Source organism: Clostridioides sp. ZZV14-6387, from assembly GCF_020657835.1.
In the GTDB taxonomy this organism is placed as follows: domain Bacteria; phylum Bacillota; class Clostridia; order Peptostreptococcales; family Peptostreptococcaceae; genus Clostridioides; species Clostridioides difficile_A.
On record NZ_JAGWCW010000033.1, the window covers coordinates 1 to 49,740 of the forward strand.

Below are 49,740 nucleotides of genomic sequence, written 5' to 3' on the forward strand. Positions count from 1 at the left end.
GAGGAAGTTAAGAATTTAAGTATAAGAGAATGGATTTGTCCTTGTTGTAATGTAACTCACGATAGAGATATAAATGCAAGTATAAATATACTAAAAGAAGGATTAAGACTAATAACAGTTTAAAATAGATAACTTATGTAAGAACCGTAGGAACTACGGGGATAGCCTGTGGAGAATTGGTAAGACATATTTTAGTATGCGAAATTCTATGAAACAGGAACCCTGTGACTTTAGTCATGGGAGGTTCAGGATGAGGGCGTAGCTACATTTAAAAAAGAAGTCATTTCAAATGGAAAGCTTATAACTTTACTTCATAATTTAAAGACGGCTAATAAGGCAAGTGTAAAGACTACAGGAAATGGAATAAAATCTTCATATTCATCACCTATAGGTATACATCCAACTAATTTCTATATAGAGAAAGGGGATAAATCTCTAGATGAAATTATGAATTATATAGGTGAAGGTTTGATGGTTACTAGTTTTGCAGGTCTTCATTCAGGTGCAAATTCAGTAACAGGAGATTTTTCTTTAGCAGCTAAAGGTTTTTATATTAAAGAAGGTAAAAAAGTATTTCCAGTAGAGCAAATTACAGTAGCAGGAAACTATTTTGACTTGTTGAAAGATATTGAAGTTATAGGGGATGATTTGGAATTTCCAATGAGTAGTATAGGTTCACCTTCAGTTGTTATTAAAGAACTATCAGTAGCAGGTAAGGATGAATAATTAAAAATAATTGTATAAGTAAAAAGCCATATTAAATAGAATAATTTTAGATGAAAAGGTTCATGTAGGTCTATTTAAAAAAGCAATAGAAAAGTATTGTAGATAAACTCAAAAGTTTAGTTATTCATCATTTTATTCATATATATAAAATTACTATCATACATTTTCTTGAAGGGAGTTGCTATTGATATGTATTATGTATATGTAAATGATATAAATATAGCAGTTTATGATTTAAATCCGAGTGCTAAAAAAACAGTACTTTTTATACATGGTTGGCCATTAGGACATAAGATATTTGAATATCAAACTAACATACTGCCAAAACTCGGATATAGAACAGTTTCAATTGATTTAAGGGGTTTTGGTAAATCTAGTGCAACATCAGGAGGATATACTTATAGCCAATTAGCAGATGATATTTATAAGGTAGTACATGCTATTGGATTAAAAGATTTTACTCTTGTTGGTTTTTCAATGGGAGGAGCAATTGTACTTAGATATATGAGCCTGTTTCATGGATATGGGGTATCAAAGTTGGCATTGTTTGCTGCTGCTGCACCATCATTTGTACAAAGACCTCCAGAGTTTCCATATGGCATGACACGTGAAGATGTTAATAAACTGATAGCTCAGGCATGTACTGATAGACCAGCAATGGTAAGCCATTTTGGAGAAAAAGTATTTGCATCAAATCCACCTGAAAGCTTTAGAAGGTGGTTTGACGATATTGGTTTTAGAGCATCAGGCATTGGTACAATTGCAACAGCAGTATCTTTAAGAGATGAAGAATTATTTAACGATTTAAAATGTGTAAGAGTGCCAACAGGTATCTTTCATGGAAAACTAGACCAGGTATGCCCATATGAGTTTGCAGTTTTTATGAATGAAAAAATAGAGAATTCAACTTTATATACTTTTGAGTATAGTGGCCATGCTATATTCTATGATGAACTCAAACTATTTAATCAGGAATTTTTACAGTTTTTAGAGGGATAGAAATATTTTAGAATATTTAAAATAAAGTAATATTATATAAAGTGGTATAGATGAAGTCTTATGTCACTTCATATACTATAGACAAATGGGGTTTTAGAACTATCACTAGTTCTGAGACCCTATTATTATATGTTCCTAAAGTTAAGTGTTATGTATATTATTTAGAAAAAATTTCTTTATAAATAATATTAATAAATATATAATCGAAAATAAAAATAGATATTTATCTGAATAAAGTATGTGCTCACTCATTTATTTGTATACCCTTGTATAGGACTGATATAGCTACTGATATAAGTATTATACCCATAAAAGCAGGAGAAGCATGACCAAATAATACATAGATTTGACCTCCAATAATAGGTCCAATTATTCTTGCTAAAGATTGAATTGACTGGCTACCTCCTTGAATTCTTCCTTGTTCACTAGAATCTACAGATTTGGATACCATGCCGTTAAATGAAGGTCCAAAGATTGAATCACCAAAGCCAAATATAAACATTCCAATAATAAAAAGAGGATAGAATGAGAATAAAGCTGATGTGGCTATAAAACAGTAACCTGTAATCTCTGAAACCATTCCTAGAATTACTATTTGTACATCACTAAATTTTAACAAAAGTTTTGGCATTATAAAGCCTTGTGAGATTATATCTTGTATACCCATAATTGAAAACATAAGTCCAATTAGTGTAGGTCCCCAACTAAAAGTATCTAATGTAAATTGAGAGAAGATAGCCTGCAAAGAGCCATTGGGTATCCAAAGTAAAAATCCTGATATAAGCAACCTTTTTAATGTCTTTATTGAAAGTACATTCGTGAGTTGCGTGAATGGGTTCAATCTCACCAATGTAATCTTCTTAAGTCTATTAGTTTTGTCAAGGCTCTCAGGCATATAAAAGAATCCATAGATAAAATTTAATAAAGTAATTGTAGCACCAAAATACATAGGTACAGAATAACCAAATCTTGCAAGTAATCCACCAATAGTGGGCCCTATAGCAGCACCTGCACCTGCAACTGCACTAACCCATCCAAAGTATTTTGTTCGTTGTTCTATAGGAGTGATATCTGCAAAATATGCGAAAATAGTACTTATACTACCTCCTGTTAGACCTTCTATTATACGTCCAACAAATAGTATCCATAGAGCTCCTCCTATACCAAAGACTAAGTATCCAATTGCAGAGCCTAAGAAGCATATTAAGAGTAAAGGGCGTCGACCATATCTGTCACTCAAAGCTCCAAGCCCAGGAGCAGCAAAAAATACACAGAATGCATAAATGGATGTAAGTAGAGTAACGACTATAGCTTGATTTTGGGGATTAGTTATATAAGGCTGTACTAAGAATGGCACAACAGGATTTATAATACTGAAGCCTATTCCACAAAGAAACACAGACATAAGACCAAATGTTAAAGCCTTTTTATTTAGAGTTTGTTCTGTGTTTTGTTTATTGTTTGATTTAAATTTGAACATTTAAATTCTCCTTTCAAAAGTTTATTTTGATTCCTTGGAAACATATTTATCGTATCATCGTTTTGTTTCTTTGTCAACAAAAAATGAAAATAAAAAAGCAACCTGTTCTCATTAGAGTCTGGTTGCCTGTAATTTTATTCATTTGAATTTATTCTGATTTAATATCTATATCAAGTTTTTTAATCTCTGCGTCCAAATGCTTATTATATTTTTCTACAAGGTTAATCATACTGTTAAGTTGTTCTTCTGTTACATTTTCAAATACAGTTTTATCTCTTTCTTGAAATTCTCTATGAAGTTCCTCATGAACCTTATTAATTGCTTTTCCTTGCTTCGTAAGCCTAAAATAGATTTCTTTTTTATTATCCTGTTTTTGATAACTTTCAATATAGCCTTTTTTCATGAGTTTTTTAGTTACTTTACTCATAGCTCCTCTAGTCATATAAAAAGATTCTGCAAGTTTTGTTACGTTGGAATCTGTATTTTTTGCAATGTATTCTATACAATGTACCTCAGAAGGTTTATAATCCTTAAGAGCTTCTTCCATCTTAGACTTATTAAGCCAAGCCAGTTTGTTAAATAAGTTCCTAAAGCCTGTTATGACTTGTTCTTCTTTATTCATGAACCGTCCTCCAATTCGTTGATGCATTAACAATATTATATTAAATTTTTGTTATTATTTCAACAACGTCAAAATAATCATACTAGAAATTAAATGATATATAAAAAAGACAGCATACACAGGCTTTTTGTAGAAAATAATACCAAATGATATAAAATATGATTTTTAAGATTTAAAACTTTTTTAAAAAGTGCTACAATAGACCAAATTATTAGTTTCTATATTCACTAAACAGGAGGTGATGGTATGAAAAAACATAATATTTTATTTATATCAACAGATGACAAAATAAATATAGATACATCAAAACAGTTAGAAAATATATTTGGAGAATTTTGTAATATAGATAACTTGGTCTATATAGATAGAATTGATATTGAAGTATTAAAGTATGAGCTTATAGTATGTTCAGATAATGAGATAAAAGAACATATACACAATAATATCGATAAAAATATACCTATTGTAATAATACATCGTACAATAAACATTGAAAATATAAACCAGATAATAAGTATAGAAAATGATTCTGAAGTTATGGTCATAGATGATTATAAAGAGTCAGCAGATGAAACAACCAAGATAATTAGAAAACTAGGCCTAATTCATATTAATCTAATACCATATTATCCAGGATGCAATAAGTCTAAATGTGAAATTGGGATTATTACAGGAAGTAGAAATAATGTACCACAAAATGTGAAGCAAATAATTGATATAGGGGATAAAATAATCGATATAAATACAGTCATAGAAATCTTTACAAAGCTGAACATATCTATAGATAAGTTACATATTATTAAAGAAAAATATAATGAAGATACAGTAAGTGGATATAGGTATTATACAACTATGAATAAAACTATGAAGAGTTTTTTGGAGATTATTGATGAAGGTATTGCTTCTATTGATAAGCTAGGAAAGTTTATATATTGCAATAAAGTATTTTCTAATCTAGTTGGGATAGACCAAAATGAGATTATATCTAATAATTTTATGGATTTATTTAGTGATAAAATTATTAAAAAAATATTTTTTCAAGAGGATGAAGTTAGTGATGAAGTAGTGAGTCTAAATAACAAAAAACTCATAATTAATAAAGTAAATGTGTATGAAAATAATGAACGTATAAAAAGTATTATAAGTATTAAAGATATAAGTGCAATTCAGATACTTGAGGATAAGATTCAAAATAAATTTCAGACAAAAGGCTTTGTATCAAAGTACACATTTGATAATGTTGTAGGCGAAAGTAAAATAATAAAAGAAAAGATTAATATTGCAAGAAAAATAGCATCTACAGATTTTTCTGTGTTGATACTTGGTGAAAATGGAACAGGAAAGGAAATATTTGCTCAAGCAATACACAATGAATCTCTAAGAAAAGATAAGCCCTTTGTTGCAGTAAATCTATCTTCTTTATCAGATACACTTATTGAAAGCGAACTTTTTGGTTATGAAGAGGGAAGTTTTACAGGAGCTATAAAAGGTGGGAAAATAGGGATATTTGAAAGAGCACATACAGGAACAATTTTTTTGGATGAGATAGGTGACATCTCTCTAGATGTACAACAAAGATTGTTAAGAGTCTTACAAGAAAAAGAAGTCATGAGAATGGGAGGAAGTAAAATTATACCTGTGGATGTTAGAATTATAGCTGCAACAAATAAGGATTTAAAGAAAAAAATCAAAGAAGGTTCTTTTAGAGAAGATTTGTATTATAGGATTAATGTATTGCATATAGAAATACCTAGGCTTAGAGAACGTAAGGAAGATATATCTCTTATAAGTAAGTATTTCTTGAATGAAATAAATAGTAATAAGTGTTTTACAGAAAAGTCGATGCAGGTATTAAAACTGTATGAGTGGCCAGGTAATGTAAGAGAACTTAAAAATTTGATTTATTATATAGACACCATAGTGGAGGAAGATAGGGTAGACTATGAGCATTTGCCAGAACAATTTAAATTTGAAAATAACAATACTCTAGTTAATGAAAATTTTGATTCAATTATACTAGATTTTAAACAATCAAATTTCTTTAGTGAGAGTATTTGTATATTGATGAGTATAGAAAATTGGAATAATAAAAATATATCCTTAGGAAGAAATAAATTACAAGAAATTTTAAAAGAAAGAAGTATAACATTAAGTGTAGACCAAATTAGAAAAAGAATAGATAAGTTAAAAAATCATGGATTACTATCATCTGGAGTAAAAAAACAAGGGAGCTTTATAACTGATGAAGGAAAGAACTTTATATCATATGTAAAATTTAAGGGGGAAATATAGGGGATTAAAAATGAAAAATCCCCTAAAAATCCCCTAAGATAATCTTAGATAAATAAAATTATTTCAAATATTGAGATAATTTAAAAAATATTGAATTAAAAATAAAAAATATTATTTCGAATAAACAGTAGTAAATCGTCATTTTACTACCGTTTTTATTTTTTGAAAAATTTAATGTGCAATTAAAACTTATATTTTGGCATATCAATTGCTATATAGTGAAAATATAAAAAAATTGTAAAATTTGGAGGATGTTGTTATGAAGTCAGCTTATAAAGGATACGAAGCTTATAGTTATTTAGAAAAGGGAAAAGATATCTCATCTATTGAGATGTGTAAAGGAGATAAGAGAGTAGAAGAGTATCTTATCGAGTTAGATGATGTTCAAGAAGCTAAAGTTAAAAGTATAGTAGATGAAAAAGTATTTATATCTCTACATGAACATCCAGTTTTATTCCCAGAACATTTAGAAAGAGATATATTTGAATACAACAGAGAAGGAAAACAAAGATGTGCCTATGAAGCATTGTCAAGAGGATATTATGATGCTATATTTGATAATTTAATGGATGGTGTGTGCACAATAACATCAAATGCTGGATGGAAATGGGATGATATACTAATTGATTTAGGTATGAGGTTATGTGATTTAGCACACCAAGATTTTGTTATAAAGTGTGAAAAAGTGGAAGACATATATAGAGCTAAAAGTGAAGGTAAAGTGGCATTGATACCAACACTAGAAGGAGCAGCACCAATAGAGAATGAACTTGATAGAATAGATATATTATATGGATTTGGTATAAGGTTAATGGGTATCACATACAGTGAATCCAATGCATTAGGCTCTGGATTAAAAGAAGAGAAAGATGGAGGTCTTACAAATTTTGGTAGAAAAGCTATTGAAAGAATGAATAAGATTGGTATGGCAATAGATTGTTCTCATGTTGGAGTACAAACAACACTTGATGTTATAGAGTATAGTAAAGACCCAATAATATTAAGTCATGTTGGAGCAAGAGGCTTATGGGATACGAAAAGATTGACTCCAGACGAAGTGTTAATAGCATGTGCTAAAAAAGGAGGAGTTATAGGTGTAGAAGCAGCACCTCATACTACGATAACTGAGAAAAATAAAGAACATTCAATAGATTCATTTATGGAGCATTTTGAGTATATCAAAAACTTAGTAGGAATAGACCATGTAGCATTTGGTCCAGATACAGTATATGGTGACCATGTAAAATTACACTCAGTATTAGCTGCTAAATTTGATATAAAAAAGATAACAGGTACAAAAGAACATCCTAAAGTAGAATATGTAAAAGGGCTTGAGAATCCAACTGAGACTTCAAAAAATATTGTTAGATATTTAGTAAAAAATGGGTACAGTGATGAGGAAATAGAAAAGGTACTAGGAGGAAATATACTTAGAGTGTTAAAGCAGGTGTGGAAATAAGTAAACAGAGTAGAAGTATTAATAAAAGTTGAGGATTTATAGGGAGGTTTTATAAATGGATTATTTAAAATTAGCTAATCATCCACTCTTGTGGATAGCAAGTACAGTAGCAGTATCAATAGTAGTGGTACAATCCCTTATATTTGCTATAAAGTCTTGTAAAGTTGGTAAAACAATGGGAATAACAGATAAACAAATAAAATCAGCTGTTAAAAGTAGTGCTATTTCAGCTATAGGACCTTCAATGACTATATTTGCTGGAATGGTATCGCTTATAGTTACAATGGGTGGACCTATAGCATGGATGAGATTATCGTTTATAGGTTCTGTAATTTTTGAATCTATGTCAGCAGGGTTTGGAACAGATGCGCTAGGTATAACTTTGGGTTCTCCTGAAATGACAGAATTGGCATTTACAAATGCAGTTTGGACTATGATACTTGGTTCTTTAGGATGGATAATATTCACGTTACTGTTTGGGCATAAATTGGATAAGATAACTAATGTTATATCTAGTGGAAAGAAATCATTTATACCAATAATATCTTTAGGAGCGATGCTAGGTTCATTTGCATATTTAAATGCTGATAGGGTGTTACGTTTTGATAATGGAACAATTGCATGTATAAGTGGGATGGCTATAATGATAATATTATGTATAATTGAAAAAAAGAAAAATATAAAATGGTTAAGAGAGTGGGGGCTTACAATATCAATGTTCAGTGGAATGATAATAGCTTCAGTAATATAAAGGGGGAAGTTTTATGAGTAAAGTAAAATCTATATACAATGAAGAGTACTTACCTTTTATGATAAGGTATGGAAGATTGACATTATCTTTAGGTATTATAGCAGCTTTGGTTCCTGGAATAATTTTGAGTTTTGGATTTGGTATTATGCCTCCAATATCAGCATTATTGGCAAGTACAATGGCAATTGTTAGCATGAGTGCTCCAAACTACATAATAGAGCCAGTTTCTTATTCGCCAATTTTAGGTATACCAGGAACTTATATGAGTTTTCTTTCTGGAAATATATCTAATATGAGACTACCATGTTCAATAGCAGCTCAAAAGGCAGCAGAAGTTGAATCAGGAACAGAAGAAGGTTCAATAATATCTACAATAGGTATAGCTATATCTATCTTAGTGAATATAAGTATATTAACTATAGGAGTAATTCTAGGAGGAAGTGTATTATCTAAGATTCCAGCTGAAGTAGTAGAAAAACTAAATTTAATATTACCAGCTTTATTTGGGTCAGTATTTGGACAAGTATTTTTACAAGATAAAAAATTAGGTATAGTAGCAATTGTAATATCTGTATTAACGATTACACTATCAAAGCAAGGTATAATACCACAATCTTTAGTAGTTCTTATATGTGTATTTGGGACTATATTAATTGCAAGAGCTATGTATAAAGATAAACTTAGTGATTAATAACATTTAAATGATAATAAATTCTTAAATATTATAATTCAGTTTTAATGTACAAAAAGTTACAGAAAAAATTACTTAAAAGTACAGTTTTAGGGAGGGAATATCTTGATATACGATTTAATCTTAAAAAATGGATTTATAGTAGATGGTACTGGAGATGTTGGTTTTTATGGAGATATAGCAATTAAAGACAATTTAATAGTTAAAATAGATTCTGAGATAAATGAAGAAACAAACAAAATAATTAATTGTCATGGAAAAGTTATAACTCCTGGATTTATTGACCCTCATGTTCATGAAGAGATAGTAGCAATACTAGATGGCAAATTTGAAAAATTCCTAAAACAAGGAGTTACAACAACTATAAATGGTAATTGTGGGCATTCTATAACACCATATTCTTCTGAAAATGTATATGAGTATATGTATAAAAACGGCTTATTACTTGAAGAAGAGAAAAAATATCTTATAGATAAAAATAAATATTGGAATAATTTTACAGAATATTGTGACCTTATATCTAAAAGTGGCATTTCTATTAATATGGGATTTTTATTGGGTCATGGAACTATAAGATGGAGTGTTATGGGAGGTTCTAAAGATAGACCACCTACAGAAGAAGAAAAAAAAGAAATTACAAATATAATAAATGATGGTATGAAAAGTGGGGCTTTTGGAATATCTACTGGATTGGCATATATTCCAAGTAAGTATGCTGATATCAATGAACTGGTTGATATCGCAAAGTTAATTAAAGAGCATGATGGTATATATACATCTCATATTAGAGATTATATAGGAAGATATAATGCAGTAAAAGAAACTATAGAGGTTGGTCAAAAAAGTGGGGCTAGAGTACAAGTATCTCACTTAAGCCCCGTTGAAATAGAAGCCTTTAATGAGATATTAAGAGCTAGATACAATGGCGTTGATATAATGGTTGATACAGTACCAAGAAGTTCTGGTCATTGTATGAAGAAGAAAAGAGTGATTCAATTTATTATGGCAATATCATCTAGCTTATTTGAGCTAGGTATGGATGGAGTAATGGATGCTCTTAAAAATGAAGAAGGAAGGGCACTTATATTAAAAGAGGCATTTATACTTGGAGATAGAGGAAGTATAATACTTCTAAACACTAAAGATACTGATATGGAAAAAAAATCAATACGTGAAATAGCCATTCAAAAATGTGTGGATGAAGATACATTATTACTTGATTTACTTTTATATGGAGATGAAGAGCTTATCTTTTGTTTAGGTGGGATGTATAGAGCTGATTTCCCAGATAAATTACATGATAATAAAATAATTGACAATCCATTTGTTATGGTTGGCTCAGATTGTTTGTTTAGTGTAGGTGGAGGTATGTCATGGTTTGAACTACAAAGAAGAGGAGCATTTCCAATTTTCTTCAATATGTATAGAAAATCAGGTGTAAGACTAGAAGAAATTGTAAGAAGAGTTACTTCATTACCAGCTAGACAATTTAAAATAAAAGATAGAGGTATCCTTGAAGAAGGAAAAATAGCTGATATAGTTGTTATTGATATAGAAAACTATAGTTATCCTAGGTCAGAAGAAGTCGATTTCTCAAAACCACAATTATTAGCTAAAGGTGTTGAATATGTAATTGTAAATGGTAAAATCTCATTGGAGGAGGGGAAGGTCACTGATATTCAATGTGGTGAAGTATTAAAAAAATAAATTCTTGAAAATAATAGGAATTTATAAATAAAATAAGTATCCAATAAGTAAAGACGAAGTGTGAAATTTATTTAAATAAAAATCATATTTCGTTTTTACTTTTAGTAATAAAATTTAATTTATTTTAATAATAGTGAAGATGAATATAAAAAATATACAAAAAATATTTTCATTATACAATGAAAAATTAATATTTTTAATCGTTAAATTATGTAGAAAAATTAGATAAATAAATAATTATATCGCTTTGGAAAAAATGTTTTATAAACAAAAAATGATAAAATTATAACGGCTATATAAAAACTACATTAAAGGAATAATTATATATTTTACGACTTAAAAGTCATAGAAACAATTGAAATTATGTTGTATATATTAAAATAATATAACATATAGTTAGAATTTTAGAGATATATTTATTAGTCATTAGTATATGTAAAATGTAGTATTTATTATAGTATGACAGTTGTTTGATGGAGAATAATTCTAACTGGTTAAGAAGGAGGATTGGTGAGTATTATATATTATGTTTATTGTAGGAATATAACATGTAAAGTTGCATTAGATTGAGTTGGAATTGTTTATATATATCTTATAAAGTTGATTGGAAATGATAAAAAAATAACTATAATTTAAGAATTAAAGAATTTTAATACTGACTTTATTCTACAAAATAAGTATTATTTTTATTTTAAGAAATTCTCATAAAGACAAAAATAAATTGTCAGAATAATCTTGACAGTCTAAAATCGTGACTGTATAATACAATTAAAAATCGGATTAATTACCTAGTTTACAGAAAATAAAAATAATGCTGAGGCAAACGTTTTATTTTTTTAGTAAGTAATCCTCCGCCACTCCTTAAATTAGAGCTTTTCTAATTTCAAAATGTATAACTAAAACTTCATAATTTAACTGTGCAATATTTATTAGGCTCTAACTTTTAAGGTTACTAATAATTTATTACATAGCTCCATACATTTGGCGGCAATGGCGGGAGCGATAAGGGGTAAGATATGGAAAATTACAAGTATGGATTTAACGACAAGCCAAAGCTTCTAACAGCAATACCGCTTAGTATGCAACATGTTTTTTCTGCTTTTGCGGGTACTATGTCTGGTGCTATTTTAGTAGCTGTTGGCATGGGTCTCTCACTAAGTGAGACTGCATTTTTGATTCAATGTTCGATGTTGATTGCAGGAGTGAGCACCATACTGCAATCTATGGGGATTGGGCCAATAGGGTCACGGTTACCAATTGTTACTGGTGGTAGTTTCACCTTTGTAGCACCATTAATTGCCTTAAGTACGAATAATGATGTCGGTATTGCTGGAGCTTTTGGGGCAGTACTTGTAGGAAGTTTAGTCTTAACTTTAGTAGGACCATATGCAGTAAAATATTTGCATAAATATTTTACACCTACAGTTACAGGAAGTGTTGTTTTAGCAGTTGGGTTATCACTTATGAGTTCTTCATTTGACTATGCAGTATCATTTGATGTTCATAGCCCTGATGTAGTTGCTAATTTTTCTTTGGCTATATTTACACTGTTATTGACACTAATTTTAAATCAATTTGGAAAAGGTTTTCTGAAAGTGGCATCCATAATAATTTCAATAGTGATAGGGTATATAGTAGCAGTGATATTTGGTATGGTTGACTTTTCTAGTATGGCACAAGCAAATTGGTTTGCGATGCCAAGACCTGTATTTTGGGGACTGGAGTTTAACTTAGGGGCTATTGTAACCATATGTACGATTCATATTGTGACAGTTATGGAGATAATAGGAGACACTACAGGTGTTGTCAGCTCTGTTGAAAATCGATTACCTACACAAAAAGAATTGATGAGAGCAGTAAGAGCAGATGGAGTTGGAAGTTGCTTTGCAGCTTTGTTCAACGGGCTTCCAGTTATATCAGGTAGCCCAAACATAGGCATAATCTGTATGACAGGTGTTGCAAGTAGGTATATAGTAGCACTTGGAGGAGTAATAATAGGGATTTTAGCATTTTTTCCAAAGTTTGCACAAATATTAGCTTTAACGCCAAATCCAGTTATTGGAGGAACATTAGTTATGATGTTTGGAACAATTGCATCATCAGGTATTAAAGTTATTGGTATGGGTAAAATGACAAATCGTAACATAACAATTTTAGCAGTTTCATTAGGTATTGGTATGGGTGGTTATTTTAATCAAGCTGCATTAGCATTTTTACCAAGTATAGTAGTCACTTTAATGACTGGTATATCTGGAACAGCTTTATTATCTTTAATACTAAATATCATATTACCTAAGGAAAAGGAAGATGTAGTTGAGAGTGAAGTAAGTTGTAAAGCTTAGAGAACGTAATTCTAAAGGATATCCAAGAAGGAGCGCCTTGCTTCTATTTTTTTTACCAAAAATAGGATTGAACTTTGAAGGAAACCCAATAGCTTATAAATACAATCTGAAAGGATATCCAAGAAGGAGCGCCTTGCTTCTATTTTTTTTACCCAAAAACCTTAAAAACTTGAATAATCAAAAGATATGATACTCATTTTAATAAAAGTATAATCTGAAAGGATATCCAAGAGGAGCGCCTTGCTCCTCTTTTTTTATCAGTAATTAGAGGATTTTGTGTAAAAAAGAGTTGAAAAAAGAGCTTAAATAATACAGACAAAGTAATTAAATTTAAAATTTCATAGAGATATACATAATTAAATTCTGTAGGTGGAAGGTGAAGGTTATGGAGGTTATTGAACTTGATATAAATGGCACAGTGAAAGAGGTAGCCATAGAAAATAAGTGGACTTTACTTTATGTCTTAAGAGAAAAATTAAATCTAACTGGAAGTAAATGTGGATGTAGTACAGGTGATTGTGGAGCTTGTAAAATAATTTTAAATGGAGAAGCAGTGAATTCATGTCTGATTTTAGCAAAAAACGCAGTGGGTAAAAAAATCATGACAATTGAAGGGTTATCAGATGGAATCAATATACATCCAATCCAACAAGCCTTTATTGATTGTGGAGCTGTACAATGTGGATATTGTACTCCAGGTATGATAATGTCAGCAAAAGCTTTGTTGGATAAAAATCCAAATCCTTCTGAAATGGATGTTAGAAAGTCCATAGATAATAATCTTTGTAGATGTACAGGATATGTAAAAATTGTCGAGGCTATACTTTTATCAGCAAAAAGAATGGGAGGTGTAGCATTTGAGTAGTGAACTGAATGTTATAGGTGAAAGAGTTCCAATAAGGGATGCTGTGCTTAAAGCTACTGGTCAACTTAAATACACTGCAGATATGAAAATCCCCAATATGCTATATGCTAAGGTATTATTTAGCCCTGTGGCACATGCAAAAATTAAGAGAATAGATACATCAAAAGCAGAAAAATTAGAAGGAGTAAAAGCTATAGCTACATATAAAAATTCACCAAGAATAGCTTTTAACAGCGCAATGAGGTTTTATGAACATGAATTGCCTGAAGTTGAATACATTTTTGATGATATTGTTCGTTTTGTGGGGGATAAGGTCGCAGCTGTTGCAGCCGAAGATTTAAAAACAGCTGAAAAAGCACTGAAACTTATTGAAGTTGAGTATGAAGAATTGCCTTCAGTATTCGACCCAGAAGAAGCAATAAAAGAAAATGCATATCCAATACATAAAGATGGTAATAAACTTACAGAAAATGTGCAGGAATGTGGAAATGTAGAAGAAGCTATGAAAAAAGCTGATTACATCTTTGAAGATAAATATAAACTTCCAGCTATACATCATGGAGCTATAGAAACTCATGTTGCTATTGCAGACTATGATTATAGTGGAAAACTTACAGTCTATAGTCCCAATCAAAATACTTTTGCTTTTAGAGTAATATTATCTAAAATATTTGAATTGCCAATGAATAAAGTAAGATTGGTAAGCCCAGCTATTGGTGGCGCTTTTGGAGGAAAATTGGAAATTACTATTGAGCCAATAGTAGCTTTACTGGCAAAGTTATCAGGCAGACCAGTAAAACTAGAGCTTAATAGGAGAGAAACTATGGCTTCAACAAGAACTAGACATGGTGCAGTTGTATATCTAAAAACAGGTGCTATGAAAGATGGGCAAATTATAGCGCAAGATATGAAAGTTATTACAAATACAGGAGCATACACATCAAGTGCTCTAAATGTAATAGGAGCTATGAGTCATAAAGTATTTAAATCATATAAGATTGAAAATATGAGATATACTGGGATACCAGTGTATACGAATACTCCAATTGCAGGAGCTATGAGAGGATATGGTTCTCCACAAGCTTTCTTTGCTCAACAATCACAACTAAATAAGATTGCGAAGAAACTCAACATGGATATTTTAGATTTACAACTTAAGAACTTAGTTGAGCCTGATGGAATAGACCAGAGATTTAAAAGTCCTCATGGAAATCCAAGACCAATAGACTGTATAAAGAAAGGAATGGAAATGTTTGAATGGAAAAAACAAATTAAACAGCAAAATAGTTCAAGCGGGAGATTCTTAATCGGCATAGGTATGGCAGTTGGTTCACATGGAAATGGATGCTTTGGAGCACATAGAGACATGACAGCTTTGATGCTTAAGATGAATGAAGATGGTTCAGCTGTATTATATACAGGTACTCATGATATGGGAAATGCATCTGTAAGTGTTCAAGTGCAGATTATATCTGAAATACTTGGAATAAGCCAAGAAAAAATAGAGTGTATACAAGCAGATACAGAAGCATCACCATGGAATCTAGGTGACTATGCAAGTAGAGGAGTATTCGTATCTGGAAATGCAGCTTTAAAAGTTGCTAACTCAGTAAAAAAACAACTATTAAAAGAAGCATCACAACTTCTAGAAGAGGATGAAGAATGGATAGAATTAAAAAATGACAGAGTTTATTCTATTAAAAATACTGATAAAAATGCTACATTGTGTGATGTTATGATACATGCACAAAAAGTAAATTTAAGGGAAATTATTGGAGTTGAGATATTTTCTTCAGACACTGGTGCAAGTTCATATGGTGCACATTTTGCTAAAGTTGAAGTTGATACAAAATTAGGAGATGTAAAGGTACTTGAATATGTAGCAGTACATGATGTAGGAAAAGCACTAAATCCAATGTCTATAGAAGGTCAGATTGAAGGGGCAATTCAGATGGGAATAGGATATGCTTTGACGGAGGAACTTGAATTTGATGATAGAGGAAGAATAAAGACTAATTCATTTCGCTCATACCATATGATAAAAGCAAGTGAAATGCCTAAGATAAAAGTAGGCATGATAGAATGTGGAGAACCTGGTGGTCCGTTTGGAGCTAAGAGTATAGGAGAATGTTCAGTAGTACCTTCAGCACCAGCAGTGTCAAATGCTGTGGCTAATGCACTAAAGTGTGACTTTTATAGTTTGCCATTAAAGAAAAATACTTTATTAGAAAATATAAGTATTTAATCTTGTCTTATAAAAAATAAGAAACCATTTAAGATGTTTTAGAGATTGTAGTAAGACACTTTTTTCTAGCTGTAAATATAAATTATGTGAATGTAAAGGGTGTGGTGGTTGTGGATTTAAGATTTAGAGATAAGGTTGTTGTGATAACAGGAGCGGGTCAAGGATTAGGGGCAGGTTTTGCTTTAGATTTTGGTATAGAAGGGGCAATTGTAGTTTTGATTGGAAGAACTAAAAGTAAGTTGGATAATATTGCAGATAAAATCATCAAATCTGGTGGTAGAGCATTCGTTTCAGTTTGTGATGTAAGTAAATCCAAAGAAGTAGATAATTGCTTTAAGAACTTAATAGAAAAGTTTGGGACTGTAGATATCTTGATTAATAATGTCGCTACTCATAAATCATGTCCAGTAATTGATACTACTGCTGAAGAATGGGATGCTCAGATAAAGACAAATTTGAGTGGAACTTTCTATTGTACGAAAGCTGTTCTAAAAGCAATGATAGATAAAAGATATGGAAAAATAATAAATATTAGTTCTACAGCAGCAAAGCACTTTTTCCCAGGGTTTGGTGCATATTCAGCTTCTAAAGGAGGTGTGGTAAGTTTTACTCAAACTTTATCTGAAGAAGTAAAAGAATATGGAATTAATGTAAATGCAATATATCTAGGAATGACAAATACAGAATATACAAGAAAACGATTTGACTCTGATGATGCAGTTACAATACCACTTGAAGAAATGTTGCAAGTAGAAGAAGTATCAAAGGTCGTAACTTTTTTAGCATCTGATGAAGCTAGTCCAATAATGGGAGCTGCGATTGATGTCTGTGGAAAAAAAGCATAAATAAAATATATTGAGAGGTATGAAAATGATAAGTTTAAATAAAAAGGCGATGGTAGTAGTAAGAGAAATATTGGAAGATGCAGAATCATTAGGGTGTGAAGTCATCAAGACAGATTGTGGAGCAACCATAATTGATATGGGTTTAAATTGTAGTGGAAGTTGGAAAGCAGGTGTTTTATTTACTAGAGTTTCTATAGGTGATTTGGGGATAGTAACATTGGGAGATTTTAAACTAAATGAAGAATACTCTTTTTCATCTGTTGAAGTATTCATAGATAAGCCTTTAATTGCATGTATGGGTTCACAGATTGCTGGATGGAAACTCGGCGAAGGAGAGTTTGCGACTATAGGGTCAGGTCCAGCAAGGGCTTTAGCAAGAGTTAAATCAGATTGGTATTTTGAAATGACTCCATACAAAGATGATTATCATGAGGCAGTCTTGTGCATTCAAGATATAAAATATCCTGATGAAAAAACTATTTTAGAAGTTGCAAATGCTTGTAAAGTAAAACCAGAAGACACATATATATTGATTTCACCTAGTACGTGTATTGTAGCATCAATGCAAGTATCAGCAAGAATCATTGAGCAAGTATGCCATAAAATGTTTGAAAAAAACTTTGATGCAGGTCAAATTGTACTTGCAAGAGGAAAAGCACCAATAGCACCAATAGTAAAAGACGAAATTAAGACTATGGGAAGAATCAATGATGCATTAATTTATGGTAGTGAAACTGAGTTTTGGGTAGATTCAACTGACACTGCTATTGCAAAAACTATACATCAATTGGCGGGGAAAACGTCATCTCCAAATTATGGAGAATTATTTGAGGATGTATTTGAAAAAGCAGGAAGAGATTTTTTCTATGTAGACCATGATGTACATTCGATTGGCAAAATACAGATACACAATATAAATACTGGAAAATCATTTTCATCAGGAGAGATAAATTATTCAGCTCTTGAAAGAAGTTTCTTAAAATAAATGATTTAAATTCTATTAATTTAGGGGGAGACAAAATGGTGTTAGATAAAACAAGATTAGAAAAATTATACCGTGATATGGTTATGATTCGAAGATTTGAAGAAGTAATAGAAGAGTATGCTGCAAATGGTACCATACCAGGATTTGTTCATTTAAGTATAGGTCAGGAGGCTTGTCAAGCAGGTATAGTAGATGCACTTAGAAAAACAGATTATAAATTTCCAGACCATAGAGGGCATGGGACTATAGCACTTTGTGGAACCGACCCAAAACTTGTAATGGCTGAAATATTTGCTAAAGCTACAGGTATAAATGGTGGCAGAGGTGGTTCAATGCATATAAATGATATTGAATGTAGAAATATGGGATTCAATGGAATACAAGGTTCTACTATGGTAACTTGCTTAGGCACAGCTTTTGCATCTGTATATAAAGAAACTGACGATGTAACAGCAGTATTTTTAGGAGATGGTACTTTAGGAGAAGGTACTTGTCATGAAAGTCTTAATATGTCAGCTACATGGAAACTACCAATAATATACTGTTTGCTTAATAATCAGTATGCTATATCTACACACTATACAGATTCTCATCCTCAAAAAGAACTAAAAACATGGGGGGAAGGATACGAGATTCCAAGTTATAGAGTGGATGGGAATGATGTAGAAGCAGTAATTGAGATAGTAGAAAAAGCAGCAGATAGAGCAAGAAAAGGTGAAGGTCCAACATTAATAGAGTTTCTTACTTATCGTTGGCAAGGTCATTTTGCAGGAGACCCAGCAGCATATAGACCTGAAGAGGAAGTTAAGTATTGGAAAGACAGAGACCCAATAAAACTAACTAGAAAAGTACTTATTGAGAGAGAAGGTATGTCAGAAGATATACTTAAAGATATTGAAGAAGAAATAGAGGCTGATGTTCAAGAAATGCTAAGATTCTCATTGGAGAGTCCATCACCAGATGTTAAAGATGCAGTTACACACACATATGTTGATAGAGAGGTGGAAATAAGATAATGGGAAGAAAACTTTCGTATGGAATGGCAATAAATGAAGCACTTCATCAAGCCATGGAAAATGATGATAGAGTTTTTATATTAGGTGAAGATGTTGCTAAGATGGGTGGAGATTTTGGAATTACTAAAGGAATAATGGCTAAATGGCCAAATAGAATCAAGGATACAGCTTTATCAGAGTCAGCTATATTAGGATTATCAAACGGAGCAGCTCTTTGTGGATTAAGACCTGTACCTGAGATAATGTTTGCAGATTTTTTAGGTGTTTGTTTTGACCAACTTGTAAATAATGCAGCAAAACTTAACTTTATGTTTCAAGGGAAAGCTCATTGTCCAATTACTGTTCGTGCAGTGCAGGGAGCTGGTATACGTTGTGCATATCATCACTCAGTTTGTGCAGAATCATGGTTTATGAATACTCCTGGACTTGTAGTGGTTTCACCAACAACACCTTATGAAGCTAAGGGAATGTTATTATCAGCTATAAAGAACGATAATCCAGTATTGTTTTTGGAACATAAAATGCTATATAACGTTAAGGGTGAAGTCCCAGTTGAACCATATGAGATACCTTTATATGAAGCTGAGATTGAGAGAGTTGGCAGTGATGTTACAATAGTGGCTACACAAATGATGTTAGGTCTAGCACATAAAGCAGCAAATGAACTTCAAAAAGAAGGAATTAGTGTAGAGATAATCGACCTTAGAACTGTTTTTCCTTATGACAAAAAAACTATAGTAGAATCAGTAGCAAAAACTAGCAGATTAGTTATTGCTCAAGAAGGACCAAGAGTAGGAGGATGGGCAGCTGAAATATCTGCAATGATAAATGAAGATGTATTTGAGTATCTAAGTGCACCAATAAAAAGAGTTACATCAATTGATGCTCCAGTAGCATATGCACCAGTTTTAGAGGATTTTGTTTTGCCAAAACTAGAAAACCTAATTAAAGCCTGTAGAGAAGTTATGCAATATTAATCAAGGGGGGATAAGTCATGATTACAGAGGTTAAAATGCCAAAGTTTGGTCTTTCTATGGAAGATGGGACAATTGGTACATGGTTGATTGAAGAAGGTACCATTGTAAATAAAGGCGATGAACTTTTAGAAATTGAAACTGATAAGATAACTAATACAGTTGAAGCAACAGAAGATGGAGTACTAAGAAAGATACTGTTTGAAGAGGGAGAAGTTGTAAATTGTGGAGAAATAATCTGTATAATTGCAGATGCAAATGAAGATATTAGTGGACTTAATCCAACAGTTAAAACAAATATAGAGAAAGAAGAAGATACTCCAAGCTTAGAGCAGATAATAGAGGTAAAAAATTTGGAGATAGAAAAGAGAATAACTCCAAGAGCTAAAAAAATAGCTGAAGAAAAAGGCATTGACTATTCAAACATAGAAGGTACAGGAATACATGGAGCAATAACAATTGATGATTTGAAAAACTTCATGAATAAAAATCTAGAAGAAAAGGTAATTGAAACTAATCAAAGTGAAGTAGTTGAAAAAGGAGTACGGCAAGATGCTACATCTATTCCTCAAATTAAGAGCGCTAAGACAACTATAAGGGAAAATGATGTGGTAACTAAAATGACTCAAATGCAAAATATAATAGCAAAAAAAATGCACGAAAGTTTGTTGACAACAGCTCAAACTACGATTGCTACTGAACTAGAAATTACAAATCTAACTAAAGTATATAAAAGTTTAAAAGAAAAATATAAAAATGCAGGTATTAAACTGAGTTATACAGCTCTTATAATAAAAGCTGTAGCTCAAGCTCTTGAAAATCATCCTAAACTTAGAACACAAGTGTTTGATGAAAATCATTTTAAAATAAATGATGAGATTAATGTAGGTGTGGCTGTAGACATTCCAAACGGATTAGTAGTACCTGTAATAAAGAATGCAAACTTGAAAGACTTAAGAACAATATGTATAGAACTAAGTGATTTAAGTGAAAAGGCTAAAAATAATCAATTAAATCAAGATGAGATGAGTAATGGAACTATTACTATAACCAATTTAGGTATGTTTGGAATAACATACTTTACTCCAGTATTAAATACACCAGAAAGTGCAATTTTAGGGATTGGAAGTATAATAGAAAAAGTTCTTGTTAAAGAGGGTGCATTTTATGCTGGTTCTGTAATGAATATGAGCTTGACCCATGACCATCGAGTGGTAGATGGAGCTCCTGGAGCACGCTTTCTTCAAGAAGTTACTCAAAATCTCTTAGATTTTAGATGGATGTAAAATAATATTATAAGCACCACAGTAATCGACAGATAGTTTGTTATGCGTTTCTCGAAAGATTTTTTCTCTCCAAACTATCTGTCAAAATTAAAGTATGGCAGAAAATTATATGGAGGTTACTGCATGAGAAAAGTAGATTTGATAATTAAAAACGCTTATCTAATTTCAATGAATACGGAGAGGGAAATATTAAAAGATGCTTGTATAATAATTGAAAAGAGCAAGATAATTGATATAGGAAAAGCTAATTTGTTAGAAAAATATATTTCAGAAAAAACTATAGATGCTAAAGGTAAAGTAGTTTTTCCTGGATTCATAAGTACTCATTCTCATCTATTTCAGACTTTATTAAAGGGATTAGGAAGAGATAAATTATTACTAGACTGGCTTGATAGTTCAGTTAGAAGAGCTATCCATAAGATAGATGATGAATGTTGCTATTATGCAGCATTAACAGGGTGTATAGAAGCAATTAAGACAGGTACAACTACTATACTTGATTATATGTATTGTCATGGAAAAGAAGGTCTTGATGATAGCATAATACGAGCATTTGAAGACTTAGGAATAAGAGGAATACTGGGAAGAGGATTTACAGATACAAGTAAATTTCCTGAGGAATTTGGTTGCACTTATCATGATACAGAGCAAAAATTCTTTGATGATGTCAGAAGATTAAATAAAAAATATAAAAACCATTCAAGAATTGGTATGGCATTGGCACCTGGAATTATATGGGACAACACTGAAGATGGCTATAAAGAGATAAGAAAGATAGCTGATGAGCTTAATATACCAATAACAATGCATTTACTTGAAACTGAAGATGATGATAAATATTGTTTAGACGATAGAGGTATGAAAACTGTACCATATCTTGAAAAAATGGGGATTTTAGGCCCTGATTTTATTGCAGTTCATTGTATACATATGTCAGATGAAGACATAGAGTTATTTAAAAAATATGATGTCAAAATATCTCACAATCCTGTATCTAATATGGTTCTAGCAGCAGGAGTTGCACCAATTCCAAGGTTTATAGAAGAGGGATTAACTATAAGTCTGGCATGCGATGGTTCGGCTAGTAATGATACTCAAAATATTCTAGAAGTAATGAAGATGACTACATTATTACAAAAGGTTACTCATAGAGATGCAAAACTCTTACCTTCATCAAGTGTACTTGAAATGGCAACCTTAGGGGGAGCAAAATCTATAAATAAATTAGATTCACTAGGTTCAATAGAGGTAGGAAAAAATGCCGATATTGTAATTTATAACCCATATAAAAGTTCAATTTCTATACCAATTCATGACCCGATTAGTTCACTAATATATTCCTCTACTCCAAATAATATAGAAACTTCTATTATAGATGGAAAAGTGGTTATGGAGAATAATCAGATAACTACTATAGATGAAGAAAAGGTACTATATAAAACTCAACAAATAGCAAGTAAATTAATAGCTGATATTGGTCTAGGTAATGTACAGTGGGGAAAAAGAATTTATGGATTGTAAAACAATTAAGAGAGGATGGTAAGAGTATGAATAATCTTGAATTTTTCAGTATACCAAGAGGTAATTTAAAAATAGATGTATTAAATAGAAATGAAAAGATATTAAGTACAATAAAATCAAATTCTAAAGAAGATGTATGTATACCAGATGTTATAGAGTATTATACGGAATTATTTTTTCCTCAGGCAAGTGAAAAAAGACCATATACATTTTCTTCTATGGTTTTATCTTCTGATGGAAAGATGGCATATGAAGATAATAAGGCAGGCCCCTTGATTGGGAAAAATAATTTTATAGACCCAGATGGTGCTCTAGCAGATTTTTGGGTTTTAAATGTATTAAGAGCATGTTCAGATGCTGTGATTATTGGAGCTAGAACTTTACAAAATGAACCAGGAATAACATGTCATGTATTTGACGAAAGTCTGACACAACAAAGAAAAGATTGTTTAAATAAAAAATATCAACCATGTGGGGTAGTAGTTTCTTTTGATGCTACAGATATTCCATTTAATCACTATACATTTAATGTTGATAAAAGCCAAGAATATAAAATGGTTATAGCTACATCTCCAAACGGCTGGGAGTATATAAAAGAAAACTCTCCTCTAAAACATGTGTGTATAGGAAGTTTTAGTTCAATTGAGGATGTTGATGATTGTACATTTGAAGAATTATATAAAGATTTTGATGTTTTTCCTGTGATTATAACTGGAAAAGATAGTACGCCAGATTCTGAGGTATTGCTTTATGTACTTAAAAATTTAGGTATAGAAAAAGTGTGTGTAGAATCTCCTTCATATTGCACACATTTGATAGAAAATAAGTTATTGGATGAATATTTCATAAATTATTCGATGGTATTTGTAGGTGGAAGAATGACTCCAGGTTGTACAATAGCTTATAGCCATTTAGAACATCCACATTCAGAATTATTGACAATAGGAATTCATAGAAATAATTTTATTTTTACACGTCAAAAACTTCATTATGATATTAAAAATCAAATAGATTTAACAGGATATAAATATTGATAACAAAATTTTGGACATAGTGAATTAATATTTATGATTTAAAAGGAGGAATAGTGAAGATGAACACTGATTTAATTGTAATTGGTGGTGGACCAGGAGGATATGTTGCGGCAATTAGAGGAACTCAACTTGGATTAAATGTTGTAATTATAGAAAAAAATGAACTTGGAGGTACTTGCTTAAATACAGGTTGTATCCCCACAAAGACATTATTTAAGGATGCACAAGTTTTAAATTATTTTAAGCATGCTGAAGAATATGGTATAAAAGTTGAAAAATATGAACTAGACTTAGAAAAAGTACAATCAAGAAAGAAAAAGGTAGTAAAAACTTTAACCAGTGGCGTAAAAGGACTTTTAAAGGCTAATAAAGTAGTAATAGAAAAAGGTGAAGCAAAACTAATAAGTAGAGATTCTGTAGAAGTCAAATTGGAGGATGGGTCTAAGAAAATAATTAAAGGTAGAAATATTTTAATTGCATCTGGTTCAAAATCTTCTAAGCCACCAATAAAAGGAGCTAATTTAGAAGGTGTAATAACAAGTAAAGAAGCCCTAGAAATGAATAATTTGCCTAAGAAAATTGTAATCGTTGGAGGTGGAGTTATAGGAATTGAGTTTGCAGGAATCTTAAACGAATTTGGTTCAGATGTGACTATTGTTGAGTTTTTGGATACTATAATTCCTATGGTTGATAAAGAGGTATCCTCTAGATTAAGTAAATTACTGAATAAAAGAGGAATTAAAATAATAATTTCATCAAAAGTAGAAGAAATATATAAGAATGGCGAAGGATTAGTTGCAGATATAAGTAAGAATGGAGAAAAAACAAAAATAGCCTGTGACAATATACTTATATCAACAGGAAGGGAACTTGATGTAGATGGGTTAAACCTAGAAGGTATAGGCATAAGATATGATAAAAAAGGAATAAAAGTTGATGAAAATTATTGTACTTCTGTACCAGGAATATATGCAATTGGAGATGTGATTGGAGGAGTGATGCTTGCACATGTTGCATCTGAAGAGGGGAAAGTTGCTGTTGAACGAATGGTAGGAGAGAAAACGAGTGTAGATTATAATTTAGTGCCAAATTCAATTTTTACTTTTCCAGAGGTGTCTACAGTTGGATTATCTGAAGAAGAAGTTAAGGATAAAAATTTAGATTATGTTGTCAGTAAATTTCAGTTTTCTGGAAATGGGAAGGCGCTTACAATGAATGATTCAGAAGGCATGGTTAAGATAATTGCTTCAAAGGATAAAACTACAATATATGGCGTTCATATTATAGGACCTAATGCTAGCGATTTAATACATGAGGCTGTGGTTGTAATGAAAGCTATGTTGACAGTTGAAGAAGTTGCAAGTATTATGCATGGACATCCAACTTTATCAGAAGCTTTTTTAGAAGCATCTATGGGAATATTAGATAAATCAATACACATGCCACCTGTGAGAAAATGATGTTGTAATAAATAAATGTAAGAATAAGAAGTGGTTATATATAGGTAAATTAAGTTGAAAATAGTTGTATAGAAAAAATAGTCAAATATTAAAGAAGGAAGTATATAATATGAAATTAAAAGTATTTGAAAAGCCTTTGTTTGTTGAAGAACTAACTTTCAGGGTAAATATCAACTTAATAGAAAAATACTTACAATTAGATTATGAAATTTGGGTTAAGGGTTTAGAATTATTAGAGGGATTTGCTGGTTCTGAGGTATGGATTAGTGAAAGTAATCCAGAAGAAATAACATCAATAGTATATTGGACTGATTATAAGTATTATAAAAATATTGATAAAAATTGGCTCTATGCTAGAAAGAAAAAAATGTCTGAACTGATGGGTGAGGGAAATTTAGAGTTTATAAGGGCAGAACACGAAATCAATAAAAGGTACAAACTTGGAGAGTACAAAGAATAAGATTGAGTACCACTAAAAACTATACATAGATAATATTGTGGTCAAAATAAATATCGTTCAAGTTAGCTGATATGATGGGAGCTACAACGATTGTTACTATTGGAGCTATGAATAGAGAGGTTACAGATAAAGAATTAGAGTCTGCTACAATGGGAAATGCATTAACATATATAATAGTATCTATATTTAGTTCAATACCAACTATACCTTCATGCATAATAGGAGGTGTTACTTTAGCCGATGGATTTATAATAGGTTCTCCTAGAATTTATTTGTTGATATATAATTTAAATAACCCCTTTTAATATTTATTAGATAGCCTATCATAAATATTAAAAGGGGTTATTTGGTATATAAAAATTATTTGTAATAAAGTAAGATATATTAATAAATATGATAGAATATATATTATAAATTAAATTTTAGAAATATAAGGGGGGAACTTTGAGTTCTTATAGATTTCTTATATTATAAGAACCAATACTTTATGCGGGATTTATTAAATGTAACACTTATAGCAATACTTGTTTTGATAAATGCTTTTTTTGTAGCTTGTGAATTTGCTATGGTAAAGCTTCGTAGTTCTAGGATAGATACTATGATAGCTGAAGGCAATGATAATGCAATAAGATGTAAAACAATAAAAGACAATTTAAACTCCTATCTTTCAGCATGTCAACTTGGAATAACACTCTGTTCACTTGCATTAGGTTGGATGGGAGAATCTACAGTTAAAGAGTTAATTTTACCAATAATAAGTATCTTTAATCTTAGTGAAAGTATTATATATACCATATCAATTTCTATTTCATTTTTAATTATAACAATGGTAGAAGTTGTAATAGGAGAATTGGTTCCTAAAGCTTTAGCACTTTATAATACGGAAAAAATAATGTTAAGGACATCTTTTTTATTAATAGGATTTTATAAGTTAACATATCCAGTAATATATTTTTTCAACCTAAGTACTGATTTATTTCTTAAACCATTTGGATATTCACAAGCTGATGAGGTTGATGAGCCACATACAGGTGATGAAATAAGGTTATTAGTGGAAGAAAGTTATAGAAGTGGTCTTATAGATGAATCAGAACAAAGATTTGTTGATAATATTTTTGAATTTGAGGAAAAGAAAATTAGAGAAATAATGGTACCTAGAACTGATATGGTATGTATATATGAAAATGACTCAGAAGAAAAGATATTATCTACTTTAAAAGAAGAAGGTGTCACAAGATATCCAGTATGTAGAAAAAATAAAGATGATATATTAGGCTTTGTACATATAAGAGATTTATATAATCAAAAGATAAATGAAAATCAAATTGAACTGAAACAAATATTGAGAGATATTATATACATATCTGAAAACTTAACTATAGATAAGGCTCTTGAGAGAATAAGAAAAGAGAAGCTTCAACTTGCCATAGTAGTTGATGAATATGGTGGTACATCTGGAGTGGTTACAATAGAGGATATACTAGAAGAGATAGTTGGAGAAATTCAAGATGAATTTGATAAAGAAGAGACTCATATTAAGAAAATAGGAGCAGGCTCTTATTTGGTTGATGGAACTGAGTCGATTAACTATATTAACAAGTATTTTGGGCTTGATATAGAACATGATGGGTTTGACAGTATAGGTGGATGGATATCCTATATGCTAGGTTCAAATATTAAAGTAAATCAAAGTGTGACTTTTGAAAACTATAATTTTACAATATTAGAATTGGATAAATTGAGGGTTGTAAAATTAATCATAAAAAGTGTAATATAATTACATCAAAAAATATTGGAGGAATTGTATGCAAAAAGTAGAAGGAATTATTTTTGATATGGATGGAGTTTTGTTTGATTCAGAGAGAATATCTCTTGAATTTTGGATAGAGACATTTGAAAAGTATGGATATACTATGACTAAAGAAATATACACATCAGTTATGGGAAGAAATCGTAAGGGTATAATAGAAGGTCTTACAAATATATATGATAGTTCTGTTCCAATAATAGATTTGTACGATGAAAAAACTAAAAACATGATTGAATTTATGGATAGAGAAGGAGCACCTATTAAATTAGGAGTTAATGAATTAATCTCTTTCTTAAAGGAAAGTGGATATAAAATGGCTGTTGCAACATCTACAAAAAGAGAAAGAGCAGTAAAGAGGTTAGCCAAAGCAAATTTAAAAGAGTACTTTGATGCTATAGTATGTGGGGATGATGTTGTAAACTCTAAGCCAAATCCAGAAATATTCTTAAAAGCAGCAAAAAAAATAAATATAGAACCACAAAATTGTATTGTTATAGAGGATTCCCCTATGGGTGTTGAAGCTGCATATAATGGTGGTATAAGATGTATAAATGTACCAGATTTAAAAGAACCAGACGAACAGATTAAAGCACAATCACATAAGATACTTGAAAACTTATTAGAGGTTAGAGAATACCTAAAAAGTTTGAATTCTAAAACATGTAATAATCTATAATATAAAATATTAGATTAAATAAATTAAATATAATTTCTTTGATTTAGAATAAATCCATGAATATGAGAAAAAATAATTATAAACAACTAGGAGGAATATTCATGGATAATGCAGGTTCTCTATTATATTTTTTATTTAATTTTTTCTTGTATGGTTTTATAGGTTGGATAATTGAAAACTTATACAGTTATTATACACAAGGACATTTTCAAGAGGATGGATTTTTAAATGGCCCATTTAAACCAATGTATGCAATTGCAATGTCGATTATAATAGAAGTCTCAAGATTTATTGACCCAAGTAATATATTTGCATTGCTTTTATTATGTTTAGTGGTACCAACAACAGTAGAATACATTACAGGTATACTTATGAAAATATATTTTAATAAGGTATATTGGGATTATTCTGATTACAAGTACAATAGTAGAGGAATAGTATGTTTAAAGTTTTCTATGTACTGGACTATACTGACTTTTATTGGGGTAAGATATTTTCAAGTATATATAATTGACAATTTGTATCGACTTATAATGCCTTATTGGCCAATTCTTGCAACTGTACTATTGGTAGCACTGTTTGTAGATGAAATTTTTACTATAAAACTATTGAGAGGAAATAGAGATATAGTGGAAAGGTAACTTTAAAAGTATAGGTTAAACTTAGATTGTAGTAGAAAGAAAGCTATGTTAAAATGATGAAATCATTTAAAATTAGCTTTCTTTTTTATTTGATGAATTTATTTGAGAATATTATAATAGGTTATAAAGTTTTCTATTTAAATCAAAATAAAATATAGAAAATAGGGAGTGATTTATAATGAGTAAAGTAAGATTTGGCATTATTGGGACAAGTAATATAGCAAAAACATTTCTAAGAGCTGCTTTTAGGATTAAAGAATTTGAATTGGTTGCTGTATATTCAAGGGATTTAGAAAGAGCTAAGGAATTTGGAGAGCCATATGGAGTAAGTATTTTTTTTGATGATTTAGAAAAAATGGCTAAATCAAGTGATATAGATGCTATATATATAGCTTCTCCAAATGCTATACATTCAAAACAAGCTCTTACTTGTTTAAAATACAAAAAACATGTACTTTGTGAGAAATCATTAGCATCTAATTTAAAAGAAGTAAAACTGATGATAGAAACAGCTAGAGACAATAATGTACTTCTTATGGAAGCGATGAGAATTACATGTGTTCCAAACTTTAAGGCAGTTAAAGAAAACTTATATAAAATAGGAAAGATAAGAAGATACTTTGGAAGTTATTGTCAATATTCTTCAAGATATGATAAGTATAAGAATGGAATTATAGAAAATGCTTTTAAAAAAGAGTTATCAAATGGTGCATTGATGGACATAGGAGTGTATTGTATACATCCAATGGTAAATCTATTTGGAGCTCCAAAATCAGTAAAAGCAATTTCTCATATACTTCAAACTGGAGTTGATGGAGAAGGCTCAGCTATATTTAAATACGATGATATGGATGCAATAATTCAGTATTCAAAAATAGCTGATTCTTATATACCATCTGAGATACAAGGAGAAGAGGGAAGTATAATAATTGAAAAACTGAATCTATTTGAAAAAGCTATTATAAAGTATAGAGATGGAAGAGAAGAAGATATATCTATTTTAAAAGAAAAAGAAGAGGAAAAACCTAGAGAAATAGAAGGTATGTACTATGAACTTGTTGAGTTTATAAGTCTTATAAATAACAATAAAATAGAGTCTAAAATAAACTCTTATGAAAACTCAATAATTGTAATGGAACTTATGGATGAGATAAGAAGACAATGTAATATTGTTTATCCAGCTGATAGTATGTAATTTATATTGTAAAGTATTGATAATATATAAAAAAGTGTGAGGAGATGTATATGTATAATATAAAGTGGGCTGTATTGGGACCTGGGACTATTGCTTTAGAGTTTGCACAAGCTATGAATGAGTTAAATTGTAGCATGTATGCAGTTGCTTCAAGAAGTATTGAAAGAGCTGGGAACTTTGCAAACAAGTTTGGGATAGAAAAAGTGTATGATGATTATGATAAAATGTTAAAGAATGAGGATATAGATGTAGTGTATATATCTACTCCACATTGTAACCATTATGAATATATAATGAAAAGCTTAGAAAATGGAAAACATGTTTTTTGTGAAAAAGCTATAACGGTAAATGGAAGTCAACTAAGAGAGATTGTAACCTTAGCTAATGAAAAAAATTTGATAGTGGCAGAGGCAATGACTATTTATTACATGCCTTTATATAAAAAATTAAAAAACATAGTAGAGTCTGGAAGTTTGGGAAAAATTAAAATGATACAAGTATCTTTTGGAAGTTGTAAAGAGTATGATGTTAATAATCGATTTTTTAGTCAAGATTTAGCTGGAGGGGCATTACTTGATATTGGTACATATGCACTTTCATTTACTAGATACTTTATGTCAACTCAACCAAATGAGATTTTAACAACTGTTAAAAACTTTGAAACGGGTGTAGATGAACAATCTGGAATAATTTTAAAAAATTCTAATGATGAGATGGCTGTAATATCATTAACTATGAGGGCGAAGATGCCTAAAAAAGGTGTTGTTGCAGGTGAATTAGGATTTATAACTGTAGAAAATTTCCCAAGAGCATCGAAAGCAACAATAACTTATACAGATGATGGAAGAGTTGAAAATATAGAATGTGGATATACAGAAAAAGCTTTAAAATATGAAATTGAATATATTAATAATTGTATCTTGAATAAAATAAAAGCTGATACTATAGAATTGTCTATAGATGTTATGAACTTAATGGATGAGATAAGAAAACAATGGGGATTAAGGTATACTTTTGAGTAAATTTAATTTTAGATTAGGTTAAAATGTATACATATTTAAGTATTAAAATGTCAAATTATAAGTATAAAAAAGTACTAAGAGGAGACTCTCTCTTAGTACTTTTTTTCTGTTTTTTTTACAATTTTGTAACAGTATCAAAAAAAGTTTTGGCGATTTTATTACAATTTTGTAGTTGAATATATACATCAAAACTAATATGATTAATAATAACATAAATTTGAATATTTTTAGAGGAGAGAAAATATGAGAAAATTGATATACTTTATTACTCCGTTTATAATAGGCGTAGTATTTTTATTTGGGCTAGACAAATTTCTTGATTCTAAAACTGATGAACTTTTGAGGGAGAAAAATCTACTTCCAATTATGGATGATACTTTAAGTGATATAAAGGACAAAGGTGTTACAGCAAATAATCATTTTTTAAGAGAAAAGGATATTATGATTTTGGGGTCATCAGAACTTGGTAATTCAACAAAACAACATCCGAAGTACTATTTTAATACGGATAGGAGTAAAAACAAGGTGTTTGCAATTGGGAGAGCCTATACTCAGACATTACAAGATGCTGCAATATTAGGAAGTATGAATCCTAATATTGATAATAAGAAAGTTGTCTTGTTAGTTTCTATGCAATGGTTTATGGAGAAAGATGGGGTAACAAGCCATCATTATCAATCTAGATTTTCACCAATACAATTTTATAGATTTTTAGATAATCCAAAGATATCTAGAGAAAATAAGATTGAATATGCAAAAAAATCAAGCAAACTATTGTGGGGAAGTGACGAGTATAAAGCAGAGGCGCTATATGCAAAGCTATATGAACCTAAGACCTTGTCAGAAAAAGCTGAGAAGGTGATTTTAGAGCCTTATTTTCAAGGAAGAAAGTATTGTATAGCTCTTAAAGAAAAAGGGATACTTTATAAAAAATTAATTAGGCTAGATGAAAGAAGAAAAGGAAAAAGAAAAGGGCCAATAAATTGGTCACATGAGAGAAAGAAAGCTATTGAAGATGCTAAAAAAAGAGTTGGTAAAAATCCACTAAATATTGATAAATATTATTATCAAATGCATTTTAAGGATGGTATAGAACAATTTAAAGGAAGAGACAAAGACGTAGATTTGTTAACTTCTAAAGAGTTTGACAGTTATAAACTTATGCTAAATGTCTGTACTGACTTAGATATTAAGCCAGTTGTTGTACTAATCCCAAGTATGGGTAAATTCTATGATTTGACTGGTATATCTGAAAAAGAAAGAGACCAATACTATGATAAAGCACAAAAAATAGCAGAAAGTAAGGGTTTTGAAGTTCTAAATCTTAAAGATAAAGGGTCAGATAAATATTATTTAAGAGATGTAATGCATCTTGGTACGAAAGGATGGGTAGATGTCTGTGAGAGATTATTTAAAATATTTAAAGAGCAATAAAGAATTGGTAACTAGTATTTGTTTAACTATGGTTATAATATTGGCGATAGGAGTACTAACATTTACTCCATTTAAAGAATTGCCATTTATTTATAACGGATTTTAAAGGAGCATTTTTATATGAAAATTATTGAAGGAATAAAAAAATATTCAAATACAGATAGAATAGCACTAATGTGTAATGGAAATAAACTTTCTTATAAAGATTTAAATCAATATTCAGATGCTATATCAGTTTTTCTAAAAGATGTATACAAAGAAGAAGATACTCCAATAGTGATTTATGGAAATAAAGAAAATATGATAATGGCGTGTATGATAGGAGCTTTAAAATCAGGTAGAGCATATGTACCTCTTGACATTAGTTTTCCAATAGATAGAGTTTTTGAAGTTACTAAAGAGATAAAACCAAAGGTATTATTTAATTTTAGTGATGAAAAAGATTTTGGAGATATCAATGTAATTGATATGGACAAGCTAAATGACATAATAAATGAATATCAAGGAAAATCATTACATAAAGAAAACTGGGTAAAAGATGATGAAAATGCATATATACTATTTACTTCAGGAAGTACAGGAAAGCCAAAAGGGGTTCAAATAAGTTCAAACAATTTAGATAGCTTTTCGGATTGGATAAGTCCATATCTAAATATAGATGGAAGTGAAAAAGTAATAATGAATCAAGCGGCGTATTCTTTTGACCTTTCAGTTACAACTATATATCCTGGTCTTATTCATGGAGCGACATTATTTTCAATATCAAAAGATGTATTAGCAGATTATAAAGAGCTATTTAGACAGTTTAGCATGTCAGATATAGCTGTATGGGTGTCAACTCCTTCTTTTGCAGGTGTATGTATAACAGAAAAAGAATTTAATAGTAAAATGCTTCCTAAACTTGAGTCAATGATATTCATAGGAGAAGCACTTTCAAAAAATCTTACTAAGGAACTTATGAGTAGGTTCCCAAATACAAGAGTCATCAATGGATATGGACCAACTGAAGCTACTGTTGGTGTAAGTGTAAATGATATGACTAAAGAAGCCATAGATGATGAAAAAAGTCTTCCAGTTGGATATCCTATGTCAAACTGTAAAATAAAAATACTTGGTGAAGATGGAAATGAGCTTGAAGAAAATGAAAAAGGTGAGATTATAATAATTGGACCATCAGTTTCTAAAGGTTACTTTAATAATAAAGAAAAAACTGACGAAGTATTCTTCTATGATGAAATAGATGGTGTAAAATGGAGAGCTTATAAAACTGGAGATATGGGATATCTTCTAGATGGAAATATATACTATTGTGGGAGAAAAGATTTTCAAATAAAATTAAATGGATTTAGAATTGAAATAGAAGATATAGAGAATAACTTAAGAAAAGTACATAATGTAAAAAATGCAGTAGTTTTACCAATATATAAGGATGAGAAAATTGCTTACTTAAAAGGTATTGTTGAGTTAAATGAAAAGAATGATTTAAGTAACATTAAAAATGGGATGATAATAAAAAAGGAATTGGGAAAATATATACCTTCATATATGATTCCAAGAAATATTTCAATAATCTCTAAGTTTCCAACAAATATCAATGGTAAAATAGACAGAAAGAAACTTATGGAGGAAATTTAATGATTTTTTCACAGTATGGAGATTATTTTTATCTTTATATATTATTATTAACATCAATACCAGCAGTGATTTTAGGTCTAATGGGTAAGAATATAAAGTATTATGGTATGTTGGCAAGTTTATTTATGATATTCTTAATTGTAGGGATGGATGTCCAACTAAAATACCTAGTAATATTTATTATTCTTGAAGTTATAATAGTTAAAGGATATGAATATGTAAGAAGAAAAACTAAAAATAAATACATATATTGGGGATTCTTGTTTGCATCAATGCTCCCAATAATAATAAATAAAATATCTCCAGTTACTTCTTTTGGGATAATTGGATTTATTGGAATATCATACTTAAATTTCAGAACTATACAAATGGTTATTGAAATTTATGATGGAGCTATAAAAGAAGTTAAAATTTCAAAGATGCTTTATTTTATGCTATTTTTTCCAACATTAAGTTCTGGTCCTATTGATAGGTCAAGACGTTTTGAGCAAGATTTGGAAAAACAAATATCTAGAAAAGAGTATCTAGAAGAATACTTACTGCCTGGAATAAAAAATATTGTTATGGGTGTAGGTTATAAGTTTGTTATAGCATTTTTGATAAATACATATTGGGTATCAAGAATACCTAAAGATATGAGTTTTATAAATATTTTAAGTTACATGTATGCATACAGTTTATACCTATTCTTTGATTTTGCAGGGTATAGTTTGTTTGCTATAGGTGCAGGATACATATTTGGAATACAAGTACCAATAAACTTTGATAAGCCATTTATGAGTAAAGATATGAAGGAATTCTGGACAAGATGGCATATAAGTCTTTCAAGATGGTTTGGAGATTATATTTTTTCAAGATTTGTTATGTCATCAATGAGAAAGAAAAGATTTAAGAAAAGAACTACTGCTGCTCATGTAGCTCAGATGATAACCATGATAACGATGGGATTTTGGCACGGATTAACATGGTATTATGTTGCTTATGGAGTATATCAAGGGCTGGCACTTGTTTTGACTGATATATATCAGAGAAAATCTAAGTTTTATAAAAAACATAAAAAAGAGAAATGGTTCGAGAGAGTTCAAATTTTCATTACATTCCACATTGTATGTTTTGGATTACTGATATTCTCAGGTTATTTAGCTTAATTTTAAGGAGGCAGATTTATGCAAGAAACAGTTATAGAAATATTTGAAGATGTATTAGGGACTGATGAGATAAGAGAAGATTTAGACCTTAACTTATTTGAGACAGAGCTTTTAGACTCATTAGCTATAATTGAAGTTTTACTTGAAATTGAAAATAGACTAGGAATAGAACTTCAGCCAACTGATTTAGAGAGAAAAGATATGTCTACTGTAAATAATTTAGTAAAATTCTTGGAAACAAGAAAATAAATTAATAATTAAGTTTTAAATATTAATTTATAAAATAAAGTTTTATAAAGTCCATCTGATATTAATATTTGATGGACTTTTTTTTATTATAATATACATTATTTTAAATTGAACTTTAATTGAGTGAAAATGTTTATCATGGAATAATAATTTTGTAAAGGTAGGTATTATTGTAATATTATAGGAGCAAAATATACATATTTAGGAGGAAAAGTGATGTCTTTAAATTCAATAGATAGAAAAAAAGAAATACTTAAATTATTAGATTCAAAAGGTAAAGTAAATACAAAAGAGTTAGTAAAAAAATTAGAGGTATCATCAGAAACAATAAGAAGGTATTTAGAAGAGTTAGAAAATGAAAATAAATTGAAAAAGGTTTATGGTGGTGCTATAAAAATAAATTATGGGGTGATTGAACCAGCACATATAAAGAGAAATAGTACTAATTTGGATAAAAAACAGAGTATTGCTAAATATGCAGCTAAATTTGTGAATGATAATGAATCAATTATCATAGATGAAGGTACTACTAATTTACAAATTGTGGATTATATAGTATCTGTAAAAAATTTAAAGGTTATTACAAATTCTTATCCTGTACTATCAAAGTTGATTTCCTATGAAAGTCAAGGTTTATTTGATGGGGAAGTTATATTTATTGGGGGAAAAGTAAATTTAAAGCATCAAAGAACAGCATGTCAAATGTCAATAGAGACTATGAGAAACTTATATGTGGATAAATCCTTTATATCTAGCGAAGGTATACTTGATAGCTTTGGAATTAGCAGTATAGACCAAAATAAAGCATTATTATCAAGAGAATATATAAAAAATTCAAAAGAGAGTTTTATATTGTGTGATAGTTCCAAAATTGGAATTGTCAGTATGTATAAGATAGCAGATTTAGAAGAATTGGATTTTGTGATTTGTGATACAGAACCTCCAAATGAATGGAGAGATAAATTAAATGAAATAAACATAACATGGATAGAAGCAAAATAAATACAATAAAATTATAAAATGTAACTAGCTCATAGATTTATATGAAAAAGGAAATTTCAACTTATAATTTGGAGTTTTGTGAAGTTTTTATATAGAATAGTAAAAACAAGTATAACCAAGTAAAAACAACTAAAAACATAAATTTAATATACATTTAACCTGAATATGATGTATAATTAACATGTAAAAGTTATACTTTAAAAGTAAAAACAATTAAAAACACAAAAATTCTAAAAGAATCTATGGAGGCTATAAATATGAAAAAGATATATGGAGAAAAAATAAAGGCAGTAGTATTTGATTGGGCTGGAACAACAGTTGATTATGGATGTTTTGCACCTCTTAATGTATTTATAGAGATATTTAAAAGAAGAGGTATAGATGTAACAATGGAAGAAGCAAGAAAACCTATGGGAAAATTAAAGATAGACCATATAAGAGAAATGTGTGAAATGGATAGAATAAAAAACCTTTGGTCAGAAAAATTTGGCAAAGCACCAACTGAAGAAGACGTAAATAAGCTTTATGCTGAATTTGAGCCAATGTTATTTGAAACATTAGAAGAATATACAACTCCAATTCCTCATGTTGTTGAAACTGTTGAGAAATTAAGAAAGAATGGATTAAAAATAGGTTCTACAACAGGTTATACAAGAGAAATGATGAACATAGTCGAACCAAATGCAGCAAAAAAAGGATACTCACCAGATTTTCTTGTAACTCCATCAGAAGTATCTCAAGGAAGACCATATCCTTGGATGTGCTATAAAAATGCTGAAGCTCTAGGGGTATCTCCTATGAGTTCTATGGTAAAAGTGGGAGATACAATCAGTGATGTAAAAGAAGGCGTAAATGCAGGAATGTGGAGTGTTGCTGTAATAAAAGGTTCAAGTGAGTTAGGACTTACACAAGAAGAAGTGGATAACATGGATAAAGAAGAACTAAAAGCTAAGATGGATGCAGTTTCAAAGAAATTTAAAGAAGCAGGTGCACATTTTGTAATAGAGACTATGGCTCAATTAGAAGATGTCTTAGTGAAAATAGAAAATGAAACTATTAAGTCAGACTTTGTACCAGAAAATGATTACATATTGCTTACACCAGGACCACTATCTACTACTAAATCAGTAAGAGCATCTATGCTAAAAGACTGGTGTACTTGGGATGTTGAATATAATGATTTAGTGCAGGATGTTAGAAGAAGATTAGTGTCTCTAGGAACAAAAAATACAGATAAGTACACAAGTGTATTAATGCAAGGAAGTGGAACTTTCTCAGTAGAGGCTACAATAGGAAGTACTATTCCAGAAGATGGTAAACTTCTTGTAATTGCAAATGGGGCATATGGAAAGAGAATGAAAGATATATGTAATTATTTAAATATAGAATTTATTGATTGTACATTTAAAGATGTAGAGGCAGTTGATTTAAATGTAGTAGAAAATTTATTGAAGGAAAATAAAGATATAACGCATATATCAATGGTTCACTGTGAAACTACTACAGGTAGATTAAATCCTATACAAGAAGTAGGAAAACTTGCAGAAGAATATAATAAGATTTATATAGTTGATGCTATGAGTAGTTTTGGAGGAATTGAGATTGATGTTGAAGACTTTAATATAGATTTTCTAGTTAGTAGTTCTAATAAATGTATACAAGGAGTACCTGGATTCGGTTTTATAATAGCTAACAAAGAAGAATTAGCTAAATGTAAAGGTATAGCTAAGTCATTGTCTCTTGATGTGTATGCACAATGGGATACTATGGAGAAGAATAATGGTAAATGGAGATTTACTTCACCTACACATGTTGTAAGAGCTTTTTATCAAGCATTATTGGAGTTAGAAGAAGAAGGGTCTGTTGAAAAAAGATATGCTAGATATAAAGAAAATCAGTTTACAATAGCATCAAGATTAAAATCTTTAGGTTTTGACACTTTGGTAAATGATGGTGCTCAATCACCTGTAATAACAACTTTTTTATATCCTAAAAATGCAAAATTTGAATTTATGGAATTTTATACGTATTTAAAAGAGAATGGATTTGTTATTTATCCAGGAAAATTGACTGATATAGACACGTTTAGAATAGGTAGTATAGGAGAAGTTTATCCAACTGATATGGAGAGATTGGCTGATGTAATCGAAAAATTCATCAATATGTAGAATAGGATGAATTGTAAATTATTGTAGAATTTAGAGAATAATATTTTAGAGGTTTATATAACAAATATATATAAAGATTGAATAATAGGGATGTATCTCACTTAAATCATAAATCTAAATAATTTAGATTTATAGTTTGAATAGAGTGTTTTCCCTATTATTTTTTTATTATTTATATAAATTAAAATAGAACTTAAATGAAGGTTGTTTTACTGAATATAATTATTATACTTGACAACGTAACAATGTTTTGTTATATTAGTTTCAAGGATAAAATACATTAAGGAAAGGATATCATTATGAATGAAGGATTAAATTCACTAAACTTTAATGGAGTTGGAAAGTGTAAAGGTGGAATTTTTGATAGTGTTAATGTAGCAGGAACAGGAAAGATAGAAGGAAATATAAAATGTAGTAAATTTGATTCTTCTGGTTCAGCAAAAGTGCTTGGAACAACAGAATGTAATGAATTTTTTACATCAGGTCTAAGTAAAGTAGAAGGAAATATATTGGCATCAAAAGTGGAGATATCTGGACTTCTTAGATGTACAGGAGATATTAATTCTATTGAAATTGATACGGGCGGAATTATTAATGTCGAAGGAAATATAAAGTCGGATATTATTCATGGAAAAGGATATTTAAAGGCCAATGAGAATATAGATTGTGAAAATATCAATTTAAGTGGAATTTTAAATTGTAACGGATTTTTAAACTGTGAAGAAATTAATATTAGTTTGAATGGAATTTCTAATTTTAATGAAGTTGGAGCAAGTAGGATAAATATAAAAAAAGGTCATGGAGACTATTGTAAAAAGTTTCGTATGTTGGAGAAAAAGCCTATAAACTTTGAAAAAGTATCTTCAAATTTAATAGGTTTAGGTCTATTATCAATTAGAACATATACAGAAAGTAAGTTATTTGCAAATATTATAGAGGCAGATGAAATAAGCTTAGAAAATAGTGAAATCAAGGTTGTAAGAGGCAAAAATATTAAAGTAGGTAAAGGTTGCTATATAGAAAGTTTGGAGTACAGTGAAAGTATAGAGATTGATGAAGATTCAATAGTTGCTGAAATAAAGAATATAAATGAGACAGTAAACTTAAAGAAAGATAAGTAATAAATGGTTTTAAAAATAAAATTTAAAATGAGGTAATAATATGGAAAAAGGGTCTATAAAAATACTTGGAGAAGGATTTATAAGTAGCGGGGAATATGAAAGCATAAAAATTATGGGAAGTGCTAAATCAAAAGGAAATATAACAAGTGATGAAGTAAAAGTGTTTGGAGATTCAAAGTTTGAAGGTGATATAAATATAAAAAACTTTGTTGTAAATGGAAAAACTGTTATAAGAGGTAATCTTAAAGCTGAACGTGTAAGGGTGAATGGTCAACTTAGTATAGATGGAGATGCAGAAATAGATGACTTGGTTATAACTGCTCAACAGAAAGTTGATGGTAAACTGAAATGTAATAATGTTACAATAAAAGGACAATTAAGTGTAAATGAAAATATGTATGCACAAGATATAAAAATATATGGTGAAATGAGAAATAAAGCAAATATAGAATGTGAAGATATAAAGGTATATGGAGCTATAAAATGTGATGGTCTTTTAAATGGAGAAAATATATATGTTTATTCAGGAGGAGGCTCTTATTGTAAGGAGATAGGTGCAACTAATATACAAATAGGAAGAAGTAAAAATGCTTTTCAATTGATTAAAATTATCAATATTTTTTCTGGAAAATTTAAATGTGATTTGATAGAGGGAGATACTATTGAATTAGAGGATGCGTCAATAAAAGATATACGTGGGAAAAATATATCTTTAGTAGATAATTGTGATGTTGGAAATATTGAATACAGTGATAATTTATCAGTTTCAGATAATTCTACTGTAAAAAACAGTATAAAGGTGGGCTAGAGAAACTATGGAAGAATTAATATCTAAGAAAGATTTACTGAGCAAAACTAATATATCTTATGGGCAATTATATAGATGGAAGAGAAAGAATATTATACCAGAGGAATGGTTTATAAAAAAATCAGCTTTTACAGGTCAAGAGACTTTCTTTCCAAGAGATAAAATACTAGAGAGAATAGAACTAATATTATCTATGAAAGAAGAGACTTCTCTTGATGATATTGCAAATATGTTTATGAAAAAAGATACTAATAAAGAGTTCGATATTGATTTTATTCTCAGTAAAGAAGTAATATGTAATTACACAAAAGAAATATTTCAAAACTTATATAAGAAAGAACAGAATATAGGTAAAAAAGAACTACTTATATTGAATATAATAGAGAAATTTTTAGTTAAATCAACGATAACCTTTGAAGAATTAAAATTAATAGTGAACATAATAGAAGAAAATTTTACAGCAATATACAATGAAAATGGTAAAATTTATTTGTTTAGAAAGTTTGGAGTTCCATTTGTAGTGGGATGTTTAGATTATAAAAAAGTAAGGTTTGAAAAAGATGTAGTTAAAATTATTGAAATCGATTTGATGAAAGAAATAAATGATATTAGTATAAGATTATCATAGTAGGTTATCCTATCTAATTATCTCATATAAATTTAGACGATGTATTATAGTTTTGAAGGAATAATAAAATGAACCATAAAGGATTACTATAAATGTTCAAAGTATATTTTATATCTATAGTAATATTTATGGTTCATTTTATTGTTATCAAGATAATATGGTATTTATAAAAATGTTTGCTATAAATATCATAGATTATTTAAATACAATGATTATCTTAGTCTATTCAAATAATGAGTTTTTAAAATCTAAGAAATATCCTTGTGGATGAAGACATACAGGACAAGCTTTTGGTGCTTCTTTACCAACATGTATATGTCCACAATTTGTACATATCCATTGAATATCTTCATTTCTTCTGAATAAAGTACCTTCTTCTAAGTCAGTAGCATACCTACCAAATCTATCACCATGAACTTTTTCTATTTCAGCTATGTTTTCAAATAATTTAGCTATAGCTTCAAATCCTTCTTCACGTGCTGTTTTACCAAAATTCTTATATACATCATCCCATTCTTGAAGCTCATTATGTTGTGCAGCTTTAAGATGTTGTGCTGTTTTGTCGTATAAATCTACAGGATATGCTCCTGATATACTTATGTTTTCACCAGAAAATTCTTTTAATTTAGTAAAGAATTGTTTTGCATGTGATTTTTCTTGGTCAGCAGTATAATTAAATAAAGATTCTATTATATACAACCCTTCTTTTTTTGCTACAGATGCAGAAATATTGTATCTATTTCTAGCTTGACTCTCTCCTGCGAAAGCTCTTAATAAATTTTCTTTAGTTTTACTATCTTTTAAATTCATATTCTACCTCTCTATCACAATAAATTTTTACAATATTTAATTCTTTTTATTTATTATTCCAATAGAAGATATAATTATGCTAAGTTTAGTCAGCATTTTTAAAATTGTCATTGATTTTTTTTAAAATTCTAAGAAATTCTTGTTTTTCATTTTCTGTAATATTATGGTATGCAGTGTCTTTTACTTGTGTTGAAATACAGTCAAAAGTATCCTCTATAAGTAATGCCTTTTGCGTAAGTTTTATATATGTAATACGCTTGTCATTGGCACATTTTTGTCTTTCTATATATCCTAGATTTATGAGTTTATTAACCAACACTGTGACAGTGGACTTATCCTTTCCTATTTTAGTTGCAATTTCCTTCATTGTAAGTATTCCATTGTTTTCATAAAGTGCAGTTAAAATATTTCCATGAGTAGGTATTAATTCATCTAGACCATTTTGACTAAGTTTATTTTCAATGAATTTAACCATATTAGCCTTTGTTTTACTTATGAAATGTATAATATATTTATCTTCCATAAATTAATCTCCAATCCTTAATTTATTTAAATTAGTTTGACATAAAACTATTTATAAACTATAATTAGTTTAACATAAAACTAATTGTATTGGGAGGAAATTTATGAATAAAAAATTTAAATCATTATATATTACAGAAGAAGAAGGCGGTTTTAAGAGAAATATAATTGAAAGAGAAATAGATTCATTACCAGAAGGAGAAGTTATAATAAAGGTAAAATTTTCTTCTCTAAATTACAAAGATGCACTTTCTGCAAATGGAAATAAAGGTGTTACTAGAAAATATCCACACACACCAGGAATTGACGCATCTGGGATAGTAGAATATAGTAGTTGTGATGATTTTAAGATTGGAGATGAAGTTTTAGTAACAGGTTATGATTTAGGTATGAATACTTCTGGTGGTTTTTCAGAATATATAAGAGTTCCTTCTAGCTGGGTAGTGAGACTTCCAAAAGACCTTTCATTGAAAGAAGCAATGGATTATGGTACAGCAGGATTTACAGCAGCTTTATCTGTATATAAATTTATAAACTCTGTAGATAAAGATATGGGAGATGTATTAGTTACTGGTGGTACTGGAGGAGTTGCAGTAATTGCAGCTAAAATATTGATTAAATTAGGTTACTCAGTTGTAGTTTCAACAGGAAAATTAGAAGGACAGAAAGATGTATTATTAAATTTAGGTGTTAAAGATATTATACATAGGTCAGAAGTGGATGATAACTCAGGTAGACCTCTACTTAGACCAAGATGGGCTGGAGTAATAGATACAGTAGGAGGTAATACTTTATCAACAGCAATAAAGACAACTAATTATTGTGGAGCAGTGACAACTTGTGGTAATGCAGGTGGAATTGAGTTTACAAGTTCAGTGTATCCATTTATCTTAAAGGGAGTTACTTTATATGGTATAGATTCTGTAGAATGCCCAATGAATGTAAGATTAAAGATATGGGATTTATTATCTAATGAATGGAAATTAGATGATTTAGACGATATGGTAAATGTAGTATCATTAGAGGAATTAAATAATAGTATAGATTTAATAATGGCAGGAAAGCATGTAGGAAGAACAGTAGTTGATTTAGAAAAAATGTAGATAGCCAAATTAAATTTATAAATATAATTTTAGAATATTAAGAAAAAATGAGATACCTTAAAGTTATTTAGGAGTATCTCATTTTGATTTTTATGTAAAGGATTATTCATGAACAATTAATTCAAACACATCAGGTCTTGAATAATGACCTTCTGAGTCAAAATCTAATCTGCTAAGAACTATTTTTTCTAGGTCTAAATCAGCTATTAACATTTCTTCTTTATTGAAAATAGGCCCTGCTACGTATTTTCCAAAAGGGTCAACTATACAGCTTCCTCCTGGACACATAATTTCTGGCTCTACATCTAATTCTTTATAGTAATTAAGGTCAGTTGGATACATATTTTTTTCAACATATTGATTACATCCAATAACATAACATCTTCCTTCTAAAGCAATATGTTTCATAGTTGATTGCCATTCTTCTCTTGAGTCTGCAGTAGGAGCTATATAAAGTTTTACTCCTTTAGCATAAAGAGCTGTTCTAGCTAATGGCATATAGTTTTCCCAACAAATCAAGCCCCCCATTTTTCCATATGGAGTATCAACTACTGTAAGGGTACTTCCATCTCCTTCGCCCCAAATACATCTTTCTGTTCCTGTAGGTTTAAGTTTTCTGTGTTTACCAATAAGTTTACCTTCTGGAGAGAAAAATAAGTTTGTACAATAAAGAGTACAGTTTATATCATTACCATCTCTTTCTGTTATACCCATTGATAAGTATACTCCTGCTTCTTGAGCTGCTTTTCCTAATAAATCTGTTGTAGCGCTAGGAACTGGCACAGAATTATCATAGTATCTTTTCCAATCTTCTCTACCTTCCATCGTTCTACTTCCAACAACAAATCCAAATGAAAGACCTCTTGGATATGCAGGTATGAATGCTTCTGGAAAAACTACAATATTTGCCCCTTTTTTACCAGCTTCTTTAATTAATCCCAATGCTTTTTCAACTGTTTTTTCTAAGTCCATTATAATTGGTGATGCCTGAACAACAGCTATTCTTACGTTTTTATTTTCTTTGTTCATAAAAAACCTCCTGAGAATATTTAAATTTATTGATTTGAACAGACTACATCAAATGATTTTGATAAGTAAAGTATTTATATTCTGAATAATGATGTAACTGTATACTTAAAATGATACATCATGATTTGAAAAATTACAATTGTGCAAAAACAATCAAGTTCAAATATTTAATTTCACTATTTCACAACCCCTTTTTTAGCTATATAGAGCTCATTAAATTGTTTTATCTATAATGAATAGTATTTATTTCTTAGCGAACAATAATTAAAAACAAAAATTTTGAATGAATAAAGTCTAAAGAAACAAATTTAATACAACATAATATAATTAAAAAGAAAATAATAAAGAAAATTTATAAAAATAGACAACCTAAGGAGAATTTTATGAAAGAAAAAATTTATTACAATGGAAATATCATCACAATGGAAGATTCAATATGTGGAGATGCTATTCTTATAAAAGATAAAATAATAAAAAAGATAGGAACAAAAGAAGAAATACTTGCTTTAAAAAATAAAGATACAGAAATTATAGATTTAAAAGGTAAGACATTGATGCCTTCTTTTATTGATTCACATAGCCATTTGATAGCTTTTGCTACTACGCTAAAATTAATTCCTTTAGAAGATGCAACTAGCTTTAAAGATATAGTAAAAAAAATACAGGATTTCAAAGAGAAAAATAACATAAAAAAAGGTGAATGGATAATTGGATTTTCATATGATAATAATTTCGTAGAAGAAAATAGGCATCCAGATAAAGATGTACTTGATAGTGCCTCTTCAGAAAATCCAATACTAATTTCACATGCTTCTGGTCACATGGGAGTTGCAAACACTCTAGGATTAAAGCAACTTGGTGTTACTCATGAAACACAGGACCCTGAAGGTGGACATATTGGTAGAATAGAAGGAAGTAAAGAACCAAATGGATACTTAGAGGAAAATGCATTTTTTAATGTATCATCTAAAATAAAACAACCATCACCAGATGAGATTTTTAAATCAATTGAAAAAGCACAGGACATATATCTAAGTTATGGTATTACAACAGCTCAAGAAGGTTTAATGGCAGAGAATCAGTTTAATCTTCTAAAAGCTATGGCAGGTCAAAAGAAATTAAAGATGGATATTGTAGGATATGTGGATTTGAAAAAAAGTAAGTCTATAGCAGATGCAAATAGAGATTTTGTAAAGAAATATACAGATAGATTTAAAATAGGTGGATATAAGATATTTTTAGATGGTTCTCCACAAGGTAAGACAGCTTGGTTAACCAGACCATATGAAAATTCAGATGATGATTATTGTGGATATCCTATATATAAAAATGAAGAAGTAGAGGAATTTATAAATACTTCACTAAAAGAAAAAATGCAACTTTTAACTCATTGTAATGGAGATGCAGCAGCAGACCAGTTGATAGATTCATTTGAAAAAGTTTTAAACTTAGAAGAAAAAAATAATAAAAATGGTGTAAGACCAGTTATGATACATGCTCAAACAGTAAGAGAAGACCAAATCGATGATATGAAGAAAATAAGTATGATACCTTCATACTTTGTGGCTCACACATACTATTGGGGTGATATTCATATCAAAAACCTTGGAGAAGATAGAGCATTTAAGATTAGCCCACTTAAGACAACTATAGAAAAAGGTTTAATTTACACTCTACATCAGGATACACCAGTAATAGCTCCTAATATGTTTGAAACAGTATGGTGTGCTGTTAATAGAATTACGAAAAGAGGTGTGCAAATAGGAAAAAATGAAAAGATAAGTCCATTAGAAGCTTTAAAGGGCGTTACTATAAATGCAGCATATCAATATTTTGAAGAAGATAAAAAAGGTTCAATTAAAGAAGGTAAACTAGCTAATTTGATAATAATAGATGAAAACCCACTTACAATCGACCCTATGAAAATAAAAGATATTAAAGTATTAAAGACTATAAGAGAAGGAGAAGTATTATATTCTTTAAAATAGATGTAAATTATGTGAGATTGTTACCATATAAAAATAGACTTAATTAATAAATAGGTAGAACTAAATAAGATTGTAGTTAAATCAACAATTTATTAAGTTGAAGATTTATCAGTATAATCTTATTAATTCTACCTTCTTAAATAAATATGAATTTATTGAGTTATCTATGTAGTATGTGAGATAATTAAGTAGATAATAGTCTATGAAACAATTATGTATATTACTTTACTTTCAATTTCATTAGGATTTCCCCATTTATGTCTCATGCCAAATGGAATTTTGACACTATCCCCTTCGTTTAGTTGGAATACATCATCTTCCAAGTTAAGTTGAACACTTCCTTTAAGAACATATGCTACTTCATCTCCATCATGTCCATTTTTTTCTTTACAATAAGATTTAGGAGCTAAGTTCATAATTGCAAACTCAAATTCATTGAATGGATTGCTTGATAACATTTCATATAAAATATCTTTTGAGTCTGGCAGAATTAATATTCTTCTTTGATTATTTCTAACAATTAGCTCCAGATTATCTATAGAAGGAATAAAAAAATTGACTAATGGTACATTTAAAGCATTTGAAATTGATTTTAAAAAACTTATGGATGGATTTACACTTCCTTTTTCTATTTGGCTTATTAATGAAGGTGTAACTTTAATTAATTTAGACAAGTCTTTTATACTGAGATTCTGTTTTTTTCTACATAAAGTCAATTTCTTACCTATATTTGAATTGTTCATTTAAATCCTCCTATTAAAATAAATGATTTATAAAGAATTATATCATAAGGTAAAAAAATTTATATGAAAGCGAATAATTACATAAGATTGATAAAGAAAAAGTCAAAATAGATAATTGATTAGCAAAATCGATATAATTATAATGAAGTTAACTATAGAGATAGTAATCAAAAATTAAATTATATTAATTTAATTAAATATAATTTGACAATATATAAAAAAGTGAGTAAAATATAACTAAATAAATGAAATAAAAAATATTTCTTAACCTCAGACAGAAAATATATTATCAAAATTATTTGAGATTAAGAGAGAACGTCCAATCTTAAGTACTGAGGAGGAAAAAATGCTTGATATAAAAAGAATAAGAGAAAATTTAGATTGTATAAAAAAAGCTATGGAAAGAAGGGGTGAGAAAGCCTTTAGTCTTGATGAAGTAGTTAAGTTAGATGATGAAAGAAGAAAAATTCTTCAAGAAGTTGAAGTCATGAAAAATGAATTAAATACAGCATCTAAAAATATGCCAAATCTTATAAAAGAAGGTAAAGATGTAGAAAATGAAAAGGCTAAGTTAAAAGAGTTATCTGATAAGATTAAAGTTATAGACCAAAAGCTCAAGGAAGTAGAAGATAAGATGGAATATTTGTTAATGAGAATACCAAATGTACCCCATCCAGAAGTGCCACAAGGTGAAACTGATGAAGATAATGTTGAAGTAAGAACTTGGGGAGATACTACTAATTTTGACTTTAAATCTAAAGCACATTGGGAAATTGGAACAGAACTAGGTATACTTGACTTCGAAACAGCAGGTAAAATAACAGGTTCAAGATTTACTCTTTATAGAGGATTAGGAGCTAGGTTAGAAAGAGCCTTATTAAATTTTTATTTAGACACAAATACAACAGTAAATGGATATACAGAGGTTATTCCACCATTTATGGCAAATAGAAATAGTTTTCTAGGTACAGGTCAACTACCTAAGTTTGAAGAAGATATGTTTAAAATAGAGGGATTGGACTATTTTTTAATTCCGACATCAGAAGTTCCTTTGACCAACATACATGCGAATGAAATACTTAAATTTGAACAATTACCAATAAATTATACAGCTTATACTCCATGTTTTAGGTCAGAAGCTGGTTCTGCTGGAAGAGATACAAGAGGATTGGTAAGACAACATCAATTTAATAAAGTAGAAATGGTTAAAATAGTAGCACCAGAAGAATCTTATAATGAGTTAGAAAAGCTTACTAACAATGCTGAGAATATGTTACAATTATTGAAATTACCATATAGAGTAGTAAAGATATGTACAGGTGATTTAGGATTTACAGCTTCTTTTAAATATGATGTAGAAGTTTGGATGCCAAGTTATAATAGATATGTTGAGATTTCATCTTGTTCAAACTGTGAAGATTTCCAAGCTAGAAGAGCAGGGATAAGATTTAAAAGAGATAAAGATTCTAAAGCTGAATATGCACATACATTAAATGGCTCTGGTTTAGCTATTGGAAGAAGTGTTGCAGCTATATTAGAAAATTATCAACAAGAGGATGGTTCTGTAGTTGTTCCTGATGTTTTAAGACCATATATGGGAGTTTCTATTCTTAAATAAGAGTAAATTATGTACTTTTAAATAATACAATAAACTAGAAGAAATTAAAAAATAATAATAAATATAAAAAAGTGTACAAACTAATGAATATTGATATAGTGAGCTATCATATGAAAGAGTATGTACATTTTTTTATTTATTAAATTTACTGAAAGATAAATAATTTACAAGTAGAAAGGAATCTTTTATGAAAATTCAAAAGACAGAGTGGGGATATATTGAATGGAAACATACTTATGATGAAAATAATCCTAAACAAGCTATGAATATATATATTGCAGTAACTATGCAAGGTAAAAAACATTTTAACCATGTTCATTATGGTCAAGAACAGATGATATATATTTTAGAGGGGGAAGGTTTGTATATCATAAATGGAGTATGGAAGCCATTTTATCAAGGGATGATTTTTTATATAGAATCTGGTAGTACACATGAAACTATAAATACAGGCGATAGACCAATAAAAGAACTTATTGTTTCAAATAATGTAAATGATGCGGGAGAGAGTGAAGTCATAGATATTAATCCTAATAAATATCTAAAGAAAACTTTGATTAAAAAATAGCTACGCACACTTGTGACTTTAGTCGTGAGTTAGTAGCTAAAATAGTCAGCATATAGGGAAAC

Annotated in this window: 44 protein-coding genes and 1 pseudogene; 39 read left to right on the plus strand and 6 right to left on the minus strand. The window is 29.6% G+C overall.

Annotated elements, in window-relative coordinates:
• The 3 genes and pseudogenes from KGF38_RS16935 to KGF38_RS16945 all read left to right on the plus strand — a co-directional run.
• Positions 1-123: transposase (locus tag KGF38_RS16935; protein WP_227832545.1), on the plus strand; the 123-nt coding region annotated here is incomplete at its 5' end.
• A 132-nt stretch (positions 124-255) separates the two neighbouring features.
• Positions 256-726 (plus strand): annotated as a pseudogene (locus tag KGF38_RS16940) (metallopeptidase TldD-related protein); the annotation flags it as partial.
• A gap of 189 nt (positions 727-915) precedes the next feature.
• Positions 916-1,725, plus strand: a complete 810-nt coding sequence (locus tag KGF38_RS16945; RefSeq protein ID WP_054271459.1) for an alpha/beta fold hydrolase — start codon at positions 916-918, stop codon at positions 1,723-1,725.
• Positions 1,726-1,969: 244 nt separating this feature from the next.
• Here KGF38_RS16945 and KGF38_RS16950 read toward each other — a convergent pair whose 3' ends face one another.
• Positions 1,970-3,205, minus strand: coding sequence for an MFS transporter (locus KGF38_RS16950; protein WP_074179784.1), 1,236 nt, complete (start codon positions 3,203-3,205; stop codon positions 1,970-1,972).
• Positions 3,206-3,353: 148 nt separating this feature from the next.
• The gene (locus KGF38_RS16955) at positions 3,354-3,827 is read right to left on the minus strand and encodes a MarR family transcriptional regulator (protein ID WP_074179783.1); all 474 of its coding nucleotides are present in this window, start codon (positions 3,825-3,827) and stop codon (positions 3,354-3,356) included.
• Positions 3,828-4,073: 246 nt separating this feature from the next.
• Between KGF38_RS16955 and KGF38_RS16960 the strand changes: the two genes are divergently transcribed.
• From KGF38_RS16960 to KGF38_RS17115, 32 genes are all read left to right on the plus strand, one after another.
• The gene (locus KGF38_RS16960) at positions 4,074-6,119 is read left to right on the plus strand and encodes a sigma-54 interaction domain-containing protein (RefSeq protein WP_074179782.1); all 2,046 of its coding nucleotides are present in this window, start codon (positions 4,074-4,076) and stop codon (positions 6,117-6,119) included.
• Between the two features lie 259 nt (positions 6,120-6,378).
• The gene (locus KGF38_RS16965) at positions 6,379-7,578 is read left to right on the plus strand and encodes a dipeptidase (RefSeq protein ID WP_054271455.1); all 1,200 of its coding nucleotides are present in this window, start codon (positions 6,379-6,381) and stop codon (positions 7,576-7,578) included.
• 55 nt (positions 7,579-7,633) lie between these two features.
• Positions 7,634-8,329: a DUF5058 family protein gene (locus KGF38_RS16970; RefSeq protein WP_074179781.1), complete on the plus strand. Its 696-nt coding sequence runs from the start codon at positions 7,634-7,636 to the stop codon at positions 8,327-8,329.
• 13 nt (positions 8,330-8,342) lie between these two features.
• The gene (locus KGF38_RS16975) at positions 8,343-9,020 is read left to right on the plus strand and encodes a hypothetical protein (protein WP_074179780.1); all 678 of its coding nucleotides are present in this window, start codon (positions 8,343-8,345) and stop codon (positions 9,018-9,020) included.
• A 105-nt stretch (positions 9,021-9,125) separates the two neighbouring features.
• Positions 9,126-10,727 (plus strand): N-acyl-D-amino-acid deacylase family protein, encoded by a 1,602-nt coding sequence (locus tag KGF38_RS16980; RefSeq protein ID WP_074179779.1) that lies wholly within the window; start codon positions 9,126-9,128, stop codon positions 10,725-10,727.
• 1,016 nt (positions 10,728-11,743) lie between these two features.
• A complete protein-coding gene (locus KGF38_RS16985; protein ID WP_054271451.1) occupies positions 11,744-13,069 on the plus strand; it encodes a uracil-xanthine permease family protein in 1,326 nt (441 codons plus the stop codon).
• A gap of 385 nt (positions 13,070-13,454) precedes the next feature.
• A complete protein-coding gene (locus tag KGF38_RS16990; RefSeq protein WP_054277445.1) occupies positions 13,455-13,934 on the plus strand; it encodes a (2Fe-2S)-binding protein in 480 nt (159 codons plus the stop codon).
• Positions 13,927-16,179, plus strand: a complete 2,253-nt coding sequence (locus KGF38_RS16995) for a xanthine dehydrogenase family protein molybdopterin-binding subunit (RefSeq protein ID WP_074179778.1) — start codon at positions 13,927-13,929, stop codon at positions 16,177-16,179. Before KGF38_RS16990 ends, KGF38_RS16995 begins: the two co-directional genes overlap by 8 nt.
• A 110-nt stretch (positions 16,180-16,289) precedes the next feature.
• Positions 16,290-17,024 carry an SDR family oxidoreductase gene (locus KGF38_RS17000; protein ID WP_074179777.1) on the plus strand — a complete coding sequence of 245 codons (735 nt, stop codon included), beginning with the start codon at positions 16,290-16,292 and terminating at the stop codon, positions 17,022-17,024.
• A gap of 25 nt (positions 17,025-17,049) precedes the next feature.
• Positions 17,050-18,009 carry a methenyltetrahydromethanopterin cyclohydrolase gene (gene mch, locus KGF38_RS17005; protein WP_054271447.1) on the plus strand — a complete coding sequence of 320 codons (960 nt, stop codon included), beginning with the start codon at positions 17,050-17,052 and terminating at the stop codon, positions 18,007-18,009.
• A gap of 35 nt (positions 18,010-18,044) precedes the next feature.
• Complete coding sequence (locus KGF38_RS17010) at positions 18,045-19,025, plus strand: thiamine pyrophosphate-dependent dehydrogenase E1 component subunit alpha (protein WP_074179776.1); 981 nt, start codon at positions 18,045-18,047, stop codon at positions 19,023-19,025.
• Positions 19,025-20,002 carry an alpha-ketoacid dehydrogenase subunit beta gene (locus KGF38_RS17015; protein ID WP_054271445.1) on the plus strand — a complete coding sequence of 326 codons (978 nt, stop codon included), beginning with the start codon at positions 19,025-19,027 and terminating at the stop codon, positions 20,000-20,002. Before KGF38_RS17010 ends, KGF38_RS17015 begins: the two co-directional genes overlap by 1 nt.
• A 17-nt stretch (positions 20,003-20,019) precedes the next feature.
• Positions 20,020-21,285, plus strand: a complete 1,266-nt coding sequence (locus KGF38_RS17020) for a dihydrolipoamide acetyltransferase family protein (RefSeq protein WP_074179775.1) — start codon at positions 20,020-20,022, stop codon at positions 21,283-21,285.
• A 123-nt stretch (positions 21,286-21,408) separates the two neighbouring features.
• Positions 21,409-22,806, plus strand: a complete 1,398-nt coding sequence (locus KGF38_RS17025) for an amidohydrolase family protein (RefSeq protein WP_074179774.1) — start codon at positions 21,409-21,411, stop codon at positions 22,804-22,806.
• A 26-nt stretch (positions 22,807-22,832) separates the two neighbouring features.
• Complete coding sequence (locus KGF38_RS17030) at positions 22,833-23,840, plus strand: dihydrofolate reductase family protein (protein ID WP_054271660.1); 1,008 nt, start codon at positions 22,833-22,835, stop codon at positions 23,838-23,840.
• 59 nt (positions 23,841-23,899) lie between these two features.
• Entirely contained in the window at positions 23,900-25,300 is a 1,401-nt protein-coding gene (gene lpdA / locus KGF38_RS17035; RefSeq protein WP_074179773.1) for a dihydrolipoyl dehydrogenase, read from the plus strand.
• 109 nt (positions 25,301-25,409) lie between these two features.
• The gene (locus KGF38_RS17040) at positions 25,410-25,760 is read left to right on the plus strand and encodes a TIGR03792 family protein (protein WP_074179772.1); all 351 of its coding nucleotides are present in this window, start codon (positions 25,410-25,412) and stop codon (positions 25,758-25,760) included.
• Between the two features lie 71 nt (positions 25,761-25,831).
• Entirely contained in the window at positions 25,832-26,065 is a 234-nt protein-coding gene (locus KGF38_RS17045) for a hypothetical protein (RefSeq protein ID WP_141668764.1), read from the plus strand.
• 182 nt (positions 26,066-26,247) lie between these two features.
• The gene (locus KGF38_RS17050; protein WP_074179771.1) at positions 26,248-27,537 is read left to right on the plus strand and encodes a hemolysin family protein; all 1,290 of its coding nucleotides are present in this window, start codon (positions 26,248-26,250) and stop codon (positions 27,535-27,537) included.
• A 28-nt stretch (positions 27,538-27,565) separates the two neighbouring features.
• A complete protein-coding gene (locus KGF38_RS17055; protein ID WP_054271438.1) occupies positions 27,566-28,246 on the plus strand; it encodes an HAD family hydrolase in 681 nt (226 codons plus the stop codon).
• 101 nt (positions 28,247-28,347) lie between these two features.
• Positions 28,348-28,887 carry a putative ABC transporter permease gene (locus KGF38_RS17060; RefSeq protein ID WP_074179770.1) on the plus strand — a complete coding sequence of 180 codons (540 nt, stop codon included), beginning with the start codon at positions 28,348-28,350 and terminating at the stop codon, positions 28,885-28,887.
• A gap of 178 nt (positions 28,888-29,065) precedes the next feature.
• The gene (locus KGF38_RS17065) at positions 29,066-30,082 is read left to right on the plus strand and encodes a Gfo/Idh/MocA family protein (protein WP_176702535.1); all 1,017 of its coding nucleotides are present in this window, start codon (positions 29,066-29,068) and stop codon (positions 30,080-30,082) included.
• Between the two features lie 50 nt (positions 30,083-30,132).
• Complete coding sequence (locus KGF38_RS17070; RefSeq protein ID WP_074179768.1) at positions 30,133-31,104, plus strand: Gfo/Idh/MocA family protein; 972 nt, start codon at positions 30,133-30,135, stop codon at positions 31,102-31,104.
• A gap of 243 nt (positions 31,105-31,347) precedes the next feature.
• Positions 31,348-32,538 carry a D-alanyl-lipoteichoic acid biosynthesis protein DltD gene (dltD, locus tag KGF38_RS17075; protein WP_054271434.1) on the plus strand — a complete coding sequence of 397 codons (1,191 nt, stop codon included), beginning with the start codon at positions 31,348-31,350 and terminating at the stop codon, positions 32,536-32,538.
• Positions 32,539-32,658: 120 nt separating this feature from the next.
• Positions 32,659-34,173, plus strand: coding sequence for a D-alanine--poly(phosphoribitol) ligase (locus KGF38_RS17080; protein ID WP_074179767.1), 1,515 nt, complete (start codon positions 32,659-32,661; stop codon positions 34,171-34,173).
• Positions 34,173-35,321, plus strand: a complete 1,149-nt coding sequence (gene dltB, locus KGF38_RS17085; RefSeq protein ID WP_054271432.1) for a D-alanyl-lipoteichoic acid biosynthesis protein DltB — start codon at positions 34,173-34,175, stop codon at positions 35,319-35,321. The genes KGF38_RS17080 and dltB overlap by 1 nt, the downstream gene beginning before the upstream one ends.
• 18 nt (positions 35,322-35,339) lie before the next feature.
• On the plus strand, positions 35,340-35,570 hold the full coding sequence (gene dltC, locus KGF38_RS17090; RefSeq protein WP_003422749.1) for a D-alanine--poly(phosphoribitol) ligase subunit DltC: 231 nt from the start codon (positions 35,340-35,342) through the stop codon (positions 35,568-35,570).
• 216 nt (positions 35,571-35,786) lie between these two features.
• Positions 35,787-36,572 carry a DeoR/GlpR family DNA-binding transcription regulator gene (locus KGF38_RS17095; protein WP_074179766.1) on the plus strand — a complete coding sequence of 262 codons (786 nt, stop codon included), beginning with the start codon at positions 35,787-35,789 and terminating at the stop codon, positions 36,570-36,572.
• A 257-nt stretch (positions 36,573-36,829) separates the two neighbouring features.
• Positions 36,830-38,740, plus strand: a complete 1,911-nt coding sequence (phnW, locus tag KGF38_RS20630) for a 2-aminoethylphosphonate--pyruvate transaminase (protein ID WP_074179765.1) — start codon at positions 36,830-36,832, stop codon at positions 38,738-38,740.
• 299 nt (positions 38,741-39,039) lie between these two features.
• The gene (locus KGF38_RS17105) at positions 39,040-39,861 is read left to right on the plus strand and encodes a polymer-forming cytoskeletal protein (protein ID WP_074179764.1); all 822 of its coding nucleotides are present in this window, start codon (positions 39,040-39,042) and stop codon (positions 39,859-39,861) included.
• A gap of 40 nt (positions 39,862-39,901) precedes the next feature.
• Complete coding sequence (locus tag KGF38_RS17110; protein ID WP_054271429.1) at positions 39,902-40,669, plus strand: polymer-forming cytoskeletal protein; 768 nt, start codon at positions 39,902-39,904, stop codon at positions 40,667-40,669.
• A gap of 7 nt (positions 40,670-40,676) precedes the next feature.
• Complete coding sequence (locus KGF38_RS17115; protein ID WP_054271428.1) at positions 40,677-41,297, plus strand: YhbD family protein; 621 nt, start codon at positions 40,677-40,679, stop codon at positions 41,295-41,297.
• A gap of 222 nt (positions 41,298-41,519) precedes the next feature.
• On the opposite strand, the gene rbr is transcribed toward KGF38_RS17115, so the two are convergent.
• The gene (gene rbr / locus KGF38_RS17120) at positions 41,520-42,107 is read right to left on the minus strand and encodes a rubrerythrin (RefSeq protein WP_054277428.1); all 588 of its coding nucleotides are present in this window, start codon (positions 42,105-42,107) and stop codon (positions 41,520-41,522) included.
• A gap of 85 nt (positions 42,108-42,192) precedes the next feature.
• Positions 42,193-42,630 carry a MarR family winged helix-turn-helix transcriptional regulator gene (locus KGF38_RS17125; RefSeq protein WP_074179763.1) on the minus strand — a complete coding sequence of 146 codons (438 nt, stop codon included), beginning with the start codon at positions 42,628-42,630 and terminating at the stop codon, positions 42,193-42,195.
• Positions 42,631-42,733: 103 nt separating this feature from the next.
• Between KGF38_RS17125 and KGF38_RS17130 the strand changes: the two genes are divergently transcribed.
• A complete protein-coding gene (locus tag KGF38_RS17130) occupies positions 42,734-43,732 on the plus strand; it encodes a YhdH/YhfP family quinone oxidoreductase (RefSeq protein WP_074179762.1) in 999 nt (332 codons plus the stop codon).
• Between the two features lie 102 nt (positions 43,733-43,834).
• Here KGF38_RS17130 and KGF38_RS17135 read toward each other — a convergent pair whose 3' ends face one another.
• Positions 43,835-44,761, minus strand: coding sequence for a carbon-nitrogen hydrolase family protein (locus KGF38_RS17135; RefSeq protein WP_054271424.1), 927 nt, complete (start codon positions 44,759-44,761; stop codon positions 43,835-43,837).
• A gap of 383 nt (positions 44,762-45,144) precedes the next feature.
• On the opposite strand from KGF38_RS17135, the gene KGF38_RS17140 reads away from it, so the two are divergent.
• Positions 45,145-46,749, plus strand: a complete 1,605-nt coding sequence (locus KGF38_RS17140) for an amidohydrolase (protein ID WP_074179761.1) — start codon at positions 45,145-45,147, stop codon at positions 46,747-46,749.
• Positions 46,750-46,949: 200 nt separating this feature from the next.
• Here KGF38_RS17140 and KGF38_RS17145 read toward each other — a convergent pair whose 3' ends face one another.
• Complete coding sequence (locus KGF38_RS17145) at positions 46,950-47,492, minus strand: helix-turn-helix domain-containing protein (RefSeq protein ID WP_054277425.1); 543 nt, start codon at positions 47,490-47,492, stop codon at positions 46,950-46,952.
• Between the two features lie 346 nt (positions 47,493-47,838).
• On the opposite strand from KGF38_RS17145, the gene serS reads away from it, so the two are divergent.
• Both serS and KGF38_RS17155 read left to right on the plus strand, forming a co-directional pair.
• Complete coding sequence (gene serS, locus KGF38_RS17150; protein WP_074179760.1) at positions 47,839-49,110, plus strand: serine--tRNA ligase; 1,272 nt, start codon at positions 47,839-47,841, stop codon at positions 49,108-49,110.
• A gap of 187 nt (positions 49,111-49,297) precedes the next feature.
• Complete coding sequence (locus tag KGF38_RS17155; RefSeq protein WP_227832544.1) at positions 49,298-49,678, plus strand: cupin domain-containing protein; 381 nt, start codon at positions 49,298-49,300, stop codon at positions 49,676-49,678.
• Positions 49,679-49,740 lie beyond the last annotated feature (62 nt).

Coding starts and splice junctions, on each gene's coding strand:
- KGF38_RS17125 (WP_074179763.1), bottom strand. CDS start 42,630: ATGGAAGATAAATATATTATACATTTCATAAGTAAAACAAAGGCTAAT.
- KGF38_RS16945 (WP_054271459.1), top strand. CDS start 916: ATGTATTATGTATATGTAAATGATATAAATATAGCAGTTTATGATTTA.
- KGF38_RS16985 (WP_054271451.1), top strand. CDS start 11,744: ATGGAAAATTACAAGTATGGATTTAACGACAAGCCAAAGCTTCTAACA.
- KGF38_RS17060 (WP_074179770.1), top strand. CDS start 28,348: ATGGATAATGCAGGTTCTCTATTATATTTTTTATTTAATTTTTTCTTG.
- serS (WP_074179760.1), top strand. CDS start 47,839: ATGCTTGATATAAAAAGAATAAGAGAAAATTTAGATTGTATAAAAAAA.
- KGF38_RS16960 (WP_074179782.1), top strand. CDS start 4,074: ATGAAAAAACATAATATTTTATTTATATCAACAGATGACAAAATAAAT.
- KGF38_RS17105 (WP_074179764.1), top strand. CDS start 39,040: ATGAATGAAGGATTAAATTCACTAAACTTTAATGGAGTTGGAAAGTGT.
- KGF38_RS17070 (WP_074179768.1), top strand. CDS start 30,133: ATGTATAATATAAAGTGGGCTGTATTGGGACCTGGGACTATTGCTTTA.
- mch (WP_054271447.1), top strand. CDS start 17,050: ATGATAAGTTTAAATAAAAAGGCGATGGTAGTAGTAAGAGAAATATTG.
- KGF38_RS17130 (WP_074179762.1), top strand. CDS start 42,734: ATGAATAAAAAATTTAAATCATTATATATTACAGAAGAAGAAGGCGGT.
- dltB (WP_054271432.1), top strand. CDS start 34,173: ATGATTTTTTCACAGTATGGAGATTATTTTTATCTTTATATATTATTA.
- KGF38_RS17025 (WP_074179774.1), top strand. CDS start 21,409: ATGAGAAAAGTAGATTTGATAATTAAAAACGCTTATCTAATTTCAATG.
- phnW (WP_074179765.1), top strand. CDS start 36,830: ATGAAAAAGATATATGGAGAAAAAATAAAGGCAGTAGTATTTGATTGG.
- KGF38_RS16950 (WP_074179784.1), bottom strand. CDS start 3,205: ATGTTCAAATTTAAATCAAACAATAAACAAAACACAGAACAAACTCTA.
- KGF38_RS16975 (WP_074179780.1), top strand. CDS start 8,343: ATGAGTAAAGTAAAATCTATATACAATGAAGAGTACTTACCTTTTATG.
- KGF38_RS16955 (WP_074179783.1), bottom strand. CDS start 3,827: ATGAATAAAGAAGAACAAGTCATAACAGGCTTTAGGAACTTATTTAAC.
- lpdA (WP_074179773.1), top strand. CDS start 23,900: ATGAACACTGATTTAATTGTAATTGGTGGTGGACCAGGAGGATATGTT.
- dltC (WP_003422749.1), top strand. CDS start 35,340: ATGCAAGAAACAGTTATAGAAATATTTGAAGATGTATTAGGGACTGAT.
- KGF38_RS17030 (WP_054271660.1), top strand. CDS start 22,833: ATGAATAATCTTGAATTTTTCAGTATACCAAGAGGTAATTTAAAAATA.
- KGF38_RS16970 (WP_074179781.1), top strand. CDS start 7,634: ATGGATTATTTAAAATTAGCTAATCATCCACTCTTGTGGATAGCAAGT.
- KGF38_RS17080 (WP_074179767.1), top strand. CDS start 32,659: ATGAAAATTATTGAAGGAATAAAAAAATATTCAAATACAGATAGAATA.
- KGF38_RS17140 (WP_074179761.1), top strand. CDS start 45,145: ATGAAAGAAAAAATTTATTACAATGGAAATATCATCACAATGGAAGAT.
- rbr (WP_054277428.1), bottom strand. CDS start 42,107: ATGAATTTAAAAGATAGTAAAACTAAAGAAAATTTATTAAGAGCTTTC.
- KGF38_RS17055 (WP_054271438.1), top strand. CDS start 27,566: ATGCAAAAAGTAGAAGGAATTATTTTTGATATGGATGGAGTTTTGTTT.
- KGF38_RS17095 (WP_074179766.1), top strand. CDS start 35,787: ATGTCTTTAAATTCAATAGATAGAAAAAAAGAAATACTTAAATTATTA.
- KGF38_RS17115 (WP_054271428.1), top strand. CDS start 40,677: ATGGAAGAATTAATATCTAAGAAAGATTTACTGAGCAAAACTAATATA.
- KGF38_RS17020 (WP_074179775.1), top strand. CDS start 20,020: ATGATTACAGAGGTTAAAATGCCAAAGTTTGGTCTTTCTATGGAAGAT.
- KGF38_RS17010 (WP_074179776.1), top strand. CDS start 18,045: ATGGTGTTAGATAAAACAAGATTAGAAAAATTATACCGTGATATGGTT.
- KGF38_RS17050 (WP_074179771.1), top strand. CDS start 26,248: ATGCGGGATTTATTAAATGTAACACTTATAGCAATACTTGTTTTGATA.
- KGF38_RS16990 (WP_054277445.1), top strand. CDS start 13,455: ATGGAGGTTATTGAACTTGATATAAATGGCACAGTGAAAGAGGTAGCC.
- KGF38_RS17145 (WP_054277425.1), bottom strand. CDS start 47,492: ATGAACAATTCAAATATAGGTAAGAAATTGACTTTATGTAGAAAAAAA.
- KGF38_RS17110 (WP_054271429.1), top strand. CDS start 39,902: ATGGAAAAAGGGTCTATAAAAATACTTGGAGAAGGATTTATAAGTAGC.
- KGF38_RS17065 (WP_176702535.1), top strand. CDS start 29,066: ATGAGTAAAGTAAGATTTGGCATTATTGGGACAAGTAATATAGCAAAA.
- KGF38_RS17045 (WP_141668764.1), top strand. CDS start 25,832: ATGATGGGAGCTACAACGATTGTTACTATTGGAGCTATGAATAGAGAG.
- KGF38_RS17155 (WP_227832544.1), top strand. CDS start 49,298: ATGAAAATTCAAAAGACAGAGTGGGGATATATTGAATGGAAACATACT.
- dltD (WP_054271434.1), top strand. CDS start 31,348: ATGAGAAAATTGATATACTTTATTACTCCGTTTATAATAGGCGTAGTA.
- KGF38_RS17040 (WP_074179772.1), top strand. CDS start 25,410: ATGAAATTAAAAGTATTTGAAAAGCCTTTGTTTGTTGAAGAACTAACT.
- KGF38_RS17135 (WP_054271424.1), bottom strand. CDS start 44,761: ATGAACAAAGAAAATAAAAACGTAAGAATAGCTGTTGTTCAGGCATCA.
- KGF38_RS17015 (WP_054271445.1), top strand. CDS start 19,025: ATGGGAAGAAAACTTTCGTATGGAATGGCAATAAATGAAGCACTTCAT.
- KGF38_RS16965 (WP_054271455.1), top strand. CDS start 6,379: ATGAAGTCAGCTTATAAAGGATACGAAGCTTATAGTTATTTAGAAAAG.